Annotated in this window: 58 protein-coding genes, 1 tRNA gene and 1 riboswitch (2 of these 60 cut by a window edge); of the genes, 39 read left to right on the top strand and 20 right to left on the bottom strand. The window is 36.8% G+C overall.

The features are described 5' to 3' along the window. On the bottom strand, positions 1–1592 hold the 5' portion of the coding sequence (locus FDO66_RS11390; RefSeq protein ID WP_141432769.1) for a UvrD-helicase domain-containing protein. It extends 694 nt beyond the left edge of the window; only the first 1592 of its 2286 coding nucleotides appear in the window; the start codon lies at positions 1590–1592; the stop codon falls past the left edge of the window. 367 nt (positions 1593–1959) lie between these two features. Here FDO66_RS11390 and FDO66_RS11385 point away from each other — a divergent pair, with 367 nt between their 5' ends. Then, positions 1960–2205, top strand: a complete 246-nt coding sequence (locus FDO66_RS11385) for a hypothetical protein (protein ID WP_141432768.1) — start codon at positions 1960–1962, stop codon at positions 2203–2205. Between the two features lie 35 nt (positions 2206–2240). On the opposite strand, the gene FDO66_RS11380 is transcribed toward FDO66_RS11385, so the two are convergent. From FDO66_RS11380 to FDO66_RS11365, 4 genes are all read right to left on the bottom strand, one after another. Beyond that, a complete protein-coding gene (locus FDO66_RS11380; protein ID WP_141432767.1) occupies positions 2241–2918 on the bottom strand; it encodes a DUF421 domain-containing protein in 678 nt (225 codons plus the stop codon). Between the two features lie 82 nt (positions 2919–3000). After that, the gene (locus tag FDO66_RS11375; RefSeq protein ID WP_141432766.1) at positions 3001–3432 is read right to left on the bottom strand and encodes a GNAT family N-acetyltransferase; all 432 of its coding nucleotides are present in this window, start codon (positions 3430–3432) and stop codon (positions 3001–3003) included. Positions 3433–3435: 3 nt separating this feature from the next. Further along, positions 3436–3951: a 2'-5' RNA ligase family protein gene (locus FDO66_RS11370; RefSeq protein ID WP_141432765.1), complete on the bottom strand. Its 516-nt coding sequence runs from the start codon at positions 3949–3951 to the stop codon at positions 3436–3438. A 144-nt stretch (positions 3952–4095) separates the two neighbouring features. Then, positions 4096–4830, bottom strand: a complete 735-nt coding sequence (locus FDO66_RS11365) for an alpha/beta hydrolase (protein ID WP_141432764.1) — start codon at positions 4828–4830, stop codon at positions 4096–4098. 154 nt (positions 4831–4984) lie between these two features. On the opposite strand from FDO66_RS11365, the gene FDO66_RS11360 reads away from it, so the two are divergent. Further along, on the top strand, positions 4985–5530 hold the full coding sequence (locus FDO66_RS11360) for a phosphatidylglycerophosphatase A family protein (RefSeq protein ID WP_258535704.1): 546 nt from the start codon (positions 4985–4987) through the stop codon (positions 5528–5530). 338 nt (positions 5531–5868) lie between these two features. Beyond that, positions 5869–6147, top strand: a complete 279-nt coding sequence (locus FDO66_RS11355) for an HPr family phosphocarrier protein (RefSeq protein WP_141432762.1) — start codon at positions 5869–5871, stop codon at positions 6145–6147. Positions 6148–6278: 131 nt separating this feature from the next. On the opposite strand, the gene FDO66_RS11350 is transcribed toward FDO66_RS11355, so the two are convergent. Beyond that, positions 6279–6827 carry a DUF6241 domain-containing protein gene (locus FDO66_RS11350; protein ID WP_141432761.1) on the bottom strand — a complete coding sequence of 183 codons (549 nt, stop codon included), beginning with the start codon at positions 6825–6827 and terminating at the stop codon, positions 6279–6281. Between the two features lie 238 nt (positions 6828–7065). Here FDO66_RS11350 and FDO66_RS11345 point away from each other — a divergent pair, with 238 nt between their 5' ends. Both FDO66_RS11345 and FDO66_RS11340 read left to right on the top strand, forming a co-directional pair. Next, on the top strand, positions 7066–8013 hold the full coding sequence (locus tag FDO66_RS11345; RefSeq protein ID WP_141432760.1) for a DMT family transporter: 948 nt from the start codon (positions 7066–7068) through the stop codon (positions 8011–8013). 214 nt (positions 8014–8227) lie between these two features. Beyond that, positions 8228–8299 (top strand) — tRNA-Val (locus FDO66_RS11340). Between the two features lie 165 nt (positions 8300–8464). On the opposite strand, the gene FDO66_RS11335 is transcribed toward FDO66_RS11340, so the two are convergent. Both FDO66_RS11335 and FDO66_RS11330 read right to left on the bottom strand, forming a co-directional pair. Then, positions 8465–8842, bottom strand: a complete 378-nt coding sequence (locus FDO66_RS11335) for a PH domain-containing protein (RefSeq protein WP_141432759.1) — start codon at positions 8840–8842, stop codon at positions 8465–8467. 343 nt (positions 8843–9185) lie between these two features. Continuing rightward, positions 9186–9725: a thioredoxin-like domain-containing protein gene (locus FDO66_RS11330; protein WP_141432758.1), complete on the bottom strand. Its 540-nt coding sequence runs from the start codon at positions 9723–9725 to the stop codon at positions 9186–9188. Positions 9726–9882: 157 nt separating this feature from the next. Here FDO66_RS11330 and FDO66_RS11325 point away from each other — a divergent pair, with 157 nt between their 5' ends. From FDO66_RS11325 to FDO66_RS11295, 6 genes are all read left to right on the top strand, one after another. Further along, positions 9883–10296 carry a BlaI/MecI/CopY family transcriptional regulator gene (locus FDO66_RS11325; protein ID WP_141432757.1) on the top strand — a complete coding sequence of 138 codons (414 nt, stop codon included), beginning with the start codon at positions 9883–9885 and terminating at the stop codon, positions 10294–10296. Between the two features lie 5 nt (positions 10297–10301). After that, positions 10302–11150 carry a M56 family metallopeptidase gene (locus FDO66_RS11320; RefSeq protein ID WP_141432756.1) on the top strand — a complete coding sequence of 283 codons (849 nt, stop codon included), beginning with the start codon at positions 10302–10304 and terminating at the stop codon, positions 11148–11150. Between the two features lie 177 nt (positions 11151–11327). Then, positions 11328–11750, top strand: coding sequence for a DoxX family protein (locus FDO66_RS11315; RefSeq protein ID WP_141432755.1), 423 nt, complete (start codon positions 11328–11330; stop codon positions 11748–11750). A 182-nt stretch (positions 11751–11932) separates the two neighbouring features. Further along, the gene (locus FDO66_RS11310) at positions 11933–12346 is read left to right on the top strand and encodes an Rrf2 family transcriptional regulator (RefSeq protein WP_141432754.1); all 414 of its coding nucleotides are present in this window, start codon (positions 11933–11935) and stop codon (positions 12344–12346) included. A 389-nt stretch (positions 12347–12735) separates the two neighbouring features. Then, a complete protein-coding gene (locus FDO66_RS11305) occupies positions 12736–13038 on the top strand; it encodes an iron-sulfur cluster assembly accessory protein (protein WP_141432753.1) in 303 nt (100 codons plus the stop codon). Between the two features lie 520 nt (positions 13039–13558). Beyond that, positions 13559–15115 carry a PTS sugar transporter gene (locus tag FDO66_RS11295; protein ID WP_141432751.1) on the top strand — a complete coding sequence of 519 codons (1557 nt, stop codon included), beginning with the start codon at positions 13559–13561 and terminating at the stop codon, positions 15113–15115. Between the two features lie 105 nt (positions 15116–15220). On the opposite strand, the gene FDO66_RS11290 is transcribed toward FDO66_RS11295, so the two are convergent. Next, positions 15221–15430, bottom strand: a complete 210-nt coding sequence (locus tag FDO66_RS11290; RefSeq protein ID WP_141432750.1) for a hypothetical protein — start codon at positions 15428–15430, stop codon at positions 15221–15223. Positions 15431–15613: 183 nt separating this feature from the next. Between FDO66_RS11290 and FDO66_RS11285 the strand changes: the two genes are divergently transcribed. Further along, entirely contained in the window at positions 15614–15847 is a 234-nt protein-coding gene (locus FDO66_RS11285; protein ID WP_141432749.1) for a hypothetical protein, read from the top strand. 146 nt (positions 15848–15993) lie between these two features. On the opposite strand, the gene FDO66_RS11280 is transcribed toward FDO66_RS11285, so the two are convergent. Then, positions 15994–16857, bottom strand: a complete 864-nt coding sequence (locus tag FDO66_RS11280; RefSeq protein WP_141432748.1) for a LysR family transcriptional regulator — start codon at positions 16855–16857, stop codon at positions 15994–15996. A 637-nt stretch (positions 16858–17494) separates the two neighbouring features. On the opposite strand from FDO66_RS11280, the gene FDO66_RS11275 reads away from it, so the two are divergent. The 5 genes from FDO66_RS11275 to nirD all read left to right on the top strand — a co-directional run bounded on the left by FDO66_RS11275 (position 17495) and on the right by nirD (position 23522). Next, the gene (locus FDO66_RS11275; RefSeq protein WP_141432747.1) at positions 17495–18940 is read left to right on the top strand and encodes a DEAD/DEAH box helicase; all 1446 of its coding nucleotides are present in this window, start codon (positions 17495–17497) and stop codon (positions 18938–18940) included. Positions 18941–19318: 378 nt separating this feature from the next. Further along, complete coding sequence (locus tag FDO66_RS11270) at positions 19319–19735, top strand: organic hydroperoxide resistance protein (RefSeq protein WP_141432746.1); 417 nt, start codon at positions 19319–19321, stop codon at positions 19733–19735. Positions 19736–19825: 90 nt separating this feature from the next. Then, on the top strand, positions 19826–20431 hold the full coding sequence (locus tag FDO66_RS11265; protein WP_141432745.1) for a methyltransferase: 606 nt from the start codon (positions 19826–19828) through the stop codon (positions 20429–20431). 328 nt (positions 20432–20759) lie between these two features. Further along, positions 20760–23165 (top strand): nitrite reductase large subunit NirB, encoded by a 2406-nt coding sequence (nirB, locus tag FDO66_RS11260; RefSeq protein ID WP_141432744.1) that lies wholly within the window; start codon positions 20760–20762, stop codon positions 23163–23165. A 39-nt stretch (positions 23166–23204) separates the two neighbouring features. After that, on the top strand, positions 23205–23522 hold the full coding sequence (gene nirD, locus FDO66_RS11255; protein WP_141432743.1) for a nitrite reductase small subunit NirD: 318 nt from the start codon (positions 23205–23207) through the stop codon (positions 23520–23522). A 239-nt stretch (positions 23523–23761) separates the two neighbouring features. Here nirD and FDO66_RS11250 read toward each other — a convergent pair whose 3' ends face one another. The 6 genes from FDO66_RS11250 to FDO66_RS11225 form a co-directional block, all read right to left on the bottom strand. Continuing rightward, on the bottom strand, positions 23762–25126 hold the full coding sequence (locus FDO66_RS11250) for an NCS2 family permease (protein ID WP_395939775.1): 1365 nt from the start codon (positions 25124–25126) through the stop codon (positions 23762–23764). A 201-nt stretch (positions 25127–25327) separates the two neighbouring features. Further along, on the bottom strand, positions 25328–26335 hold the full coding sequence (locus tag FDO66_RS11245; RefSeq protein WP_141432741.1) for an aromatic ring-hydroxylating dioxygenase subunit alpha: 1008 nt from the start codon (positions 26333–26335) through the stop codon (positions 25328–25330). A gap of 65 nt (positions 26336–26400) precedes the next feature. Beyond that, a complete protein-coding gene (locus tag FDO66_RS11240) occupies positions 26401–26637 on the bottom strand; it encodes a ferredoxin (protein WP_141432740.1) in 237 nt (78 codons plus the stop codon). Between the two features lie 17 nt (positions 26638–26654). Continuing rightward, positions 26655–27653, bottom strand: a complete 999-nt coding sequence (locus FDO66_RS11235) for an NAD(P)/FAD-dependent oxidoreductase (RefSeq protein WP_141432739.1) — start codon at positions 27651–27653, stop codon at positions 26655–26657. A 114-nt stretch (positions 27654–27767) separates the two neighbouring features. After that, positions 27768–28820, bottom strand: a complete 1053-nt coding sequence (locus tag FDO66_RS11230) for an aromatic ring-hydroxylating oxygenase subunit alpha (protein ID WP_141432738.1) — start codon at positions 28818–28820, stop codon at positions 27768–27770. 225 nt (positions 28821–29045) lie between these two features. After that, complete coding sequence (locus tag FDO66_RS11225; protein WP_141432737.1) at positions 29046–29387, bottom strand: Na-translocating system protein MpsC family protein; 342 nt, start codon at positions 29385–29387, stop codon at positions 29046–29048. Positions 29388–29704: 317 nt separating this feature from the next. Between FDO66_RS11225 and FDO66_RS11220 the strand changes: the two genes are divergently transcribed. The 14 genes from FDO66_RS11220 to FDO66_RS11160 all read left to right on the top strand — a co-directional run bounded on the left by FDO66_RS11220 (position 29705) and on the right by FDO66_RS11160 (position 43810). After that, entirely contained in the window at positions 29705–29956 is a 252-nt protein-coding gene (locus FDO66_RS11220; protein WP_141432736.1) for a heterocycloanthracin/sonorensin family bacteriocin, read from the top strand. Beyond that, positions 29922–30311, top strand: coding sequence for a hypothetical protein (locus FDO66_RS20870; protein WP_181444542.1), 390 nt, complete (start codon positions 29922–29924; stop codon positions 30309–30311). Before FDO66_RS11220 ends, FDO66_RS20870 begins: the two co-directional genes overlap by 35 nt. Further along, positions 30226–32190, top strand: coding sequence for a putative thiazole-containing bacteriocin maturation protein (locus FDO66_RS11215; RefSeq protein WP_141432735.1), 1965 nt, complete (start codon positions 30226–30228; stop codon positions 32188–32190). Before FDO66_RS20870 ends, FDO66_RS11215 begins: the two co-directional genes overlap by 86 nt. After that, positions 32187–34130, top strand: coding sequence for a TOMM precursor leader peptide-binding protein (locus FDO66_RS11210; protein WP_141432734.1), 1944 nt, complete (start codon positions 32187–32189; stop codon positions 34128–34130). The genes FDO66_RS11215 and FDO66_RS11210 overlap by 4 nt, the downstream gene beginning before the upstream one ends. Positions 34131–34187: 57 nt before the next feature. After that, on the top strand, positions 34188–35765 hold the full coding sequence (locus FDO66_RS11205; RefSeq protein ID WP_141432733.1) for a SagB family peptide dehydrogenase: 1578 nt from the start codon (positions 34188–34190) through the stop codon (positions 35763–35765). A gap of 231 nt (positions 35766–35996) precedes the next feature. Next, positions 35997–36419, top strand: coding sequence for a FosM family fosfomycin resistance protein (gene fosM / locus FDO66_RS11200; RefSeq protein WP_141432732.1), 423 nt, complete (start codon positions 35997–35999; stop codon positions 36417–36419). Positions 36420–36497: 78 nt separating this feature from the next. Further along, on the top strand, positions 36498–37961 hold the full coding sequence (locus tag FDO66_RS11195) for a YcdB/YcdC domain-containing protein (protein ID WP_141432731.1): 1464 nt from the start codon (positions 36498–36500) through the stop codon (positions 37959–37961). Between the two features lie 124 nt (positions 37962–38085). Beyond that, a riboswitch (TPP riboswitch) is annotated at positions 38086–38195 on the top strand. Between the two features lie 122 nt (positions 38196–38317). Further along, positions 38318–39127 (top strand): hydroxyethylthiazole kinase, encoded by an 810-nt coding sequence (thiM, locus tag FDO66_RS11190; RefSeq protein WP_141432730.1) that lies wholly within the window; start codon positions 38318–38320, stop codon positions 39125–39127. A 13-nt stretch (positions 39128–39140) separates the two neighbouring features. Further along, positions 39141–39950 (top strand): bifunctional hydroxymethylpyrimidine kinase/phosphomethylpyrimidine kinase, encoded by an 810-nt coding sequence (gene thiD, locus FDO66_RS11185; protein ID WP_141432841.1) that lies wholly within the window; start codon positions 39141–39143, stop codon positions 39948–39950. 5 nt (positions 39951–39955) lie between these two features. Then, on the top strand, positions 39956–40621 hold the full coding sequence (thiE, locus tag FDO66_RS11180; RefSeq protein WP_141432840.1) for a thiamine phosphate synthase: 666 nt from the start codon (positions 39956–39958) through the stop codon (positions 40619–40621). Next, positions 40618–41289, top strand: a complete 672-nt coding sequence (tenA, locus tag FDO66_RS11175) for a thiaminase II (RefSeq protein ID WP_141432729.1) — start codon at positions 40618–40620, stop codon at positions 41287–41289. The genes thiE and tenA overlap by 4 nt, the downstream gene beginning before the upstream one ends. After that, a complete protein-coding gene (locus FDO66_RS11170) occupies positions 41207–42049 on the top strand; it encodes an ABC transporter ATP-binding protein (RefSeq protein ID WP_395939772.1) in 843 nt (280 codons plus the stop codon). Before tenA ends, FDO66_RS11170 begins: the two co-directional genes overlap by 83 nt. After that, complete coding sequence (locus tag FDO66_RS11165) at positions 42039–42809, top strand: ABC transporter permease (protein WP_141432728.1); 771 nt, start codon at positions 42039–42041, stop codon at positions 42807–42809. Before FDO66_RS11170 ends, FDO66_RS11165 begins: the two co-directional genes overlap by 11 nt. Continuing rightward, on the top strand, positions 42806–43810 hold the full coding sequence (locus FDO66_RS11160; RefSeq protein ID WP_181444540.1) for an ABC transporter substrate-binding protein: 1005 nt from the start codon (positions 42806–42808) through the stop codon (positions 43808–43810). Before FDO66_RS11165 ends, FDO66_RS11160 begins: the two co-directional genes overlap by 4 nt. 203 nt (positions 43811–44013) lie before the next feature. Here the strand turns inward: FDO66_RS11160 and FDO66_RS11155 are convergent, their stop codons facing one another. From FDO66_RS11155 to FDO66_RS11145, 3 genes are all read right to left on the bottom strand, one after another. Then, positions 44014–44472: a GNAT family N-acetyltransferase gene (locus FDO66_RS11155; protein WP_141432727.1), complete on the bottom strand. Its 459-nt coding sequence runs from the start codon at positions 44470–44472 to the stop codon at positions 44014–44016. A gap of 263 nt (positions 44473–44735) precedes the next feature. Continuing rightward, positions 44736–46454 carry an assimilatory sulfite reductase (NADPH) hemoprotein subunit gene (gene cysI, locus FDO66_RS11150; protein WP_141432726.1) on the bottom strand — a complete coding sequence of 573 codons (1719 nt, stop codon included), beginning with the start codon at positions 46452–46454 and terminating at the stop codon, positions 44736–44738. Between the two features lie 26 nt (positions 46455–46480). Continuing rightward, a complete protein-coding gene (locus FDO66_RS11145) occupies positions 46481–48316 on the bottom strand; it encodes an assimilatory sulfite reductase (NADPH) flavoprotein subunit (RefSeq protein ID WP_141432725.1) in 1836 nt (611 codons plus the stop codon). 449 nt (positions 48317–48765) lie between these two features. Between FDO66_RS11145 and FDO66_RS11140 the strand changes: the two genes are divergently transcribed. Together FDO66_RS11140 and FDO66_RS11135 are read left to right on the top strand one after the other, a co-directional pair. After that, positions 48766–49674, top strand: a complete 909-nt coding sequence (locus FDO66_RS11140) for a LysR family transcriptional regulator (RefSeq protein ID WP_141432724.1) — start codon at positions 48766–48768, stop codon at positions 49672–49674. Between the two features lie 64 nt (positions 49675–49738). Beyond that, positions 49739–50089 carry a DUF3221 domain-containing protein gene (locus tag FDO66_RS11135; RefSeq protein WP_181444539.1) on the top strand — a complete coding sequence of 117 codons (351 nt, stop codon included), beginning with the start codon at positions 49739–49741 and terminating at the stop codon, positions 50087–50089. Positions 50090–50265: 176 nt separating this feature from the next. Here FDO66_RS11135 and FDO66_RS11130 read toward each other — a convergent pair whose 3' ends face one another. Continuing rightward, positions 50266–50700, bottom strand: a complete 435-nt coding sequence (locus FDO66_RS11130; protein WP_395939771.1) for a DUF2691 family protein — start codon at positions 50698–50700, stop codon at positions 50266–50268. A gap of 309 nt (positions 50701–51009) precedes the next feature. Here FDO66_RS11130 and FDO66_RS11125 point away from each other — a divergent pair, with 309 nt between their 5' ends. The 6 genes from FDO66_RS11125 to comA form a co-directional block, all read left to right on the top strand. Further along, positions 51010–52191: a TIGR04053 family radical SAM/SPASM domain-containing protein gene (locus FDO66_RS11125; RefSeq protein WP_141432722.1), complete on the top strand. Its 1182-nt coding sequence runs from the start codon at positions 51010–51012 to the stop codon at positions 52189–52191. A gap of 30 nt (positions 52192–52221) precedes the next feature. Then, on the top strand, positions 52222–52920 hold the full coding sequence (locus tag FDO66_RS11120; protein ID WP_141432721.1) for an HAD family hydrolase: 699 nt from the start codon (positions 52222–52224) through the stop codon (positions 52918–52920). Between the two features lie 1205 nt (positions 52921–54125). Continuing rightward, positions 54126–55730, top strand: a complete 1605-nt coding sequence (locus tag FDO66_RS11110; protein WP_258535703.1) for an AAA family ATPase — start codon at positions 54126–54128, stop codon at positions 55728–55730. Between the two features lie 181 nt (positions 55731–55911). After that, positions 55912–56583 carry a ribose-5-phosphate isomerase RpiA gene (gene rpiA / locus FDO66_RS11105; protein ID WP_141432718.1) on the top strand — a complete coding sequence of 224 codons (672 nt, stop codon included), beginning with the start codon at positions 55912–55914 and terminating at the stop codon, positions 56581–56583. Between the two features lie 165 nt (positions 56584–56748). Beyond that, positions 56749–57048, top strand: coding sequence for a hypothetical protein (locus FDO66_RS11100; RefSeq protein ID WP_141432717.1), 300 nt, complete (start codon positions 56749–56751; stop codon positions 57046–57048). 79 nt (positions 57049–57127) lie between these two features. Next, positions 57128–57671: the 5' portion of a phosphosulfolactate synthase gene (comA, locus tag FDO66_RS11095; protein WP_181444538.1), read on the top strand. The gene runs 281 nt beyond the window's last position; the window shows 544 of its 825 coding nt (coding positions 1–544); it begins with the start codon at positions 57128–57130; the stop codon falls past the right edge of the window.

Raw genomic sequence — 57671 nt, 5'->3', positions numbered from 1 at the left:
TTCAAGGAAAGCTTAAAATAGGCAAGCATACTTTTTATCATAAAACGATTGTAAAAGGATTCTGAATCTTGTTCAATGATAAAAGGAAGGCTTGAGCCTGCTAATCGTTCAAACACCGCTCGGCTAGCTGTGTTGGTCCGGTAGAGGATGGCAAAATCACTAGGTTCCTGTCCGTTGCTTATTTTTTCTTCAATATCTGTCACGATCATTGTTGCCTCTTCCTCTTCATTGTATGGGTAGAAGAGAATAGGAGGATGATTGGTTTCAAACTGAGCATTCATGCTCTTAGAGCGCCGCTGTTTATTTGCTACAATTATTTGATTGGCAGCCGAGACTATTTGGTGGCTCGAGCGATAATTTTGATCTAAAATCACAATTTTGGCACCTGGAAAATCCTTCTCAAATTCTTGAAGATATTTTGGATCACTCCCGCGGAAAGCATAGATAGATTGGTCATCATCCCCCACGGCACATACATTTCTCGTTTGAGAGGATAAGAGTTTAATGATTTCATATTGCACTCTATTAACATCCTGAAATTCATCAATTAAAAAATATTTCAGTCTGTTTTGGTAAAGTGTTAATATCTCAGGTTGATTCAAAAACAGCTCATAACAGCCAATCAGCATATCATCAAAGTCAAACAATTCTTCTTTTAGTTTAAATTCTTCATACCTTTTGTATAAGAATAACGCCTTCTCCTCCCATTCGGAGGCAGGCTTTATTTTGTGATGGAACTGCAATGAATTTTTCCAATAGCCAATTTGCTGTAAGGCAGCGTCATAGGCGAACTCTTTATCATCAAGCTGAAGTTCTTTACCAGCATCCTTCAATATATATTCGCGTTGCCATTCTTTTTTAAGTAATTTTTCACCTACCCATTTTTGAGGATAGTGAAAGGATAATATTCGATAAAAGAGGCTATGAAATGTACCGGAGACAAGCTGCTTAACCTTCGCTTGTGTAAGATCTGGATACTGAACGAGTCTTGATTTCATTTCAAGCGCCGCTTTTGCTGTAAAAGTTACAAGCATAATCGATTTAGGGTCGATGAGTTGTTCACTTAACATAAAGGCTGTTCTTGCTGTTAACACTCTTGTTTTTCCGCTTCCAGCCCCTGCTACAACTAACAAAGGTCCTTCTGTTTCAGAGACTGCCTTCGCTTGGCCGTTATCAAGATAAATTTGAGCTTCCGAAAGCTTGTTCAAATAGTCAAAAGGGAAGGAGTGAATTTTTATCTTGTTGGAAGAAAAGGAAGAGAAGGATTTGATCGCTTGAGCCTTTCGAAAACTCATTTTTTCGGTTGCTGTCGTAATAGAGCGTGTTTTTGGCAAGCGAAACCCATTTCTTTCTGTATATTCCAATGATTCAGGTTCGGTAACATTAGTATGAAGATCCTGGCATTGATGTTCCTTTGATGCTAAATGATAGAAGTAAGGCTCTGTTTCAATACCTAAATGAAATCGGACTTTCTCTCCACAGCTTGGACACATTAAAGCTCCTTTTTTTCCTTCATCATACATTTTTTGAAAGCTATCTCGATTCATAAGATCGATGTGAATGATTTTATTATGATATATGGCTGTTTTCATGGTTATTTCCTCAATTTTTCAGATTCGTTCCTCTATCTTAACAAAATTAAATTGAGAATGTCTATTCGAGCTGCCTTAAGTGATGATAAGTGGAAAAGGGGGAACATAAAGAAAAGCTCGAATGCTGTCGAGTAAAAATTGTATCGATTGTGCAGTTTTATTGAGGATTGAAAAGGAAAAGAAACTTGGATTGCGAAAAATAATTATATTGAAAGAAAAAATGTGTTTTTCTCTAGTATCAAGATAAGATGATGTTTAACTGCTCAGATCATAAGTCAATCGGGAGTTTCGAATATATTGCATCTTATTTCAGTCACATCGGATAAAGGGCTTTGAGCTTCTTCTTACATGAAAGGTGATGAATTCAATGTATATTGTGCAGATTCCTCATAATCAATATGAACAATATGCTCAAAGGATTAGCAGCTTTAATCATCAAGCTCCTTATACGTATTTACCAGTAAACAAAATATCTCCTGTAGAGACAATGATAAAGAAAGAATGGACAGTTCCTTTTGCTTTGAAAAATAAAGAAAAAGAAAAAAGGAAGCAGTTCAATCAGTCATTTCATCAGCTTACAGGAAAGGGATTGCACTTTGATAAAAAAATTTAAAAAAAGAAAAGAAGGGGATAAGTTTTTAATCCCCGTTAGTCATATGTTTGTAAATGTAACGCTTCTCCTTCTTTCCATTCAGCATAAAAGACCTTTTTTGTAGAAGATATTCCATGGGCTTTCACTTCTTGTTCAATTTTGTTTTGATCCCAATTCACTAATGTAAGGTTTTTATCGATAATTTCACCATCAAGAATTAATGGAACAGGTAAAGTAATCGGTTTAATCGGCAAATTTAAATCATGCAACACAGGGTACGTATACTCTGCTTTTTTTAATACGCTGATTGTGCCATCTGTTTCTAATAAAGCATATTCGCACTCGCGAATGGAAAAAACATCCTTTGACCTTAATAAATATTGAAGCTGATTTAAATCGAGATGGTTTTTTTTCATCACATTGAAGTCAATTTTCCCTTTTCGAATAATAATGGAGGGCTCGCCTTCAAGGACTTTACGAAAACGTATGCTCTTTTGTGTGATTATTTCAGTCGTAAAAATGAGAATTCCCCAAATAACAACAGAAAATAAGATATGACTTAATCCAGTTTTTTCATCGAACAATGCGTTCCCAACTAATTCTCCCAACACTAACGCTGAAATAAAGTCAAACGGTGTAAATTGGTTTATCTGTGTTTTTCCTAACCATTTTGTCAAAATAAATAAAGCGATGTACCCAACTATTATTTCTGATAAAATATGTACAAACTCCATTTTTTATTTCTCTCCCGTAAAAACATTTCCATAATTCATAGTTTGCTCAGGAAAAGAGAAATTATCATAAAAAAAGTGCCGGTTACACGGCACTTAAAGTTTTTTGCATCGTCATGTGTGGAATTCCAGCTTCAAAAAATTCTTCAGAAATGATTTCATAGCCCAGCTTTTTATAAAAAGGGATTGCATGTGACTGCGCATTTAGTTTTAGAATAGAAATGTTTTGCTCTTTTGCATATTCTTCTATTTTATTCATAATAGCTTTGCCTGAACCGCCCTTTCGATTCGATGGCAAAATACAAATTCGTTCGACCTTTGCATAGCTTGGAAAAACTCTTAATCGACCAGCACCGCATGGAACTTTTTCATTATATAAAACAAAATGGACCGAGCTATTTTCAAATTCATCAATTTCGATTTCAGTTGGAACATTTTGTTCGTCAATAAATACTTTTTTTCGAATCAGGAATGCGTCGTTCAGTTCTTGATCATTTTTGACGATTATTACTTCCACTGTTTATGATCCCTCCCTTAATCGAAAAGTTTCGTATGTAGCCCATGAGCCATTTTCCAGCTGATAGAGTAAATGAAAACGATTAATTTGTTCTTCGTACAAAAATGAACGTTTACTCAACGATCCGTAAATATCTGATATTTCTGAATTCGAAAGCTCTTGTCCAATTGTAATATGTGGTACGTATGAATCCTCGTGATGATCGTTTCCGAACATCGCATTTAGATTTTTATACAGTTCTAATAACTCATCAGTTGGAGTGATTTTTAAGTAAAGCACATTATTTACAGGCTGGAAAGTACTTACTTTGGTCACTTGAATTTGAAGTGGAGAAAATTTATTTGCTACGTTAAAAAGTTTATCACTTATTTCAGGCAGTTTGCTTTCCTCTGTTTCAAACGCGTGTACTAATGAAATATGAGGGGAAATAAAAGCGTATTGCGTATCATAGCGTTTACGATATGAATTAACTAAATCCTGCAATTCTTTCCCAGGATAAAGGACGATATTACATTTCATTTTTTTTCCTCCTTCAAAAAATATGATCATTCATAGAATAGTTCGAAAAAATAAATAACTGATCAAAACTCATTTCTTATTATAACAAAGATCGAATAATGTGCTACCCATATGCGACACGTTTATAGATGCTAAATTATTTTTCTATTGAATTATTTTAAACATATGAATCAAAGCTCGTATAAGATCTGGCTGCCAATATTTCCAAGTGTGGTTCCCTTCAAATTCTGCATAAAAATATGGGAATTTACGTTCCTTTATAAGTTCAGATAAGATTCGATTTGGAGCTAGGAAGTCTTCTATTGTGTTTGCTGTCGTTTTCACCTCAGTTTCTAGTGTCCCGATAATATGGTAAAAAGAAAGAAGATGAGGCTCTTTCTTAAATTGCTTAATAGACGTTAAAACTTTATCGTCTACTAATGGTGATTGTAGGATCACTTTTCCAAACGTATGAGGGTATTGAAGAGCGGTCATCAACGAGACTGTTGCACCCAAAGAATCTCCTATTAATGCACGGCCCATTCCAATTTGTAGAGTTGGAAACTTCTGATCAATAAAAGGGACGAGCTCATGAGCTAAAAAGCGGATATATGCTTGATTTTGTGCTCCAGAAGGATGATATTTCTTCCGTCTGTCTTCTACATTTTTATATGGAATTCCGACCACAATGATTGGCTCGATTTCTTTTTTGGCTAATAAATCGTCAATCGTTCTTCCCAATCTCCCCATTTGAAAATAATCACGACCATCCTGAGCAAATAAAACGGGATATTTTAATAAAGGAGTATAGGTAGATGGGAGATAAACAAGTAATTGTATTTCTTCGCCTAGCTCCTTGCTTATCAACTTTATTTCTTGTATGCTTCCTTTTAAATCCATGAGAATTCCTCCACCAGCTTGTATTGAAAGGCATTTCATTTAATTTTATCATAGCAATCATGTAAATACTGATTTCAAATCTCCGACGAATGTTCCTTCAGCTGTTATAATAAGATTTATAGCTTTAATGTGGAATCATAGGAGAGTGAGAAATATGCGAGTTCATAGCAGAGAAGTAACAAAAGCTACCGTAAATGCATTAAAGGAAAGAGGAGTTTCAATCTCAGAAATTGCGAAGATTGTACATGAATTGCAAAGTCCATATAAACCCGATTTAACATTAAATGAATGTATAGAAAGTGTGGAAAGAGTATTACTTAAAAGAGAAATTCAGCATGCCATACTAGTTGGGATTGAGCTTGATAAGCTTGCTGAGCAAAAAAAACTATCTGAACCGCTGCAATCCATTATAGAATCAGATGAAGGTCTGTTTGGAGTGGATGAAACGATTGCATTAGGTGCTTCTTTAGGCTACGGAAGCATTGCCGTTACCACCTTTGGTCATCTAGATAAAAACAAAATAGGGATTATTAAACTATTAGACAATAAAAAAGGGAATTCAGTAAATACCTTTTTAGATGATATGGTAGCGAGCATCGCAGCAACCGCTGCTGCTAGAGTTGCACATAAGCAACGAGACAGAGAGGAAGAGCTTTCAAAGTCAGAAACAATTTTTGGAGAAGAGATACTTGAAAGATAACGAATAAACAGGTGACAGCTAGTTAAAGCTGGCTCTTGTTTAATGCTTGTTTGCTAAAAATGGGGTCACGAGTTTTTTGAATGTCGAGTCAGTTAGATTTATTGCGTAATTATTATGAATATAGTAAAATATTAGGATTTTTCACTATTTTTTGAAAGTGAATTGTTCAAACTTTATGGATATGGTACATTATTAATAGTTGTTTTAGACGTGGATTTTTTGTTTTGAGATATTCCACAATTTCTTCGCATAGCCGTGAAATTCAGGAGATATCCAGTCTGGGGTTTGTGTAAAATCAAATAAGAAGCACCTTATTTCTTGGAGAGAAGGAAAAAACAATGGTTGAAAGAAAAATTCATATTATTGACAAACATGGATTGCATGCTGTTCCAGTTACAAAGATTGTTTATGAAGCAAGTAAATACAGCAGCAATTTAACCCTACACCATGCTGAAAGAGAGGTAGACCTCCAGTCGGTATTAGGTATTCTTTCCTTAGGAATTCAGAGTCAAACAGATGTCTTGATTCGAGCTGAAGGAAAAGACGAAGAAGAAGCTATCGAAAACCTTTCTTATTTGTTAATGAATGATGGGATTGGGATGCCGACATCTAACTAATCACGATCACCCAATAAAAGGGTGATCGGTTTTTTATACACTAAAAATGGTAAAGTAGTTCACTGTTAATAACTTCAATAGCAAGGAATCAAAACCCAGGTCTAGCATTACCGTTCTTTATGCTCCCTGATTTATCGAAATTTTTCTTCGATGTATGCTTTTTCTTCTGCTGGAGTGAGTAATCGAGTTGCTTTTCCGATATTCCCATCTTGATAATCCCAAATGGCATTATGAGCCTCAACAGCATTACTAAAATCATTTTTTAACCAAGGTTCAATTATATGTATAAGCATAGAACGAGTTTTAAAATCACTGTTTTCTACTACATTATAGATCATCTGAACTTTTTCCTTTGTAATCTCAGATGAGCCCCATTTTTCATCTGCTTTTACTTTCTGATGAGTCATACCGTGAACCTCATTCAGAATTTCATGTTCAGTCATTTCTCCATAGGATGGTAATTCCGAGGTCGGCGTAACCGATTCAAATCTTTTTTGAAGATCTGCTTTTATTTGAGCTTGTTCCTCATTTGAAACGTGAATCGTATCTTTCTCAAGATTTCTTGAATCGTTCCAAGCGACGATCATCATAAATGACAAAGCTCCAGTAATTAAGATAAATAAGGACAGTACGATTTTCATATTGAGGCTCATGTTGTTGATCTTTTTTATGACGTTCATTTTTACCTCCTCAATTAAAAATTAATCTATTAAATTATACCAAAAAAGGATAGAACAGAAAAAAATAGATTACTTGTTTATAGCTGAAATTCACTGATATTGATTGGTTAATTATATTAAATTCCTACAACAAATGGTAGAATGATCTAAAGTAAGTAATGATGGAGAAATTGATATATGTATCTTTTATAAAAGAGGAACGCCTCTATGTTTAACATCTGAAGAGTGAGGAGAGAATATGTTTTTTTCAAAAAAAACTTTAGCGTATGCAGCAATCTTGCTGTTTGTTTCTATCATAGGTTTTTCTTTTATGTTTGTAAAAATTGCGATTCGATACGCAAGTCCATTTGATGTGCTAGCGTACCGTTTTACTTTTGCTTTTCTGATTGCACTCGTGCCGCTCATTTTCGGCTGGGTGAAGGTTTCTTTGGATAAAAAGGTTACATTGCGAGTTCTCCCAATAGCTATTTTTCATCCGTTTCTATATTTTTTAGTACAAGCACTTGGTCTTGTGTATTTATCTTCTTCTGAAGCGGGGATAATCCAAGCTACATTGCCGATCTTTACCTTAATTTTGGCTGCGCTTATTCTGAAAGAAAGGACCACATGGGTGCAAAAAGCAGCTATCTTTATATCTGCATTTGGAATTGTTTTTATATTTGTCATGACAGGTATTCAATTTGGTCAAGTGAATTGGCATGGAGTTATTTTTATGCTGGTAAGCACTTTTTCCCATGCCTGCTACAATGTGATGGCGCGAAAAACAACTCAACAATACAAAATGGTCGATATTACGTATGTGATGATTATCACAGGCTTTGTTTCCTTTAATCTGCTTGCGCTTGGAAACCACCTTATTCATGGTACGATAACTCATTTTATACAACCACTTTTTCATCCTTTGTTCGTTTTATCAGTGCTGTCTCTAGGAGCTTTCGCTTCATTTTTCTCTTTCTTTTTATCAAACTTTGCTTTATCAGAGCTTGAGGCAGGAAAAATGGGTGTGTTTTCAAACTTAACAACGCTTATTGCTGTTTTTGCTGGAATCCTGATTCTGCATGAACAACTATATTATTATCATTTTATTGGGGCAATTTTCGTTATTTTGGGTGTGCTAGGTGTTAATTTGGCTGTATCGCCTAGAATAACAGGAACAACTGTAACACCAAAAGTAATGAAGCAATAAAAATAGGTGAAATTAAAGGTAGAGAGGGTTATCTTATATAGGATAGTGAAACATATAATATTATCAAATAAGTTTACAAGTGAAAATCATCATATGAAGCAAAAAGTATTGACTTTCATTTTATTATAAGTATAATTATAAGATGTAACTTATAGAAGATCTATTAGTTCAGCGGGGGTATACAGCCACTACAAGATCTCTATCTTTATATCATGAGCCGTTAGTTCAGCGGGAGAACATCACCTTGACAGGGTGGGGGTCGGGGGTTCAAATCCCTCACGGCTCATAGGTTTAAGCCACTTTCTTGGTATCAAGAAAGTGGCTTTTTTCATTTGTTTATTTAGTTTGATTTTCGTTGAAAATTCAAAATGGTGGAGTTTTTGGCGTAGAAAATTAAAATTCCAACTATTAAGTGAACTAAGGTTAGCATCCATCTTTTTCAACTTACAAACTATCCACATACAGTTGCTAGAATTTTTTGTACATCAAAAATACTCTTGTCTTTTTTGAAAGTTTTTGTAACAGCAGGCAATTGAGCGCCTGAAATCCATATTTTTAATTCAGCATCTAAATCAAAGTGTCCAGCTGTTTCAACGCTGAAATGAGAAATAGATTTATAAGGGATAGAATGATAATCAATCTTCTTCCCTGTGATACCTTGTTTATCAACTATTATTAATCGTTTTTCGGTAAATATAATTAAGTCTCTTACTAATTTGAACGCTGCTGTAATTTCTTCACCATCAATAAGTAGAGGTTCTAATTCCTTCTTAGCTTCATCTTTTTGAACAGTAGATGCATTTCCTAAAAGACCATTAATAATTCCCATTTTATTTCCTCCAGTAAAGTTTCTTGTTCATTTTTTATCCGCAACATTAATTAACCATTCCAATAAATTTAATTGGAATTTTATGTTCGTATACAACTGATACCTGCTTGTTAGAGCTGAACCTCCCAGATGATTGACTAGTCTTTTGTTGAACGGTTAAAAATATTACTCTAATATTTGATGGTATTATTTACGTTTTTCTATAAAGAAAGTTTCATTCTGATTCATAAAAGATACAGAAGGCTTAAAACGAATTTGCTATTCTACTCTTTTTTATTAAATACGAAAGAAAAATGCTGATACAAAGAGACGGCATTATTTCTTTCGTGAATCAATTAAGCTCTTATAGTTTTTCTGGGCCTTCATAAATAAATTCATAAATAAATTGTTTTATTTTTTTTGTGTCGAGGGATGGAAGTTCTAGCATTTTTGTCCAAGCGGTTAAGACGATTGGTGTGGTTATTTCATCATTTGGGACAACTTCGATACCAGAACCCTTATAAGTGATTTCGCTGATTTCTTTTAATGCTTTTAATTCTTTTTCATTTACTGAAGAGTTATAGTAGATGACAATATCTCCATGTTCTAAACTATGGACTAGGTTTTCAAATGGAATTGGTTGTTCATAAAAACCATAGTTAGCAGGATTTTCACTATGGTCACCAGAGGTAGGAGGAAACGTTTTGTAATTCACATGATTCTCTGTATGAACTCTTCCTTCTTCAGGAAACGTGTTTACTTTCAATTCTACATGCTGATTTAAAAATTCTTTTCCTTGGCTTTTATCTGTATCAGAAATATATTTTAGTCCTACTAAAGCCCCTACAATAAAAAGGACCAACCCAATTGTAAAAGGTAAATGACTTCTTTGTTTTTGCTTCATATGTACACACTCACTTTCGGAGATTTACACTACATATTGTAGTGTAAAAATAAGAAGAATACAATCCTCATTTTTAACTGACATGAAAATGTAAAAATCATAGGCCTTGAAAGATGCTATTTAATACACTACACTATGTAATGGAAGGTGAAAAAATATGAATATCAGTAATTTTCGCTCTGATCAGGTAGGACTAAATCGCTTCTTTGGTCCGCTTGAGGCTAAGATCATGGACATTCTCTGGAAGAGGTCAGAGATGAGCATAAAAGAGGTTCAACATGAATTAAAGAAAGAGAAGGCAGCGAATTTCAATACGATTATGACCGTGATGAATCGATTAGTTCAAAAAGAAGTGTTAGAAAAAAGAACGGAAGGAAGACTTTCTCTTTTTAAACCCACATTAACGAAAGAGGAATTTATTCAAGAACAGTCAAAAAAGCTTACAGAAAATCTACTAGATGAATTTGGGGGCATTGTCGTCACGCATATGCTCGATTCCTTGAAGGACGTTGATCAAAACTTATTAGAGGAATTAGAAAACAAATTAAAACAATTAAAAAAGGAAAGGTAGTAACTATGTGGAAACAGAAATCGATCATGGTATTCATCATTGGTCTTTCCATTGGGATGATCTTATGGATCCAAATGGGTTTGTATCTGGCAAATGTCCTGTTTAATCTCCAAGTTTCTGCAAACATCTTTCATTTCTGCCTCAGTTTGTTTAAGAAAACGAGCTTTTTATATTCGTTGTTGATTGGAGCCGTCAATCTTTTTATTGCTTACCATTTCATCATCATTTTGATTAAAATAGGAAAGCAAATGTTCCTTTCCAAACAATTAATCAGAAAAATATTAACGAACAAGAATCATAATATGACTGTGGAAGTAAATGAAAGATTTCATCGTCACAAAAGTGATATTGTGGTCATTCATTCTAGAAATCCTATAGCATTTACCTTTGGTTTTCGTCGTTCGATCATTGTTCTATCAACATCACTCATAGAGATATTAGACTATCACGAACTCAAAGCAGTCATATCCCACGAGACATCTCACCAAAAATCGTATGATGCTTTTAAAATTTTTATCTTACAGATTATTAGTAAGGTAATTTGGTATATTCCAATCACAAAATGGTCATATCAAAATTATAAGATTATGTGTGAATTAAAAGCAGATGAATATGCCATTAGGAAGATGGGATCGGAAATGAGTTTAAGCAATGCTTTGCTAAAGCTGATCAAGACTCACATGAAAGAGGATTCAGCTCCTGTTCTGATAGGTTTTACGGATGGTTCTATTAACTATCGATTACAGCAGCTTATTAATCCACAGGCAACTATTCCTGTAAGATTACAAATGAAATCAATCATTACATCCGCATATGTATTTATTGTATTGATGGCGCTGATGGTAATGAATTAATAAAATGAAGAAAGGTTTAAAGTACTAGATCTTTGAATCTGAAATCAGGACCATGGTTACTTGATAGATAAATATAGTTTCCTTAGAATTAACGATGAAACTATATTTATTGTATTTTTTTACCTAATTACACTACAATGTGTAGTGTGAAATTTTTATTGAAAGGGGAATGAAAGAATGGAGAGGAATTTAGAATGGGGGACACTTGTATTACGAATTTTCTTAGGGATCGCATTTATCATTCATGGTGTTTCTAAATTTCAAAGTGGAATTGAAAACATTGCCGGCTTTTTTGATAGCATCGGGATTCCTAGCTTTATGGCCTATATTGTGGCTACAATTGAACTGGTAGGGGGAGTACTATTAATCGCAGGGATTGGGGTTCGATACATGTCTGCTTTGTTTTTAGCTATTATGTTGGGTGCCATTATTAAAGTAAAAATGGGAGCAGGTTTTCTTGGAAACGGACAAGGGGCTGGATATGAACTAGATCTTGCATATGGAGTAATCGCGATCTTCCTTATTTTAAATCCAAAATCTTCATTCTCACTGGATCATGTATTATTTACAAAAAAGAATAGTACAAGCATACAACAATAATATTTTTCAAGCAGAGGAGAAAAACTACTCCCTGCTTTTTATTTTTTAATACTTTCGATATTTTCCTCTACATATTAAACGATTTGGAGATAAAATGGATTTCAATTATTTCGTAAAAAAATGCAAAAGAAATTGATTGTGTCTTATAATGTAACTACAATGATTACAAGGTGGTGAAAGAAATGGTTAACTCGCGATTCGCTGTCGCTATTCATATATTGGCTTTAATAGCAGCAAACCCTTTTAAGCAACTAACCTCAGAATTCATTGCGGGGAGTGTTAACACGAATCCGGTCGTCATCCGTCGTTTAACGAGTTTGCTAAAAAAATCAGGCATTTTGACGTCGAGAGTAGGAGTTCCAGGGCCTACATTAAAAAAAGCTCCTTCTGAAATTTCATTAATGGAAATTTATAAAGCAGTTCAAAATAAAGAAGAATTATTTGTGATTCATGAGAAGCCGAATCCAGATTGTCCAGTAGGACGTCAAATACAATCAGCATTAGATGTCACATTTTTAGAAGTGCAAAAAGCAATGGAAAACGAATTAGCAAGTAAATCCCTACAAGATGTAATGAACCATCTCGTTGAAAAATGAGGTGGTTTTTTTAATTATTTACCAGGAAATTACTAAATAGTTGGCTGTTGATAACTTTGAAAGATATGTGTCGACGTCCAGCTCCAGCGCCTACCCCTTGTGAAAGATAACCTCATGCCTCTAAAAGTAAAGAACACTTTTTGAGTCATGAGAACATTTTTCTTCAGGGCTGAACAAGGAGCTTGCGCTTTTGTTCTTATTGTCACCATTCTTTTTTAAATAATAGTAATTGGGCAATAAGTACAAAATAAAAAATGTTAAAAAGTATACATATGATTCAAGCATATCTTATGCAATCTATCGGTTACAGGGTGTAAGATAGAGAGGTGTATCAATTTTCCAGAAATACGATCTAAACTTACTACGAAGCTTGAAACGGAGGTTTACATATGAATTGTAAAATTAACAGAAATGCAGCAAAGGTATTGAAAAAAATGCTAGAAAGTGAAGAAGCACAAGGAAAATCAATTCGTGTTTTTGTTACGCATGCTCATGGTAACCATGCACATTACGACTTAAAGTTCGATTCACCAACTGAATTTGATGAAGTCGTAAGTACAGATAAAGAAATCGATGTCATACTTGATACACGTGAGCCTTTTTTAGATGGCGTTTGGATTAAATACTTTTATGTGCCTCAGGAAGGTTTTGAAATTACAAATCCTAATTTTGAAAGTCATCACCATCACTAAGGTTATTAAGGAAACAAAAATAAAAGAGGAAAAGAGACTTTGTTTGTCGTGCAGAACAACAAGGTCTTTTTTTATGGATGATTTTCTACCTTTACTTTAACTTATTAAAACGATATTAAACTAAAGAATTCTATGCTACAATAAGGTGACTTTTTAATAACATCTTAGATTTTGCTGAATGCTCTACATAACTAAACTAGATTATTATAGATGCAACAGCAAAACCTGATCATTTGATTAGGTTTTTTCTAGTTCTTAGGCTGTTTTCTCAAAGTTTGTTGTTTTTGACATTAAAAACATTGGGAGAAACGTTTCGGAGCAGTCTGCATACACGTAGACTCCTGTGGGAATGTGAGAAAGGCGAGACCCCGCAGGAGCGTATGCGACAAGGAGGCTTGACGCTCGCCCACGGAAAGCGAAGTGTAGCAGGCTGCGCGTTTAAAAGCAACAATCTATACGAAAACAGCCATTTCTTAAAAGAATGTAAAGAGATGCTTAAAGTGAAGGAGATGAATAGTTAGTGAAAAAAATCGTTGTTATCGGAAGTAGTGGGGGGAATCTCTTTAATTTAGGTGGAGCAAATCCAAATAAGCTGCTGCAGGAAATTCTTATGCAAAGCGGGGCTGCTGGCCTTCGAATTGCAAATATTCAGTTCATAGCAGCAACCGAATCTATGGATAAAGCAAAGGAAACGACAAAGGCAGCACTATATAGCCTAAATGAAGAAAATCCGGTTGAAATGTTTCAAGGTACTTTAGCTGAGACCAATTTGGAAGCGGCGAATCTTGATGCATTAATCGCAGAGAGAATAAAAAATGGAGAAATTGATGGAATCATTTCGATGAGTATTGATCCAAATGGTGCCAATAAAGAAGTCATTGCGGCGGCAATTGAAAAGAATGTACCTATCGTGGGTACTGGCGGAACCTCCATGGCTTTGATAACTTCTCAGGGTGCAAATGTAATTGCGGCCTCAGGCACAACGGGTACTACTAATCGAACAAGAGCGATATCATTTATTTCATCACTATGTAAACTTTGGGGAATGAAATTTAACCCAATTATAGGAGCGCCAAGCGAAAAAACGAACTCTTCTAATAGTCATGTGCTGAAGAATATTAATATAAGAGGAATAATGGTTTCATCATTGCCAGGTTTTATTGCTATGGCTCTTATTCTAGCACTCAGTCAAATTCCTGCCCTAAAGGGATTAAGTGAAGTGTTCGATATCATGATCAATGCTTTGCCAGTTATGCTCGCGGTCATTGCAGCTAAACAAGTTTCTGATTTAGATGAGGTTTCGATCATTGCTGGTGTAGTAGCAGGTGTTTTATCTGTAAAAGGCGGAATGATTGGAGGAATCATTGGAGGGATTGGTGCAGGGATCCTTGTGCAGTTCTTTTTCAGTAAATGTATACAATGGCGATTTCCAATGACGACTGTTAATATCGTTGCAGGTGGAATCTCTGGTTTGATCTCAGGGTTAATCGTATTCTATTTGATTGGCCCAGTCGCTTTACAGGCAGGAAATCTGATTAAAGCGGTTTTAGAACAAGCTGTGGCATTTAATCCAATTGTTGCAGGGTTATTAGCAGGAATCCTTATTTGGCCTGCCATTTTAGGAGGGGTATACCATGCAGCTATCCTTCCAATTGTATTGCTTGAAATGGAAAAGACAGGGAATAGCTTCTTAGGCGCTGTCGATATGGTTGGACTTGTTATGGTTGCTGCCGGCATTAATCTTGCCAATATTATTGCCCCAAGAGATAAAGGTGAAGCAACAGTTGCAACTCCCGGTTTTCTTATAAATATGGGCTTTGGTACTTTTGTCGAATCAGCTTATCCGTTTATGTTTTCTAATAAAATCGTATTTGGAGGAGCTCTCATTTCGGCGGGACTAGGCGGAGCCTTGGTTGGGTTATTCAATGTTCGCGGTACAGCCTATGTCCCATCATTTACAGCACCCTTACTATCAAATAATATAACTGGCTTTATCATTTCGATGATTGCCCCAATGCTATGTGCTTTCTTGATTACGTTTGTAGCTAACAGAATTCCATTAAAAAGCAAAAAATGATTTTAGTTTTATCATAAAGGTCCTAAAAATATCTCTTTTGGGACCTTTAATTATGATGAAGCTCTAGTTTTTAAATCTATTGAAAAAAATAGAGTAATTTTCTATTTATAAAAGGATGTTTTCATCTACCACATGGACTCGTTCAAATATTAATAAATTCGTTTCAGATTTGTCTTTATCTATTTGTGTGACCACACTGTGCAATCTATAGCCTTCCCCGCCACGAAGATTTAAAGTACTTCTTAATCGATCTAGGGGAGTATCGTTTGTTAAGGCTCCATCTATTTTTATAACTTCATATTGAAAACTCTTCATGATACCATCTCCTTTTACCCTAGATATTCGATAAAAAGAAAGCGTTTCCTTCCTTTTAAATATGTAGATTTTATGTCCGAAAAGAGATGTGAAAGTGAAATAGCAGGCTTGTATTCTCTTAAAAATTTAGAGGTTATGATCTCGAATTAATAGATATAAGAATAAACAGGAAAAATGAGGAAAATGAACTATTACCTTCTGTTAATAACTGAAATATACTATCTTATCGTTTTTGATGTGATTTTAGGAAAAGATATGGGGGATCGCTTTATGAAGCAATATTATTGTAATCATTGTAAAGCATTTATTCATCCAAATCATGATATAAATGATTCACTATACCAGCAGTGTGAAGCTTGCGGCAGCAAGGATATTAAGGAAATTGATGTGTATATCCAAAAACAAAATCAAAGATGATCCGTATGCGGAAATTTTAAATGATTGTTTAGAAAGAAATCTACTAGAATAAGATAGATTTCTCTCTAACAGTGTTTAAAAGCAGACTAAAAAAGGACGAGCACTTTCGGGATTCCATTTGTAAACTAGTGAAATTCTAAAATTCGCTAACCAATTAAGTTATTGACGGCTTGCATTATGATAGGATGATCTTTATTTTTTAAGGCATAAGCGATATAAATGTCGTTTTTGACAGATTTGTCAGGGAAGATGATTTTTGTATCATTGTTTTTTACAGATTCTTGTACTAAGTAGGTGGGCAGCATGCTGATTCCCATATTATTCTCGATTGCTTTTAATATAGCTCGTAGATCAGGAATAATATGAAACGGCTGAATTTCAGGTCTTTTTTTGAAATGTTCCCTCCAAAATCTTCTAATAATAGGAAGCTCTAATCCGTAGCTAATCCATTTTTGTTTGCTTAACCATTCCTCAAGTGAGATTGGCTGAAATGAGACTTCAAAGGAAGGATGTGCAACGAGAACAAATTCTTCTTCCTCGAGATTGATGTATTCAATTCCAGGAGCTTTATATTTTTGAGTCGTGATGATAATATCTACTTTATCCTCTTGAAGCCATTCTAATAGAATTGGTGCAATCCCAAATTGTGAAAAGTAGCGGAATTCCGTTTGACAGATTTTGCGCAATGCCTGATCCGTAAAATATTCAAAAGGCGAACCAATACGAACAATGGACATTGATTGAAGAGATGTAGTAAGCTTTAAATCTAAAGTAATTCCTTCTAAATTTTCAATTAAAGGGACAATTTTTGTATATAATTCCTTTCCTTTTTCAGTCGGAATCATTTTTCTTGGTGCTCGAGTAAATAAAGGTTCACCAACCTCAGCTTCAAGAGCAGCTAAATGCTGGCTCATCGCTGGCTGCGTCATAATTCTCGCTTTAGCAGCCTCCGATACTGAATGATGCTTATAAATACTGATAAAGCTGCGATACCATTCGAAATCTACCATCTTTTTGTTTCCTTTCTTATTAAGTGCTTGAGCTAATGGATGATTGAAGTTTCAATTTATAAAAATATTTATCGTACAATAAAAATATTATAAATACTATTATAGATAAAGTGTTATAAAAATAACAAATATGATACGAAATAACATGAGTTATATAGAAGCCTAATAAAAACACATTGCCCTTTATATAAGTTCATGCTATAGTAGATGAGCGATGAGCTGAATTGTGTAAGCCGCCGAACATGCCTTATGGCGCACACGAATGTGGCGTGTGGTTCGTCGCCTCAATACGCAAAAGACGTTTGCTTTTAGAGCAGACGTCTTTTTATTTGCTGCCAACTTTTTTTATAATAGGTTTGTTAAAGTGTACTGTTAATAAAAGCGATTTTTGAATCATTCGTTTGAAACATGGTTTCACACGCCTTAAGCGCAGCTTCAAGATAGCACGAACTACATGAACCGTCAGGAGCAAGCAAGCTTACTTTTGGCGGTTCATGTAGTTCGTGCTAAATGATTCAAAAATCAACAGTGTTATTTAACATAGCATTATAATAAAGAAGATAAAAAAATGAAAGTGTATATATTTAGTATTAATAGATGAGCATAACAATTAATTCAAACAAAATGAGGTTATAGGATGAGTAAAGAAAGATTTCAAGACTATTCATTAAGTAAAGAGATCCTAAAAGCACTTTCTGGCTTAAATTATGAGCATCCAACTGAGGTTCAAAAAGAAGTAATTCCTATTGCATTAGACAAGAAAGATCTTGTTGTAAAATCTCAAACAGGCAGTGGAAAAACCGCATCCTTCGGCATACCCATTTGTGAAATGGTGGAGTGGGAAGAGAATAAGCCACAGTGCTTGATTCTTACGCCTACTCGAGAGCTTGCTGCTCAAGTAAAAGAAGATATAACAAATATCGGAAGATTTAAGCGGATTAAAGCTGCTGCTGTTTACGGAAAACAACCTTTTTTGAAGCAAAAATTAGAATTAAAGCAAAAAACGCATGTTGTTGTTGGGACTCCAGGGAGGGTGTTAGATCATATTGAAAAAGGAACACTTGCTATTGACCATATAAATTATCTCATAATCGATGAAGCGGATGAGATGCTAAATATGGGATTTATTGACCAGGTAGAAGCGATCATTCAAAAACTGCCGACAGACAGAGTCACTTTTTTGTTTTCTGCTACATTGCCTGAAAATGTCGAAAATCTTTGTTATAAATATATGAAATATCCAATTCATGTTGAAATAAAAGCAACGGAACAAGCAGCCAATAATATTGAACATGCCGTATTAGAAGTAAGAGAAGAAGATAAGTTTTCACTTTTAAGAGACTTAACGATCGTCGAAAATCCTGACAGCTGTATTATTTTTTGCCGAACGCAAGAAAGAGTCAATCATTTGGTTGAGCAATTAAACGACTTTAACTACCCATGCGACAAAATTCACGGTGGAATGGTACAAGAGGATCGCTTTGAGGTTATGGATGATTTTAAAAGAGGAAAATTTCGCTATTTAGTGGCAACAGATGTAGCGGCAAGAGGCATCGATATTGACAATATCACACACGTCTTCAACTATGATCTCCCTTTAGAAAAAGAAAGCTATGTACACAGAACAGGGAGAACAGGACGTGCTGGTAAAAAAGGAAAAGCGTTTACTTTGATAACACCGGATGAAGAAAAATTTTTAGCAGAAATAGAAGAATACATCGGCTTTGAAATACCTAAAATGGCAGCTCCATCAAAAGATGAAGTTGCTACATTTAATGCGGTGTTTAACGAAAAAATAAATGCTCGACCACAGGTTAAAAAAGATAAAAGTGAACAATTAAATAGAGACATCATGAAGCTATACTTTAATGGAGGAAAGAAAAAGAAGATTAGAGCGGTAGATTTTGTCGGCACGATCGCAAAAATTGAAGGTGTAACCGCAGATGATATCGGAATCATTACCATTCAGGAAAATGTTTCATATGTAGAAATATTAAATGGAAAAGGCCCCCTTGTCTTAAAAGTCATGAAGAATACAACAATAAAAGGAAAGCTGTTGAAGGTTCATCAGGCGAAAAAATAAGTGAAACTTCAATCAGAGGGGGGCTTCATCTCCCACTGATTGTTTGTTACGCAGAGCCTGATTGACTTTTCTAAGGGTTGAAGCCCAAAGAAAAGTCTTATTTCACCAATTACGCTTATACATGCCACATCCAGTGGCATTACTTCCTGTCCGTCGTCGGGCTTTTACGGGCAGTTATTCCTCACTTAGGATTTCTCGTTTACATCCATAACCTTTAGGTGGGGATTTACTGCCCGTTAATGCGGGATATAAGTCGAAAATTAAGGAGTATTTAACTATTTTTATGAAAAATAGATAGAAATAGGATGAAATATTTCGAAATATTGGTAGAGTTCGGTATAATTTTCCTTGTACGACACTAATGGATGAGGTGATAGGATGACTGTTTATTTTACGTCAGTAGCGACCGCAAAGGGTGGAAGAGAAGGCAGTGTAAAATCAAGCGATGGAATCATTGATTTAAAATTATCAACACCAAAACCGAATCAAGAGTCTACAGCTTCTAATCCAGAGCAATTATTTGCTGCAGGATATTCTGCATGTTATGATGGCGCTCTTAATTTAATTGCTCAAAGACAACGAGTGAAAATAGACTCGAGTGTAACGGCAAAAGTAAGCTTGTTGAAGGATGAAAGTGACAACGGGTATAAAATTGGCGTTGTTTTAGAGGTGGAAATTAACGGCGTTTCCCAAGAAAAAGCAGAAGAATTAACCCATCTAGCTCATCAGTTTTGTCCATATTCCAAAGCAACACGAGGAAATATTGATGTTGAAATAATAACAAAAGCGATTTAATAATGAATGACCCCTTAGGATACAGTACTCCTAGGGGGTGTTTTATACTATAATAGTAAAAAATATAATCCCTTGTACTGGAGCAAATAAATGAATGAAAAGTATTACGATACATTATTGAATATAAAAACAGTAGGAGATCAAAAGGGGTTCAATCAGTCTTTTCATTATCATCGTTATGAGCCAACGCCTTATCACGCGCTTGAAATCTTATTTAATCAATATGAACTGAAGAAAAGTGATCGGATCGTAGACTTTGGCTGCGGAAAAGGGCGATTACCTTTTTATATTCATTATTTATTTCAAGCAACTGTTATAGGGGTTGAGATGAACGAGACTTTCTATCAAGAAGCAATTGACAATCGAAATAATTATTTAAAGAAGGTTCGAAAAGGGAAAAATCAAATTCATTTCCATTGTGGACTGGCAGAAGACTATCCCATTCATCCTAAAGACAATCGATTTTATTTTTTTAATCCATTTTCCATTCAAATTTTTAGAAGTATCATAAATAATATATTGCTTTCAGTTGAAAAATCAGGAAGAGAAATAGAGTTAATATTATATTATTCCTCAGAAGACTATATTTATTTTTTAGAAAATCAAACTGTTTTTGAACTGAAACAGGAAGTCATCCTCCCGAGTTTATATAAATACAATCCTTTTGAGAGATTTTTAATCTATCGATTAGGCTAGAAACTACGAGCGGAGACTGTCTTATTAAGAAATTAGACAATCTTCGCTATGTATTTATCACTCCTCTTATGAACCCATAAAAATTCCTCTTAATCTTACAAATTCAATCCTTTATTAATTCCTTACTACTTTACAAATCCTTTCAAATTTATAATTAGTCTGACAAAACTGTAATATGTGATCTGGATCACTCCTTGGCTGTTTATTTATTGCTACTCTTTTGATAATGCTCTTTCAAGAGGAGAACATATGCGATTGTGCGTGATATCACAAAGATGACAACTTCATTTTATGTAAATAAACCAAAACAGTATAAGGAGGGAACAACATGAGAAAAAGACTAGTTATGATTGGAAACGGTATGGCTGGTGTTCGCAGTGTCGAGGAGATTATTAAAAGAGATCCTAATTTATTTGAAATAACGATAATTGGAGAAGAACCATATCCAAACTATAATCGCATTATGCTTTCAAATGTATTACAAGGAAAAACTACTATTAATGAGATTAACATAAATGACTGGGACTGGTATAAAGAAAACAATATTACTCTATTAGCTGATGAAAAAGTAATTAAAATTGACAGAGAAAATAAAAAAATCATGACGGATAAGGAAAATATTATTACTTATGATGAGCTGATTATAGCAACAGGATCAAGCTCTTTTATATTACCGATACCAGGTAGTCAATTAGAAGGCGTGATTGGTTTTCGTACAATTGAAGATACTGAAAAAATGATGAAGGCAGCAAAATCATACAAAAAAGCAGTTGTTATTGGTGGCGGTCTCCTTGGGTTGGAGGCTGCAAGAGGGCTTATTGATAGGGGGATGGATGTACATGTTGTTCATATTATGCCTTCATTAATGGAGCAACAGCTTGATAGAGCAGCTGCCAATCTATTGAAAAAGGACTTAGAAGCACAAGGTATGAAATTTTTAATGGAAAAGCAAACAGCCGAAATATATGGAGAAAATCGAGTGCAAGGATTAAAGTTCACCGATGGTACATCTGTTGAATGTGATTTAGTCGTTATGGCTGTAGGAATTCGTCCAAATGTTACTATTGCAAGAGAAGCAGGTCTAAATGTTAATAGAGCAATCATTATCAATGATTATATGCTTACATCAGATTCGTCCATCTATGCTGTTGGTGAATGTGCAGAACATAATGGGAAAGTATATGGGCTAGTAGCGCCGCTTTACGAACAAGGAACAGCGCTTGCAGATCATATTACTGGCAGTAGTGGAAAAGGGTATCAAGGCAGTATCCTTTCTATACAGCTGAAAGTCGCAGGATGTGATTTATTTTCAGGCGGCAAGATTCACGAAGATGAACAAACAGAAGCCATAATTGTTCATGATCAATTCGCTAAAAAATATAAAAAAATACTTGTTACAAATAATAAAATCGTAGGGATAGTTTTATATGGCGATGCTTCTGATGGAAATCGCTTATTTAATCTGTTAAAAAAACAAACAGATATTAGTGAATATACGAGCACCTCTGTATTAAGTAAAACCGGACAAGATACTGAGGAAGATTTGGTTTCTTCCATGAGTGCAGAAGATACTGTTTGTGGATGTAATGGAGTAACAAAGGGGACGATTGTTCAATCTATATTAGAACATCAACTGACAACATTTGATGAAGTAAAAGAATGTACAAAAGCAGGGGGATCATGCGGGAAATGTAAAGGAGTGGTAGAAAGCATTCTTTTGCATACATTAGGAGATCACTTTGATATATCTCCCAAAAAAACAGGCATATGCAGCTGTACGTCCTTCACTAGGGATGAAGTAGTCGCTAACATTTTTGATAAAGGGCTGAAATCTCCAAAAGAGGTTCGAAATGTCCTAGAATTTGCAAGTGAAGAAGGATGTTCGAAATGTCGTCCTGCTTTAAATTACTATTTACGTATGATTTTCCCCGAAGAATATGAAGATGATAAGGCTTCAAGATTTGTTAATGAAAAAATGGAAGGGAATATTCAAAAGGATGGAACTTTCTCAGTTATTCCACGCATGTATGGTGGTGTAACCACAGCTGAAGATTTAATTCGCCTAGGTGAGGTTGCCAAAAAATATAATGTACCATTAGTGAAAATTACTGGAGCAAGCCGTATTGGGTTGTATGGAATCAAAAAAGAAGATATTCCGCAAGTATGGGAAGATTTAGGCATGCGTTCAGGCTATGCGTACTCTAAATCCCTGCGAAATGTCAAATCATGTGTTGGTTCACAATTTTGCCGTTTTGGAACGCAAGATTCGTTAGGCTTAGGACAGAAGCTAGAACAAGCACTTGAAATGGTCGATACTCCTCATAAGATGAAGATGGGTGTAACGGGTTGTCCAAGAAACTGTGCAGAAGTATTAACAAAAGATTTTGGTGTGGTATGTGTAGAGAATGGCTATCAGCTTTATTTCGGAGGAAATGGAGGGACAGTCGTTCGTGAATGTGATTCCTTAACGACTGTGTCAACGGAAGAAGAAGTAATAGCAATGGCAAAAGCGTTTGTACAATATTATCGAGAAAACGCTAATTATGGAGAGCGTACAGCACAATGGGTAGACCGTGTAGGGGCAGATGTTGTCAAAGAGAAATTATTGAAAGAAGAAAATATAGCTCCGTTAGTTGAGCGCTTCGATAAAGCAAAAAATACTTATGAAGAAGCATGGTCAATGATTCTTAAGCATGAACAGAAGAAAGAAATGTATAAAGTAATTAGAGGATAAAATCGGCTCAGAAAAAATCATCTGTGGAGGGGAAGCGAAATGAACACTATAAAAGAATCCATTAAAATTATGAAATTAACAGATTTACCTAAGCAGATAGGGAAAGAAGTAAGAATTAAAGGGTATTCGATTGCAATCTTTCACTTGTCAAATGGCGAAGTACGTGCCATAAGCAATCGTTGTCCGCACAAAAATGGACCGTTAGCAGAAGGAATCGTTTCAGGAGAGTTTGTATTTTGTCCCTTACATGATTGGAAGATTTCACTTATAACAGGGGAAGTACAAAAACCAGATAACGGCTGTGTGGAAATATATAAAACAGAAATAGTCGACGGTTATGTTTATATAACAGTGTAAAAATCGCTAGTCCCTTGAGGACATAAACCGCTCCTGAATAGAAGGTGAAGTACACTTCTATTCAGGAGCTTTTTTTACATGTCATAAGAGGTAATCGACACCTATTACCTGCACCACTTAAAGCAGAGGTTAAAAAACCTCTAAACGGTATACACTTTCTTTTTTATGGAGGAAAATGGGCGGATTATAAAAAACTATACAGCAGAATTTAAGTTGCTAAAGCGGACTCAAACATATAACTAAACATGAAAAATAAAGTTCACAATAAAAGCAGCACTAATGACATACAAGATCCAGTGAATTTCTTTCGCTTTTCCCGTCAATAATTTAATGAAAGTATAAGATAGGAAACCAAATGCAAGTCCTTCACCAATACTAAACGTTAAGGGCATAAGAATAATAGTAAGAAAAGCAGGTACGGAATCTGTTAAGTCGTCTAAGGCGATATTCTTAATTTCAGTTAGCATAAAGGCTCCAACCAAAATTAATATAGGTGCTGTAGCAAATGGTGGAATAATGCTAATTAATGGAGTAAACAAAATACTTAACAAAAAGAGGAATGCCACTACTAGTGCTTTAAGACCTGTTTTTCCTCCTTCGGCAATACCTGTTGCATTTTCAACATATGCATTCATAGCTGTAGAACCCATTGAAGCACTTGCCATCGTGGCAATAGAATCTGCAATAAGCGCTTTATCCAACCCTTCAATTTCACCTTTCTCATTCATAAGTCCAGCTTTTTTAGATAAACCAATCATAGAACCTAAATTATCAAATAACTCGACTAGAGTAAACGAGAAAATGATGGACAAGAGACCGTACTGAAAAGCAGCTTTAATATCCATTTTTAAAAAAGTTTCAGACATGCTTGGAAGAGAAAATGACATGATGTTATTAATACTTTTTGGTGTTTCAACAATTCCTAAAATCATTCCTGAAATAGATATGAGCAAGATACTAATAATGGCTGCTCCTTTTATTTTTCGAGCAGTAAGAACAGTTACGATAATAAAACCAATTAAAGCAAGTAACGGTGCAGGTTTTGTTATTTGACCAAGTGAAACAAAAGTGGCCTCATTACTTACAATAATGCCAGCTTGTTTAAAGCCAATAAAGGCGATAAATAAACCTATTCCGACAGAAATAGCACTTTTTAACACATTGGGGATACCTTCAATAATTTTTTTTCGTATACCGGTTATGGTAAGAATAAAAAATACCAATCCTGAAATGAACACGGCTCCTAATCCTGTTTGCCACGATAAACCTTGACCTAATACGACCGTATAAGCAAAAAAAGCATTAAGTCCCATTCCTGGAGCAACTGCAATTGGCATATTAGCCCATAATGCAAATAGAAGAGTTGCAAAGACACTAGCAAAGATAGTCGCAGCAATGGCTGCTTCTTTTGGGATACCTGCATCCGACAAAATGTTTGGATTAACAAAAATAATATAACTCATCGTCATAAATGTCGTAATTCCTGCCAGAATCTCCGTTTTTACATTCGTTTTACGTTTTGTTAATTGAAAAAGCTTGTCTAACCAGTAAGGATTAGATTTTGTTATCATTTCAACATTTTTCGTCTCCAAGTTTTTATTCATCGACATTATTCATTTTCTCCCTCAATGGTTTAGATTAGATTTTGTCCTAATAGGAAATATTGTAGAAATTGAGTTTTATTAACCGATACTATGGGTAGTGTATGCATAAACAGGGTCTGCCCTTCTTAGGACAGACTCTGCTGTATTGTTAAAATAGTAAAGCTCTAGTTCTATATATCTTGGAGGGGGAAGGACTAAATATCAGTTAAGCTGTGCCTTTCTCCGTCCAACATCACTGCCAAAGGTAACTCCTAATTCACCCAGCCATCTTCTGTACGCAATGCTTAGTTTATCTGGTGTTAAATGAAGCTCTTCCTGTAAATCAAGCGGAAGCTCCTCTGGTTTTTGACTTTCAACGACTGCAGTATCTTGCTCGATAATGGTCTGCTGAAAATCAATAAAATATTGATCAGATGCATCGAATGAATAGTTTCTTGAAACCAATGCATGTACAGTCGACTTGCGCTCCTGTTCAGGACGAGCAGCAAATAGCATGGCGAAGATCTCTTTAGTTTCATAGTTTACTTTCTTTAATCGAGCGACTGTCGGGCTTAATACTTCAAATGTGTAATGGATTGTGGCGTAATTCCCTGTCCCGTCAGCATCAGCAAATACTGGAATCTCGTCTGTAACAATTCGATCTTCTCGCCAATGTGCTTTATAGTCAGGGATTTCAGCATAATTTGAATCCCCAAGAATACCTTCGTGAACAAATGCCAAGTGGCTAACATCTAAGAAATTCTCTACTACTCTCGGAGCGGCAGCATTCATTGTATGTGCATTTGCACACACAGTCTTAAAAGAAGGATCATCATATTCGACGTATTCTGGGAATGGGAATTCGTTATTAGCATCATCGCTTAATTTTACCCAAATGAGTCCATATTTTTCTGTACAGCTGTAGACAATTGCTTTTGCTTTAGGTGGGATGACACGAGTAGGGGGTTGTTGTGGAATTTTTACACATTTCCCGTCTGTATTGTATTCCCATCCATGATATGGGCAGACAATACAATCATGTACTACCTTTCCTAGTGATAACTCTGCACCACGGTGGATACATAAATCTTTAAAAGCTTGAACACCGGTACTTGTTCGAAATAGGACAATACGCTCACCTAAAATATATACTTGCATTGGTTTATCTGCTAATTCATGAGAATAAGCAGCTGGCTGCCAAAATTTTGCCAATACTGGATCTTTAATCATTCTCATACCCTCCATTATCTAATGTCAAAAAATCAAAAACTGTTTAAGACTAAGAACATATGCTATCAGGGATTTCCGTTAAAAGGTTTGTCGGCAACTTTTATAGACTCAGTTGGACAGCCCTCTTGTGCATCAAATAAATCATCATATAAATCTTCTTCTACTTTTGCTGTACCCATATTGTTATCAAGAATGACTTCAGCCAAGCCTTCATCATCATAATCAAAAATTTCTGGAGCAGCAGCTCCACATGCTCCACAAGCAATACAGGTATCTTTATCAACAATTGTAAATTTAGCCATTTAATGATCTCCTCTCTTTATTTAGCAAAAACAGATGTGCTATGAAGAGGCTGTACCTTAGATTTTGGATCTAAGTAAGCCTTAGCGTTATTGATAGCAGTAGGTGCTTCACCAAAACCAGTGGCAATAAGCTTTACTTTTCCATCAAATGTGCAGACATCACCAGCTGCATAGATTCCTGGAATATTCGTTTCCATGCGGGAATTGACGACAATTGAATTTTTTTCTATTTCTAATCCCCAATTTTTTATCGAACCTAGTGATGAAACAAAGCCGTAGTTAACAATGACATCATCCACCTCAATCACATCTTTAAGGTTTTCTTTACCTTTTTCTAATACGACTTTAGTGATTTGATTGTCATTGCCAATAAACTCCACTGGTATATAAGGCGTCATAATTTCAACGTTAGAAGCATGTAATTGTTCAACACTGTGTTCATGTGCTCGGAATTTATCTCTGCGATGAACGAGAATAACTTTTTCTGCGATCGGTTCAAGCATAAGCGCCCAGTCAACAGCGGAATCGCCGCCTCCACAGATCATAACTTTTTTGTTTCGGAATTTTTCCAAGTCATTAATGAAATAATGGAGGTTTTCATTCTCGAATTTTTCTGCACCTTCAAGCTCAATTTTACGAGGATGAAAAGCGCCATTTCCAGCAGTGATTACGATGGTTCGAGTCAGATGCTCTTCTTTATTGGTGATGAGCTTAAACGTAGCATCATCTTTTATTTCAAGATCCTGAGCTACTTGTTCTAAACAAATAGTCGGATTAAACTGCTCCGTTTGCTCTTTTAAACGGTCGACTAATTCTTGAGCTCTAACTTTCGGAAATCCTGCTATATCATAAATATATTTTTCAGGATACAGGGTTGAGAGCTGGCCGCCGAGTTGAGGGAGGCTCTCGATAATTTTTACTGAGGAATTCCGCATTCCTCCATAGAAAGAAGCAAATAAACCTATAGGACCTCCTCCAATAATAGTAATATCATAGATTTTTTTATCCATTTCCAAGATGTAAACCTCCTATTAATCACTCCAAATATCATCTTTTCCTCAGATTATTTGAAGGGGTAAAAAGCGAAAATGAAATCCAGGCATTTTCGAATTATGCAAATTTTTAAAATGTTAACTTGTATACTGCGATCCAAGACCAAGTTCTATTAATTTTTTTCGATAAGCGACAGATGTTTTATCGGCCATGATATGGGTTTCCATTTGCAAGTCAAGCGGTAAATCCTCAGGCTTTTGATTTTCTACCATTTCTCTATCTTCTGTAAATATTTGAAGATTAAAGGCGTATACATCTTCGATCGAAGAGTCCTTGTCGAAGTTTCTCGCAATCGGAACAAACAATTTCGTTTCTCTCGCAGAGACTGGACAAACAGCATTCATGATCCACAACTCTCCATCATTAGGGAAATACACTTTTAAAGTAGCTGTAAAAGGCGGATATACATCAAAGACGCGAAGCCATTTAAAGCCTTCTGGATTACGGTGCTGGAGCGCTTTTGGATAATTGCTGACATTACTTAAATATTCTACATGGATGCCGTAATCTGTATTGTCTACTTGGTAACGAGGAACAAATGGGTTATTTCGATCAGCGAATGATTCAGTGTGCACCCAAGCAAAGTGAGCTACATCAAGGAATCCTTCCATTTGTCTTCCAGCGGATCCTTTAATTTCAAACTCAGGACAAACAATTTGTTGGAAGTCTGGGTTATCCCAAGCTTCAAAGCGAGGAAGGTTATCCTCTTCCCCAGTTAATGAGGTCCACACTAATCCAAAACGTTCAACTACTGGAAAAACAGCCATACAGAGGCGTGGATTTATTTTTGCATCAGGATGTGCTGGAATGGATGTACATTTTCCGTCCGTATTAAAACGAAAACCATGATAAGGACAAACGATATCTTCTTCTTCTACCCATCCCATGCTAAGAGGAGTGCCACGGTGAACACAAAGGTCACGCGCTACAACGATTTTACTTTTGGTCCGATAAACGACTAAGTTGACATCAAGCAATTTAACGGCCATTGGTTTCTCCGTTACTTCTGTACTTTGAGCAACAGGGTACCAATATTTACTTAGTACAGTCCAATCTTCTATAGTAAAAGTACAGTCACGAGGAAATGGTGGTAAATCTCTTTTTTTGCTTACTGTGGAGTTTTCTTGCATAATGCTTCATCCCTTCACTTTTAATTTTAATTACAATATATTCTCTGGTGTAGAAGCGGTTTTAACTAACTCTATTATCAAAAAGAGCCGTGAAGACAGAAGAAACACAAGTAATGTTTCTTCTGTCTTCACGGCTCTTTCCTTCCGTAAACAGAGGTTAAGCATCCGCAAAATTTTATTATCGGTTGCAGAAAAAACGTTTATACGCATCTTCTACAAGCAATGTTATTTAGTTATTTGATTTTCTAAACAAATAACCGTGCAAGAAATTCCTTTGTTAGGATCGTAATCTCTAAACAAGGAAGTGATTTTTAAGTCAAACATATCTTCTAATTTTTCTTTTAACAAAGTTTTATACCTAGAGGATAAGGCAGCATCCAGTGCTAAGACCAATCCGCTATGCTCATCACCTAAAGCATCTAATGCTGGGATGCGCTGTGTCCTTGCTAAAATTAAAATTTTATTTCCAACTATTTCGATTTTTTGTTCATGTACGCCAACATGAAAAATTTCTTTATTCGTTTCATTGAAAAGGGTGGCTAAGCTCTTCTTAAAAGACTGATCCATCTGTTTTCACCTTTACTACTATCTTTAAGTAGTTATATTACTAGTAGATGATGAATAAATCAATCTTTTTGTTAGGTTTTCTGACATACTTTATTCATATAAAAATATACTCCATTTTTTTATAAAATTTAATGAAAAATCTCCTAAAATAAGCATTTGAATTAGTAACCATACCCAATCATTATTCATATTTTGTTGGGGAGTGTTTGGAATGAAATGGTGAATTTACATTCGAAATGCTGTTTATCAAACTATGATATTGTCACTTTTTAAGTCACTGGAATAATTCATAAAATAAATAGACGGAGGTATGTAACATGAATGATTTTCAAAATGATCTTCAAAGGTTGAATGTCGGTGATTTCCATGCGAATGAGGCAATTCCATGGGATCAAAATCAATATTATTTAGATCAAGCTCGTCAATGTGGTGGGTTTAACTGTTTTCGTTGCTTTAGTTGTTTCTTTTGCTTTTTCTGTGTTAGCTGTTTTAATTGTTTTCGATGTTCGAATTGTTTCCGTTGCGGAGGTCGTTGTGGAGACCGCTGTGGAGGCCGTTGCGGCGGTTGATTTAGCCCATCCAATGAAAACAGCGTTTATAAAAAGAGAAGTAGCCCCAGCATGTTTTTCATGCTGGGCTATTTATTCGTTTGTATCCAAATTGCAAGTGGTTGTCTTTAATATGGATGCAGGTGCTTTTAGTCTAAATGATGACGATTTCAGAAAAGAAGTAACTGCTTTTAAGAAAAATATGGACGCTTTCTTATTACATAACGGACAAATTAAGTTACATAGAATGGATAGAGGGAGTGTTGATCAATTCAACGAGGAGGTACTGAATGACAAATTTAATTCCTTCTATGCGTCTAAAAGTAAAAAGGGACACATTTTTTCTTCCAGATCCAAACAGCGGAGTGTATTTTAGGAATAACTTAAGTTCGTTTCGTATGGAGGGGAGTATGATTGATCAGTGGGTTGAAAAGCTAATCCCAATGTTCAACGGAAAGTACTCCTTAGAAGATTTAACAAACGGATTGCCTGGACCATATCGAGATCGGGTGTATGAAATTGCGGAGGTGCTGCATCAGAATGGATATGTTAAGGATGTGAGCCATGATCGTCCGCATCAATTAGCCAAACACATTCTTAAAAAATATGCTTCTCAAATTGAATTTTTAGATAGTTTCGTTGATTCAGGAGCATACCGTTTTCAAAAGTATCGTCAGGCGAAAGTACTGGCAGTTGGTTCTGGGCCTTTTTTTGTCTCGTTAGTTTCTGCGTTACTTGAATCTGGCTTGCCCAAGCTTCATTTACTTATTATGAACTCAGTACCGACTAACAGACAAAGATTAAAAGATCTAGTCGCAAATGCCACGAAATCAGATCCTGAGGTGGCAGTAGAGGAGGTTATCCTTCACACGGATGGAGAAAGTGCTTGGCGAGAGATTGTGCAGCCTTTTGACTCGATTTTGTATGTTTCGCAGAAAGGCAATGTTGAGGAATTACGAGTGCTTCATAAGGTGTGCAGAGAAGAGAAAAAGGTATTCCTCCCAGCAATATGCTTAAACCAGGTAGGATTAGCTGGCCCTTTAGTTCATCCAGACTCTGATGGATGCTGGGAATCACTATGGAGCCGCATACATCAATCAGCGTTAAGTAGAGACCAGCCATTGTACAATTCCGCATCTACCGGTTGTGCAATGATGGCTAATGTGATTGCATTTGAATGCTTTAAATACAACACAGGAGTGACCGAATCGATACTGAAAAATCAATTTTTCCTGCTTAACTTCGATACATTGGAAGGAAAATGGCATTCGTTCCTGCCTCATCCTCTTGTAACTGGAAGTCTAGCGGCTAAATGTGTTCAAGATTTCGATTTGCGGCTAGAACAGAGTTCAACCAGAAATGAAACTGATAGCTTGTTTCTTACCTTTAGCCAAATAACATCGATGGAATCAGGTATTTTTCACATTTGGGAGGAAGGAGATTTAATCCAGCTTCCGTTAGCTCAGTGCCGCGTTCAGGCAGTTGACCCATTGTCAGAGGGACCAGCTAATTTGCTGCCAGCCATTGTATGTACAGATTTAACACATGATGTAGCAAGACGAGAAGCAGGACTTGCTGGAATTGAAGCGTACGTATCGAGAATGGTTAATCCGCTTATTAAGACTCTGCCTTCACATGAGGAATTAGGAAGGAACTTGAAGGAACGGCAGGAAATTGTTGGTGTAGGAGTAGGAGCAACATTTTCGGAAGGCGTTAGCCGCGGGTTGCAAAAGTGTTTAACAGAGGAGTTGAGAAAACGACAGATTGAAAAGAAAAATGTTGTCTCACGGGTACAGTTAACTGCGATCGAAGATGAACGCAGCCGGTTTTATTTAGAAGCACTGATCAAGATGCAAGGAGTACCGACCATTGGATTAGGAGAGGAGATATTCGGTTTTCCTGTCGTTTGGGTCGGATCGAACGACCAGTGGTTCGGGAGTGTAGGTTTGACTATCACAAACGCATTACAAAAAGCGTTACAGCAGGCGCTTATGAAGGTACAAAACGAAATTCCTTGCCAATCAACACAATCGTTAGAGGTTTCTTCCGTGCTATTAGATGAAAAGGCACAGCTAAATCTTGAAATTCTTGCGAGTAGAGATGTAACAGAATCAGAAACTTTGAAATCTGCTACACAAATCTTAAAACGGAACCAAAAGCAGCTGGTAGTTTTTGAATTAGAACTGGAACCGTTTTGGCAAGATAAGCTTGCAGGTGTGTATGGCGTGCTGTTACGAGAGGAGGCATCCTTGTGAGTGCGGTCTTAGTCATTGTTGGTGAAGGGTTATTAGCGAACCTTGTATACGAAGAACTGTTTAAAGAGTATGAGGTTTTTTATTATCCTAATTTTGAGGCAGGAGTACCAGAGGAAGCTGATATGGTTTTAGTATTACATGATACATGGAATCCATCCATTCATCGAAAGGCTGAAGAGATGTTACAACCTAAAGGGATACCCTGGCTGCGAGGATTCGTTTCATTTGGAGAAGGTGTGATAGGACCATTTGTAAGCCCAGATGCACCTGGCTGCTCTCAATGCGCTGATATGCGGCACTTAATGGCAGGACGTGACCGTAAGGAGATGTGGGAGATTCAACAAATGCTTTCGGAATATGAGGGATTGACGGATGATGCATGGGCATCGCGTACAGGACTTTTACAGATGAATTATCTGCTCGAATCAGAGATTGAGAGAGTTTTGCAAGGAAACATGGACCACTTAAAAGACCGTATTTTATTGATTAACCTTAAAACTTTGGAGAGCTCAAGCCACTTTATTTTACCAGATCCAATGTGCCCTATTTGTAATAAGTTACCTGATGATTCAGCGACAGCAGCTCAAATATCACTGAAACCAAGTCCGAAAATCAGCATTGATCGATACCGCTGCCGTTCGATGGATGAGCTAAATCATGTTTTAATGAAAGACTATTTGGATAATCGGACAGGATTATTGAATGGGAAAATGTATGACTTTACAACCCCTTTTGCAGATGTAATCACCAACCTGCCATTATTTACAGCAGACGAGGGAACAGCAGGTCGAACTCATTCCTACGAGATAAGTGAGTTGACGGCCATTTTGGAAGGTTTGGAGCGGTCCTGCGGGATGTCGCCACGTGGAAAACGTACAGTGATCTATGATAGTTACCGCAACTTGAAAAATCAGGCTCTTAACCCTATAAAATTAGGGGTACACACAAAGGAGCAGTATGCTCTGCCTGGATTTCCGTTTAAACCATTTAATCCTAATAAACCTATAAATTGGGTATGGGGCTATTCTTTTTTGCAAGAGCGTCCGATACTGGTTCCCGAGCTGCTAGCCTATTACAGCTTAGGATGCGGCGGGGGATTTGTTTATGAAACCTCTAACGGATGCGCATTAGGAGGAACGTTAGAAGAAGCCATTTTTTACGGTATTTTAGAAGTGGTGGAGCGTGATTCCTTTTTACTGACTTGGTACGCACATCTGCCTCTCCCTCGTCTTGATCCTACTTCCGCTAACGATCAAGAATTACAGTTGATGATCGACCGTGTACGAGAGATAGCTGGATATGACTTGCATTTGTTTAACTCGACGATGGAGCATGGGATCCCAAGCGTTTGGGCGATGGCGAAAAATAGAAAACAAAAGGGAATGAATATTATCTGTGCGGCTGGAGCTCATTTAGATCCATTACGTGCGGTTAAAAGCGCCGTTCATGAGTTGGCCGGCATGATGCTAACGCTAGACGATAAATTTGAAACGAACCAAAAGGAGTATAGGCGATTACTTCAAGATTCTTCCTTGGTACAGAATATGGATGATCATGGCATGCTGTATGGCTTGCCGCAAGCACAGGAACGATTACAGTTTTTGCTGGATGAGAATCGTCCGCTGCGAACGTTTGATGAGGAATTTAAGCGAAGGGAGAATCATGCTGACTTAACCGACGATTTGCGGGACATTCTACAAGTGTTTCGTCAATTAAATCTTGAAGTCATTGTGGTGGATCAGTCGTCATCGGAAATCAAGAGAAATGGATTGTATTGTGTAAAGGTGCTAATTCCAGGTATGCTGCCGATGACATTTGGCCATCATCTTACCCGTGTAACTGGATTAGAGAGGGTACTAAAAGTACCTATGCAGCTTGGGTATACGAAAAAACGATTGTCCATGGAACAACTTAATCCACATCCGCACCCGTTTCCATAAAGTGAAACTTCCATCCATGGGTTTTACGCGGGATAAACGGTGATAGGGGGAATGAGAATGAGTTTAGAAGAATTTCTACACAATCTGCATTTTAATATTGATAAGGCGTCTCCACCTGACTGGGAAGTAAACTGGAAAGATTCACCCCTTCCGTATAAGCTTTATCGCGAATTGCCTGTGTTCCCTTTATCCCTGGAAATACCGTTGACGCTTGAAGGAATAGAAGCAACTGTAAAGCCTGACCAGTACACAATGGGTTGTTTTCTATGGCTTATATACGGTTTGACTCAATATTCACAGTCGATCTTTCCTTCTGATTCCATAGACCAAGCAGTAGAAGTTATGCAGTCCTATCGGCGGTTTGTTCCTTCAGGGGGAGCATTATATCCAAATGAATTGTATGTTTATTTAAAAATAGAGGAATTACCAGTTGGTGTGTACCATTATGATGTTGCACACCATTCCTTAGTGTTGCTGCGAGAGGGAAATTTCGATTTATATCTAGATAGGGCTCTTGGTATTCAAAATAACATATCCTTAAGTTTTGGTACTGTTTTTGTATCGACAATGTTTTGGAAAAATTTTTTTAAATATCATAACTTTTCTTACCGTCTTCAAGGGTTGGATGCGGGTGTCATGATCGGACAATTACTGGAAGTCGCAAAGCGATTTGGTTTCGCATCGAAGGTTCACTTCCAATATCTTGATCGAGCCATCAATCATCTTCTTGGGTTATCAGAACAAGAGGAGAGTGTATATGCGGTCATCCCATTGTCGTTAGAACAGGATATCCCGATTATTGACAAGAAAAACTTAAATGAATGTGTATCTGCAGCTGCATTATGTCAAGAGTTGACACCTATTAAGACGCATCATTACGTCCGCTCACGGAAAATGAAAGAATTTCCGATGCTAAAGAGAATGAATGAAGCTTCCATGCTTGAATCAACTGGGGAGTTTCGACAGATCAAGATGAGGAAAAGGATCAATGATGAAGGGCAAGTGATCGCTCTACCTCACGTAAAGCGATTATCTTATGATCTGGCGTCATCTTGTCGAAAACGATATTCACTGGAAATGGATTTTGTACTAGGAAAAGTAAGTCGCTCGATGCTAGCTGCTCTTTTACAGGAGACGTTGTCTTCCTTCTCGTATCAAAATGATTTGGAAGGAACAGATAAGAAGCAGAAGTCACGAGTCTTTCTGTACGGCTGTTTGTATAATATAGAAGGAATTCCAGATGGTGCTTATCAATATGACAGCGATGCTCATGGATTAAGACCCATTGATCTTGGAGATTATCGTCTTACACTGCAATATGGACTGTCATTAGATAATGTAAATTTGATTCAAGTGCCGCTCTGCCTGCATGTAGCCGGTGATAAGGATCATTACAAAGGAGAATGGGGATCGAGAGGATATCGGATTCAACAAATGGAAGCGGGTATGCTTGTGCAACGATTATTGTTAGCAGCATCAGCTATTGGAATGGGGGGACACCCGCTTCTCGGGTTTGATGTGAATTTATGTGATAAGATTTACAAGATGGAATCACAAGGTAAAACAAGTCTAATCCAAATTCCGATCGGATTTTATCGTCCTCGCCCTTGGTTGAAGGGGAGTTTGCAAAGTTAAGGAAGATACGAAAATTATTAAATTCGATTGATTGCTATTTGATAGAATTACTTTTTTTTAGTTAAAAGCCTCTTAGATTTCAAGGGGCTTTTTGTTTAGGAAAATGGTTAAATCATATTAATTTTGCCTTCCAATATGAAACTTCAAGTTTCATATTAGTTAAGTTCAAGCTTCTTTTTTTGGTATTATTTATTTAACAGATAATTTTTGAAGAATGCAGGTGATCTTAATTTGCAGATTAAAGGCTTAAACCATTTTTTGTTCTCCGTATCAGATTTAGAAAAATCGATTGCGTTTTATCAAAATGTTTTTGATGCTAAGCTGTTAGTGAAAGGGAGAAGTACTGCTTACTTCGACTTAAATGGCATGTGGCTTGCTCTAAACTTAGAAAAAGACATTCCAAGAAACGAAATAAATGATTCCTACACACATGTGGCTTTTTCAATTGATGAAGATGACTTCGATAACATGTATGAAAAACTACAGAAGTTAAATGTTAACATTCTTTCAGGTCGTAAAAGAGATGAGCAAGATAAGAAGTCCATATACTTTACTGACCTAGATGGTCATAAGTTTGAATTCCATACAGGTAACATGCAAGACAGGCTGGATTATTATAAACAAGAAAAAAAACATATGGAATTTTATATATAATCAAATTTGCTTTCTTCTGCTAGTGGGTAACTTTAGCTCAAATGAAACCTTATTTTGGATAAAACGTAATTCTTTTTATTGAGAAAAGAAAGGGTGCTGCCGTTGCTTATTGATCAATTAAGGGAGAGAGCGATACATATTGGGAATGTTACAGAGGACTATGAAATAGAAATTGAAGATGTTAAATCAGAGTCTGGGATGGTTTTTTTTACATGGAAACATAAAGATGATGCAGAAATGGATTTATGGATCGAATTAACTTTAGATGGCAGATTAGAAAGTCTATTAAAAGACTCTCAGAGATCTAAAAGTGAATCTATATTAAGTGAAGATCAATTAAAAGTGACAGCATTAAGCTTTGCCAATGACCATATACCAAGTGGAATTGATAAATTTAAACTTGAAGAATGGAAATCCATAGGTAATGGAAGGAACCGTCTTTCATATGTTCAGTATCAATTTGATTTACCTCTGCCTTTTACTGGTTTTTATCTAGATATACATGAAACAGGAGAAATAATAAATTATCGTTATTATGGAAGTGCAGAAAATATTCGATTACCTGATACAATAATAGATAAAGAAGTGATAAAAGCTGAATATTTATCAGGATTAGAAATGGAATTATTGATAACAGAACTTAGTAGTGAAATTTATGATCAGGGGAATGATCTCCCGCATCTTGTCTACGAGCCTAATTGGCAGCAGCGTTATAATCCTGATGAAGGAAAAATGGAGAAGCAACCGGTCAATGAAGAGTGGGATTCTTCTGAACGCCTTGAAACAATTTTCCGACCTGAAAAGAAGGGATCGAAAACCATCGACCAGCTGATCGGCTTTGATGAAAATACGTTTGAACAAATTCGTGAGACAGACATGGGCGATGTAACTGGAATTGTTTGGCGGAAAAAGGATTTCAAAGACTCAAATGAAGATGATCTAACGATGGATGGTTACTTTCATAAAAGAAATGATGGAACCTTGAAAATGAAGATTGATAAAGGAACAGGCAAACTAAGTGGAGTATACTCCTTTTTAGAAAGACAAGGGGATTTAAACTTGAGCTATAATCGTTGTAGAGAACTCGCTGAACAAATGTTATTTACTCTCTACCCTGAAGCAGATCAATATTTTAAGCTAGTGGTACTGGAAGAAGAGCTCGAAGAAGAAAGTAACTTAGTTCATTTTGAATATCGCCTTTTCTTTGATTACCTTCCTATTCGATTTGGTTCTGTGAAAATAAGCGTCAATCGGACAACTGGAACGATTGATCACTACATGAGTTCAGATGTAAATCAGGAATTGCTTATAAACCTTAATGCAAAACCTGTTATATCTGAAGCTGAAGCGATAAAAATGGCCAGACGAGAGTTTGATGTTGAACTGAAATGGAATAAGGAGTATACAGACAATCAAGATTCCTATTATGTTTTAACATATGTTCCAAGTTTTCCTAATTTGAAAGGTGAATTGGCATTTATAGATGCACAAACTGGTGAATTAGTTTTAAAATATTTAAATAAATGTAAAAAACCAAGGTGATCCTCCTTTTGACTATTTTTTTCTCTTCCGATTCAAACATTTTTAACCTAGTATGGTGTAAAGAGAATGATATACTTTACTTATTTGCTTAATAGGGATAATATTTAATTACATTCATATATGTTGTAACTACTAGGGGTGCCCTGTATATGGGCTGAGAGAAAACTTTGAAGTTTTTAACCCTTTGGACCTGATCTGGATTATACCAGCGGAGGAAAGTAGACAAGTGAAATATTCATTTACTCTTACTATCTAGTCAGGTCCAATTTTTGGATCTGGCTTTTTTGCATGTTAAAAGCTTAGTCCATTTCTTCATGATAAAATTACATTCATTTTTCAGAAAAGAGGAGATCAAGATGGACCATTCGAGGATAAGTGATACGTTAGAAAAAGTGAGACAAATCAATCCACTCGTACATAATATTACAAATGTGGTTGTCACAAACTTTACAGCGAACGGGCTTTTAGCTCTTGGAGCATCACCATTCATGGCAGATGGAGCGGACGAAGTAGCGGATGTAGCAAAAATCTCTAGCGTTTTAGTGCTGAATATCGGTACGTTAAATCCGATAGCTGTCAATTCGATGATTTTAGCTGGAAAATCAGCTAACGAACACGGTGTTCCGGTTATATTAGACCCGGTTGGAGCAGGAGCAACTCAATATCGTACGGACGTTGCACAAAAAATCATATCGGAAGTAAAAATATCTGTGATCAGAGGAAATGCTGCCGAAGTAGCTAATGTTTTTGGCGAAAAATGGGAAATTAAAGGTGTTGATGCAGGGACTCCTCAAGGAAATGTTGAGGAATTAGCTGTAGCAGCTGCTCAAAAATTGAAAACAGTTGTCGCTATTACGGGAAAAGAAGATGTTGTGTCAAACGGAGACACAACTTATGTTATAGCAAATGGTGATCCGATATTAACGAAGGTGACGGGTACGGGTTGCTTATTAACCTCTGTTATTGGCGCTTTTGCAGGTGTTGAAAAAGATATGCTGCAAGCTTCTGTAGCTGCTTTATCCTTCTATGGAGTTGCGGCTGAAAAGGCAGCAAGAAAAACAGCTGAACTGGGGCCGGGAAGCTTCCAAATTGAGTTTTTGAATCAATTGGCTCTCGTCACCTCCCAAGATATTGAACAATATAGCTCTGTTAAAAAAGTAAACTAATATAGGAGTGACAATAGTGATTAAGAAAGCATTAACCATTGCTGGTTCAGATAGTGGAGGAGGAGCTGGGATACAAGCTGATTTAAAAACCTTTCAGGAATTAGAGGTTTTCGGCATGTCTGCTTTAACAGCCGTAACGGCTCAAAATACATTGGGTGTTCAAGGGGTTTATCCAATTAGTGCAGAGGCTGTTTCTAAACAAATTTACTCTATTGGAAATGATATGGGCACGGATGCACTGAAAACAGGGATGCTTTTTAATGCGGATATCATAAAAGCGGTTTCTGAGGCAATCTCATATTTTGAATGGGAAAATGTGGTGGTAGACCCTGTGATGATTGCAAAAGGAGGGGCCTCCTTGCTTCAAATGGAGGCTATTTTTGCTTTAAAGCAATTTTTACTTCCACTCTCCAAAGTAATCACACCAAACATACCTGAGGCTGAAGCGTTAACAGGCATCTCCATACAAACCACTGAACATAAAAAAGAAGCAGCAAAAAGATTATTCGATTTTGGTGTTAAAAATATCGTCATTAAAGGCGGTCATGATGAAGACCCATCTGAATCGATTGATCTATTATATGATGGCAAGGATTTCAACACTTTTATCAGTAAGAGAATAGAGACGAAGAATACACATGGAACAGGATGTACCTTTTCAGCAGCGATTACTGCGCAATTAGCAAAAGGGTTACCTGTCTATGAAGCGGTTTTAATTGCTAAGAATTTTATTCAAGCGGCAATAGAGGAGCAATTAAATATCGGTCATGGACATGGACCGACCAACCACTGGGCATATAAAAAAAGTGCAATTAAGAGGTGAAATGGATCGTGGTGACGGAAACAGATACATTGCGAAAGGCTTTAAAAGTCTACTTTATTATGGGCAGTACAAATTGTTTTGAAAATCCTATTGACGTTTTAAAGGAAGCCATTTCAGGAGGCATTACCTTTTTCCAATTTCGTGAGAAGGGAGAAGGTGCATTAATTGGTGCAGAAAAAGTTACACTTGCGAAAGAACTTCAGCGGATATGTAAAGAACATCAGGTTCCTTTTATCGTCAATGATGATATTGAGCTTGCAATTGTACTAGACGCTGACGGGGTTCATATTGGACAAGAAGATGAGCCAATATCAGCTGTAAGAGAAAAAATTGGCAATAAAATTTTAGGAGTTTCTGTACATACGATGGAAGAGGCAGAAACAGCTTTGCAGAATGGAGCCGATTACTTTGGGATTGGTCCTGTTTTTGCTACGCAAACGAAGAAGGATGCTAGACCAACTCAAGGAACGCAGCTTATTGAAGCATTGCGATCAAAAGGGGTTCAAATTCCGATTGTAGGAATTGGCGGAATTACAACGGATAACGCTTCATCTGTTGTAAAAGCAGGAGCAGATGGAGTGTCTGTCATTACAGCGATTAGTCATGCAAACTCACCAGCTGCAGCAGCGAGAGTTTTAAGAAAAAAAGTTGAGGAAGGAGGGATTGAATGAGGTTTTCGCAAACCTTATACGAAAAAGTAAGCGATATTTGGAAGCAAACACATCAGCATCCCTTTGTTGTTGGAATAGGGAAGGGGGATCTTCCAATTGAGTCGTTTATAAGATATATGAAACAGGATTATGTCTTTTTAATCGACTATGCCAAGCTCTTTGCCTTTGGTTCTGCCAAGGCACGAGACGTTGAGACAATGGCGGCTTTTGCAAGGCTTCTTCATGAAACACTGCATGGAGAGATGGACTTGCATCGTCAATATGCTAAAAAGTTTGGCATTACGCATCAGCAGCTGGAGGAAACAAGCCCAACCCCTATTAACCTAGCATATACACGCTATATGCTGAATATCGCGCAAAATGGCTCATTGGAAGAGCTTGTTTCATCGTTGCTTCCTTGTATGTGGAGCTATTGGGAAATTGGCAAAATGCTGGCTGAACAATATCCAGGTTCATCTGATCACACATTATATGGGGAGTGGATTAAGATGTATTCCTCTGATGAATTCGGGTCCCTTGCTACCTGGCTGATTGATTTATTTGACGAGCTAGTAGAAGGCAAACCAGAGCGAGAACTGAAAGTCATTGAAGAATATTTCCTTACCACCTCAAGATTCGAATACATGTTTTGGGACATGGTCTATCAAGGAGGAGATTGGCCTGTCTAATTTGCCTATCTTATCGATCAAAGGCCTTTCGTTCTCTTTCCAACAAAAAGGAATTGAAAAATCCATTTTACAAAGCATTTCGATGGATATTCAGCCAGGGGAGTTTGTTTCTCTTGTAGGAAGCAGCGGCTCAGGAAAAAGCACTCTTTTTAAGCTGATCGCAGGGTTGCTTGAACCTTATGAAGGACAAATCTGGATTAATGGTCAAGATTCAAGCAAGAGATTAGGAACGGTTGGCTATATGCCGCAACAGGATTTGCTTTTGCCATGGAGAACAATCTTAGACAATATTTTGCTCCCTCTTGAAATTTCGAAAATCAAAAAGAAACAAAAAATATCGGAAATTAGAGAATGGTTGTCTCGATTTGGCTTAGAAAAATATGAAAACGCGTATCCAAATAAGCTTTCAGGAGGAATGAGGCAGCGGGTCGCATTTTTAAGAACCTTGATGACGGGCAAAAATCTTCTTTTATTAGATGAGCCTTTTGGCGCTCTTGATTCGATGACAAAGCGACACATGCACAGCTGGTTATTAGAGCTGTGGGGAGATTTGCAAAAAACGGTTTTGTTCATTACCCATGATCTTGAGGAAGCACTTCTGCTTAGCGACCGGATTTTTCTATTGCCAGCAAAAGAAGCAAGGAAGATCCAAGAAGTGAAGGTCAACTTATTAAGACCAAGAAGCTCTGAACTTATTTATCAATCAGATTTTATTCAAATGAGAAAAGAACTGGAGAGGCTTATTCAAGATGAAGGATAAATGGCAAAAATGGATTGAAGATTATGGACTATTTATATTCGTCTTCATCATCCTATTGAGTATTTGGGAATACATCGTTCAAAAAGGATTGATTCCATCCTTTATTTTGCCTTCTCCCTCTGCAATATGGCTTGCATTTATGGAAAACAAACAGCTTTTGTTTACCGAGCATTTGCCTGCTACATTAAAAGAGGTACTAATTGGTTTTGGGTTGTCCGTCGTAGGTGGAATTCTTATCGGGGTAGGGATGCACTTTTCTCGAATACTTGAAAAAATCATCTATCCGTTTCTAGTTATTTCGCAAACGATTCCCCTTATTGCCATTTCTCCTATTTTTATTATGTGGTTTGGGTATACCGTTTGGAGCAAGGTAGCTGTCACCATATTAATCGCTATTTTCCCTATTGTGGTCAGTACATATGATGGACTGAGAAAAGGGGGAAAGGGGTATGAAGAATTGCTTTTAACGATGGGAGCAAGCCGCTGGGACATTTTCAAGAAGATCCAAATCCCGATGGCTTTGCCAACTATTTTAACAGGGATAAAGATGTCTGCTGTCTATAGCGTAGTTGGAGCCACGATTGGTGAGTGGTTAGGTGCCAGTGAAGGCTTGGGGTATTTCAGCCGGAGAATGTCGAGTAATTTGCAAGCGGATGCTGTATTTACAGCGGTGATCCTGCTTTCTTTATTAGGAATCGTATTATTTTTATTGATTGGTTTATTAGAAAAAAGGTTATTGAAAGGAAGAAAAATTCATTGAAAAAAAGTTTATCGTTTTTATTATGTTTATTCGTGCTCATTTTGAGTGCATGTGGTTCAAACAGCGAAGGCAGTTCTGATCAAAGTGAAAAATCGAATGAAAAGCTTCAGAAAATAAACTTAATGTTAGACTGGTATCCAAATGCGGTACACTCGTTTCTTTTTACAGCAAAGGAAAAAGGCTACTTTAAAGAACAGGGCTTAGATGTTGAGCTTAAAATGCCTGCTGATACAAATGATCCGTTAAAATTAGTTGCCTCTAAACAAATAGATATAGCGATCAGCTATCAGCCGCAAGTGGTCATTGCAAGAGCAGAAGATATTCCTGTCCAATCTTTTGGTGCAATTGTTCGCCATCCGCTTAATCACTTAATGGTGCCTGCTGATAGTTCCATTCAATCACCGAAGGATTTAGCTGGAAAATCGATAGGGTATCCATCCATTCTTTTAGATGAAGCGATTGTGGATACAATGGTGAAATATTCAGGTGGGAACCCTGAGCAGGTGAAAATGGTCGATGTGGGCTGGGATCTGATTCCTGCGATCGCAACGAAAAAAACGGATGCTCTAATGGGAGCATATATTAACCATGAGAAATTACTTCTTGAAAAAGAAGGGCATCCAATTCGTACGTTTAACCCAACAGAATTTGGCGTACCGGATTATTATGAATTAGTTTTTGTTGCAAGTGAAAAAGGAATCAAGGACAAGCCAGAATTGTATAAAAAGTTTATGACAGCTGCTGCAAAAGGACAAAAATATGTACAGGATCATCCGGAAGAAGGCTTGTCCATATTAATGAAGCATGAAGACAAGACATCTCCATTAGAAAAAGATATCGAAACAAAGAGTCTAGAGATCCTTTTGCCGCTCATGGATGCAAAAAACCAATCATTTGGCTACCAAGACCCAGCGATTTGGGAGGGTGCGGCTAAGTGGTTATATGACAGCAAAGTGATAAAAAAAGAAGTAAAAACGGAAGATGCTTTTGTAAATTTTTAAGTTCCATTAATAAATGAACGTAGTTACACATGATGTAAAGACTCTGGAAAGTAATAAATGCTTTTCAGAGTCTTTTCGTTAATTAGAAAGTGTCTTACTCAAGCACCTAGCCCTTTAGGCTGAAGTCACTCCTAAATGAAAGGTAAAGAACACCTTCTATACAGAAGCGTCATTTCAGCATGTTGGAGCTTATCAAGGTGCGTCTACTTTCTTAATTTTTCCATAAATAGAAAAATAGTTTCTTCACTATCCATTTTTCCGGTTTTGTAACCTTGATATCCTAATTTTTCATAAAACGAAATGTTTTTAATGCTTTTACTTCCGGTGAATAATTCGTAGCGAACATCAGCAAAAAAACCTTCGATTTCTTTTACTAATTCTTTTCCAATCCCTCTGTTTTGAAAATCGGGATGAACCATTACTTTTCCTATGTAGCATGTTCCGTCTTTTTCATAGGCCCTTATAGAACCAACAATTTTCCTGTTATGGACGTACTTTAAAATGAGATGGGTTTCAAACGCTTTTTCAACATCTTCAACAGTTTGTTTAAGGGGCTCTATATCATAATTACCATATAGCTCAGCTTCACTACTGTAAGCTAATTTTTGTAACGAAAGTATTTCTGAAGCATCTAAAACGGTAGCTTTTGTAATATTCTCCATTATGATTACTCCTCTTTATGATTATCTTATATGAAAGAGTAATATTCTTCTTTTTTATGAAATGTCCCTTCCTTACTATCAGAAAAACTTCTTAATTTGTGTGTGAATGATAAAAAAACATCTGAAATCGATAAAATATTTACAAAATCGATAAAAAAACTGCGAAAATCGATAAATAATTTCGAAAATCGATAAAAAACCCTATTCTCAGTTTTAGATGAGAATAGGGTTTACCTAATCTAAAAGAAGTTGTTTAAATTTCCTTAATCATGAAAATTAGTTCCGTCTGTCACTGCTTTAATAACACCGGCACGAATGACAAAGTCTCCAAAGTGTTCGCCTTCCTTACGTTCTTTTGCGTAGTGAGGAAGTAAAACTCGCAGTTCATTCAAAATTTCTTCTTCTCCGATGTTTTCACGGTACATTTTGCTTAGACGGCTGCCATCGAACGCTGCTCCAAGGTACATATTGTATTTACCAGGACCTTTACCGATAAAGGCGATTTCACCAAGAGCAGGTCGAGCACAGCCGTTTGGACAGCCTGTCATGCGGATCGTAATTTCTTTGTCACGAAGACCATTTTCATCGACAATCTCTTCGATTTTTCCTAAAAGGACTGGTAGATAACGTTCGGCTTCTGCCATCGCTAATCCACAAGTTGGAAGAGATACACAGGCTAGAGAACTTCGGCGTAATGCAGAGTAATGCTTGCCATCTGTTAAGCCGTATTGTTCGATTAGCTCGTCTATCTTTTTCTTATTCTGGCTTGATACGTTAGCAATCACAAGGTTTTGATTGGCTGTCAGGCGAAAATCTCCAGTGTGAATTTTGGCAATTTCACGTAAGCCAGTTTTTAGCTTGTAGTCCTCATAATCAGCGATACGTCCACCTTGGACAAACAGTGTAAAATGCCATGTTCCTTTAACACCTTTTACCCAACCGTAGCGGTCGCCGTTGTCGTCAAAATGAAATGGCTTTGCTTCTTCAAGCTTCCAGCCAAGGCGATTTTGGATCTCAACGATTACATTTTCAAGCCCTAAACGGTCAACGGTGTATTTGAAACGAGCATTTTTACGGACTGAACGGTTTCCATAATCACGCTGAATTGTAATGACTTTTTCTGCCACATCAAGAATTTGATCTGGTGTACAGAAGCCGATTACTTTTGCAAGCTGTGGATACGTTGCTTTATCACCATGCGTCATACCCATACCGCCGCCAATTGCTACGTTAAAACCGATTAGCTTTTCATCTTCTACAATCGCAATGAAACCAAGATCCTGTGAAAAGACATCAATGTCATTTGATGGAGGCACAGCGACGCCGATTTTAAACTTTCTCGGTAAATAAAGAGGACCATACATCGGTTCAACTTCATCTTGTTCCGGTGTACCTACTACCTTTTCTTCATCGAGCCAAAGCTCATGATACGCTCTTGTACGCGGTAATAAGTAATCACTCAATTGCTTCGACCATTCAAATACCTCGGAATGAAGCTCCGATTGATATGGGTTCGGGTTGCACATGACGTTACGATTTACATCTCCGCATGCAGCAATTGTATCTAAAAGGGATGCATGTATATCTTGAATCGTTTTTTTCATATGCCATTTTAAAATTCCGTGCATTTGAAACGCTTGACGTGTAGTCAGTTTTAAAGTGCCATTCCCGTATTTATCAGCGAGCTCATCCATAACAAGCCATTGTTCAGATGTTGAAACTCCACCAGGAGTACGAACGCGCAGCATGAACTGATAGGCTGGCTCCAGTTTTTGTTTTTGACGTTCATTACGAAGATCACGGTCATCTTGCAAGTAGCTTCCATGAAATTTCATCAAGCGATTATCATCGTCGGAAATTCCAGAGCTAAGCGGTTCTAACATTGATTCTGCTAGCGTTCCGCGTAAATAGTTGCTTTCTTCTTTTATACGCTCTACATCACTAGCAGGGCCTTCTGGTGCTTTTAATATTTGGTTCACCATGTTGATAAACTCCTTTCAATCCAAAATCAGTATACATCACGTTGGTAACGTTTTTCTTTTTGCATGCCTGCTAAATATTCTTCAGCTTTCTCACGACTTAAGCCGCCTTCTTTTTCGATAATGGTTAACAATGCGTTATGAACATCCTTGGCCATGTTTGTTTTGTCACCACAAACATAGAAGTTTGCACCTTCTTGGAGCCACTCAAACAATTCTTTACTATGCTCAAGCATACGATGCTGTACATATACCTTTTCAGCTGTATCACGAGAAAAGGCAACATCCATTTTCGTCAACACACCGTTTTCCACTAGTTTTTGCCATTCGGTCTGGTAAAGGAAATCCGTTACAAAATGCTGGTCACCGAAGAACAACCATGATTTTCCTTGTGCACCTGTTTCCTCGCGCTCCTGCATAAAAGAACGGAAAGGGGCAATTCCTGTCCCAGGACCAACCATGATAATTGGAGTATCCGGGTTGCTTGGCAGTTTAAAGTTTTTGTTGTTTTGAATGTAAACGGGCAACTTATCACCAGGCTGTAATCGTTCTGCTGTTAAAATAGAACTTACCCCTTTACGATCGCGTCCATGTGCCTCGTATCGAACTGCACCGATTGTCAAATGAACTTCATCGGGATTTGCGTTAAAGCTGCTTGCAATTGAATATAGACGGACTGGTATTTTTCTAAGAATAGAGACAAACTCCTGTACAGAAGCACCCCAAGGACCGAAATCACGGATTAAATCAATTAAATCGCGTCCTTTAATATATTCTTTTAATTTTTCTTTATTTTCTGCGGCTAAAAGCTCTTTTAACTTTGCGCTTGCAGTTAGATTTGACGCTTTATCAAGCAGCGATTTTGTTAATACGGTAATTTCAAAGTGTGAAAGAAGTGCATCTCTTAGGGATCGAACATCGCCCTCTTTATTGACCGTCACAATTTCTTCTGGATTCCATTTCGTTTCCTCAAGAAGCAAGTCTACAAGAACTGGATCATTTTCCGGATAGACGCCTAGGCAGTCACCTGGTTCAAATGACAGGCCAGATCCTTCAAGAGATAGTTCAAGATGTCTCGTTTCTTTATTTGAACCGCGGCCATTTAAGTTAATGTTTTCAAGTACTTCAGCTTTAAAAGGATTTAATCTTGTATACTCTGTTTTTACAGCTTGAGGAGCTGCTGTAGCTGGAGCAGCATCAGCAGTATTATTAGCTTGTGCTTCACTAAAGCTGCCAATGACTCCTTGAAGCCATTTAGCTGCTGGCTCATCATAGTCTAAGTCGCAATCAACACGAGGGTGAATTCTTGTACCGCCCAGCTCTTCTAAACGCTTGTCGAAATCCTTACCTGTTTGACAGAACAACTCATACGAGCTATCCCCAAGAGATAGTACAGCAAAGCGAAGGCCGTCAAGCTTTGGAGCTCTTTTGCCATGAAGAAACTCATGAAAAGAAATAGCATTATCCGGTGGTACTCCATCGCCGTGTGTACTTGCGACAATTAGGAGATTTTGAATTTTCTTTAAGTTGTTCGGTTTAAAATCACTCATGGATAAGACGGTTACTTGAAAGCCTTGGCTTTCGAGTGTTTTACCAGCCTTCTCAGCAAGTCCTTGTGCATTTCCAGATTGTGATCCAAAAAGAATGGTCACTTCTTTTGAAATAGCCTGTACAGGGCTTTGAGCAGGAAGCTCTGCATTCTGTACTTGTGGAGTTGCTGTTGTAGCTTGTGCCGTCGAAATTTGGGCAGCGGCTAGGTAACCACTCAACCAAACTTTTTGTGATTCTGTTAAGGTCGGCAGAAGTCGATTAAGGAGCTCTGCCTGCTCCTGACTAAAAGGACTGTTCAAAACTTTAAGTTGCAAAAGATATCCACCTCACAAAGGATTATAAAATGAAACTTCAATCAGTGGGGGGTTCATCCCCACTGATTTTTAATTAAATTAATCGGGCATTTACGGTCAGTTATCCCTCACCTAGGATTTTTCGTTTACACTTATACTTTGAGGTGGGGATTTAATGACCGTTAATGCGGGATAAACTTATCATAGGCTATTATAATTATTATGACTAGTTTCAACAATAATTGACATACAAGATTAGTGAAAAAATAATCAAACATTCACTTTACTTCTATTAATCCTATAAATAAAGTTGGTTTTCACCATGTAAATAATTAATAAGTGCTTACGAGTTAGTACATTTTTATTCTGAAAAAAGTTTCTAGTAGAACTTTACCAAAAGAAACGTCATTAGTAAAATATATATAAATTATTATAGCTATTAAAATTATTAATAATAAGGTGGGTTTATTTTGTATTACGACGCGTTAAAAACCTTCGTAACTCTTGTTGAAGTAAAAAATTTTACAAAAACAGCGGAAATACTTCTTTTGTCTCAGCCAAGTGTGAGCTTACATATAAAAAATTTAGAAAAAGAATTTCAGACAAAATTATTTCTTCGTTCGCCAAAATTTTTGAAAATCACGCCAACAGGCGAGATATTATATGATCGAGCTAAGCAAATGATCACGATTTACGAACAGACTAGACAAGATATACTGGAACATCATAATTCTATAAAAGGAGAATTAAAGATAGGAGCAAGCTTTACCATTGGCGAGTATTTATTGCCTTCTTTGCTTATTGACCTGCAGAACGACTATCCAGAGCTCGAGCTTCAAGTGGTTATTGGAAACACAGACGAAATTGTCCAAGCCGTTCGCTTGTATCAAGTGGATATAGGGCTGATTGAAGGTCAAACAAATGAAAAGGAGCTTTCTGTACACTCTTTTATGCAAGATGAGCTTTTTATTGTTTCCTCTAATCATCACCAACTTGCTCTTAAGGACGAAGTGACCATTGATGATCTTCAGAATCAAACATGGATAACAAGAGAGATTGGTTCAGGAACCCGCGAATATTTAAATCATGTGATCCGTACAAATGGACTAAAAGTGAAATCATTTCTTACAATCAGCAGCAATCAAGGCATAAAAGAAACATTAATAAATGGGATGGGTTTATCACTTCTATCTCATAGTGTAATTAAAAGAGATTTACAGCAAGGCAATCTTTCTATAATTAAGCTGAAAAATCAATCCTTTAACAGAATGCTTTCCTATGTTTATTCACCAATCATGCAAAATAATAAGAACGTAAAAACATTTATCAATTCATTAAATAAAAAATGGACAATTAATAAAATCAAAGAGGACGAATGAGTATTCAAGTGGAGGGAGAAAAAGAAACGAGAAATAAGATATGAGCACAAGTAAGGAGGATAGTATGAAAAAACTAAAGATTATATCATATCTATGTATATTCTTTATAACATCCGGACTATTATTCGTATTATTTAAGAATTCTTTACCCGAAGTAAAAGGTATTATTTTAGAAGTGGATGAAAACTCTTTACTTGTTGCACAAGATTTAACTATAGAAAAGTATAATGAAATTAAAAATAAGACAAGCAACGAAATCATAAAAGATTATAATTTACCTTTAATTGGGATTTCTTCTAAAGAGGCAAACTCGTTTAAAAAGGGAGATAAAGTGAAAATTTGGATTCGAGGTGATATTTATACGAGTTATCCAGAACAAGCAAAAGCCAAAAGAATAGAAATATACTATAAATAATTCCTAAAATATAGTTTATAGATTTTAATAACTAAAAGAAGCCCGAATTACGTTTACCTAGTAAAAGTAAACATAATTCGGGCTCAAATAATAGTTTATTCATTTTAAGAATACTTATTTAAGTTTCTAATGTTCATGTTTTTTACCAGACAGATAGTTTTGCCCTTGTGTCATTTTCATCGGGTGATATATTGAATATTTTTAAACCCGCAATGAATTGCGTTATTGAATAATAATTCGAGTGCTTCTTTATCCTTTATATAGATGGTTGTAAAACAGCAATCTGCAATTAATAAAACCAGGTGGCATTCGCTATGAATAAACTGTTCATACGTCTCAATATCGTAAACGTTTGTATCTTTTGGATAGGCTTTTAAATCAGCGGAAATCACATAATATAGATTCGTTTCAATTCGTTTTTTTAATAAATCACCTTCAAAGAATAGTTGATTTTCTAGAAAAAGTTCTTCATCTAATTGATCATTAACAGTTATATAAGACTCGCCATCCCCAATTAGCCAATTGAAGTCAGAAAGATCAATTGGCTTTAGAGCATCTCCAAGAAAGGTTCCATATTCATTTGGTATCTCAAAGTTGATGCCTCTTTTCAACTTTTCACGTCCTCCATATTTCTTTCCCTTATTGTATATCTTTCCAAGGTGCCTTTGGCGTTAAAGAGCCGATTTTTTTTCTTTATTTACAGAAGTGCAAGCTATCTTAGATTTCTCAATACTATAATTGCCTTTTTAAAGCCCAGTAGAAATTTTATTTTATGTGGCAAGAAAAATCGTCATTGAAAAACTGTGATGAAACTAACTGTCAAAATCGTTAAAGTACGATATTTTGATGGGATAGGACATGAAGCATAAGTTGTCCCGTCATCAATTTAGGATATAATTGAGAAAAGTATGGTGATTTAGATGAATGGAAGAAGACATACTCATAGTGTGGGGCATTCTCATGGAAAAGAAATCGACTATCATCAAAATCCTTTTATTGTTATTTGGGAGGTAACAAGAGCGTGTGAGCTTAAATGTGTACATTGTCGTGCAGATGCTCAATTCATTCCCGATCCTCGAGAATTGACGTATGAGGAAGGGCTTAAGCTGATAGATGACATCTATGCAATGGATAATCCAATGCTTGTTTTTACCGGTGGAGATTGCATGCTAAGAGAAGATTTATTCGAGCTAGCGGATTATGCGATCCAAAAAGGGATGCGTGTTTCCATGGTGCCAAGTGCCACTTCAAATGTAACAAATGAAAAAATGGAGCGTGCCAAAGAGGTAGGGCTTTCTCGTTGGGGTTTTAGTCTTGATGCACCAAGAGCTGACATTCATGATCCTTTTCGAGGAGTAGCTGGATCGTTTGATCTTACCATTGAAAAAATAAACATTTTAAATGAATTACAAATGCCCCTGCAAATCAATACGGTGATATCCCGCTATAATTATGAGCATTTAGAAGATATGGCAAAACTCGTCGGTGAATTGAAAGCAGTTATGTGGTATATCTTTCTATTGGTACCAACCGGAAGAGGCCAAATTAAAGATTGTATAACACCTTTAGAACATGAAAAGATTTTTATATGGCTATATCATTTAAGCAAAACAGCACCCTTTGATATTAAAACAACTGCCGCTCAGCATTATAGACGTGTTGTACTGCAACAAAAAATGCGAGAACATAAAATTGAGAAGGGAGAAATACATTACGAGGATACAATTACAAAAGACGTCGCATCCATGATAGATGGATTAAAACGTGCACCCAAGGGTGTGAATGATGGGAATGGTTTCGCCTTCGTTTCACATATTGGTGATGTGATGCCAAGCGGTTTGCTGCCAATAATAGCAGGCAACGTTCGCGAAACTCCGCTAGCAAAAATTTACCGTGAAGCGAAAGTGTTCAAGGATTTGCGCCAGCCAGACAACTATAAAGGCAAGTGTGGTGTTTGCGAATTCCGTCATATTTGCGGGGGCTCCCGTTCAAGAGCCTATGCCGTAACCGGAGATTATATGGAAAGTGAACCATTCTGTGTTTACATTCCGCAAGTGCTGAGAAGTAAACATCAGTCAAATTGTTTCGGAGATATACAATAAATAGAATCATTTTTTAGGAGAAATAAAGTTATGAAAATTAAAGCAATCTTTTTTGATCTAGATGATACTTTACATGATCATCAAAAACCTTTTTCAGATTCATTTCAACAGATATTCCCAAGCTTTCCGAAGGAATTTTCAATAGAATCAGTATGTAAGACCTTTAGACACACGAGTGATCTTCTTTGGGAGAACTACATTCGAAAGGAATTAACCCTTGAGGAGCTTCGAATTCAACGAATCATTCAAGCTTTAAAAAGCTATGACTTTACCATTTCTAGAGAAGCAGCTCAAATATTTCAGCTTCAATATGAAAAAGCTCTTACATCGATCGAATTATTCCCAGAAGCACCTCAAATCCTGACAAAGCTTTCGCAAATGGGCTTTGAACTTGGCGTTATCACTAATGGGCCAACCCAGCATCAATCGAACAAAATTCAAGCGTTAGGTTTAACTAGGTACATTTCGAGTGATCGTATTTTCATCTCAGATCAAATAGGAATCGCAAAACCAGATCCAAATATTTTTCATGAAGCTGCCAAGAAGTTTTCGTTTTCACCAGAAAACTTTCTCTACATTGGCGACTCATGGGCAAACGATGTTGTTGGGGCAAATCAAGCAGGATGGCATGCAATTTGGTTTAATCACCGTAAGAGACAGCCAGAAAGTCATCATAAGCCACTCAGGGAAATTCAAGTACTTTCTTCAATGATAGAAGTGTTGGATTGAAGAAATAGGGATAGCTAACTTTTTTTAAATTAGGCTGTTTTCTCAAAGTTTGTTGCTTTTGACAAAAACATTGGGAGAAACGCTTCAGAGCAGCCTGCATACACGTAGACTCCTGTGGGAATGCGAGAAAGGCGAGACCCCGCAGGAGCGTATGCGACGAGGAGGCTTGACGCTCGCCCACGGAAAGCGAAGTGTATGCAGGCTGAAGTTTAAAAGCAACAATCTATACGAAAACAGCCTTAAATTTAAGTTCATCATACACCTTGTTTTAAAGCATAATACAAGTCTTTGTTAATCCTGGATTATCAAGGGCTTTTTTCATCTATTAAGGCTTTTTGTTGTTCAATGTATTGAATAACAATTGTAAACTCCAATATAAGAAATAAAATAAACGAAACATTTGGCTTAAGGTTATTTCTACTGCTATACTATGATTAATCATTATGATTACATCCTTTAATTCTGCTGTTCTCAACTTTAATTAGCTTGTGTAATAATGGCTCACATCTACTTAAAAAAGAAGTTGCTTCATTCTTATCCTTCGAATCTATGTTTTAATTCGTTAAACGACACAAGCATAAAAGAACCTATCTTATACATATGATGATAAGAATTCAAGTATCCAGAGCAAAATCTTTAGCTAAATAATGAGTTTTCTAAAAGGATAGAAGTTCTTTTTTTTAAAAGAGTGCAGTACTTTGAATGTTCATGGAAGTAAACAATCTCTTTATCTAAGAATCTATTTTTACAGCTTGGTGAAAGGATTACTCCAATTAACAAAAAGAAAGGATGTATCAATTTGTAAGCATTACATTATATGGTTCCTTCTTATTGTGTTAATTTATAAAGAGATAGGTATCCGAGCAATCCTCTTTTTTCAAGAAAATAGAGCAAGATGGATTGAGTCACGAATGAAATAGGGCAGGTAATGGAAAATAGGACATTTCCAAGTGAAAAATAGATTCATTGCAACCAAAGGAGTGTCGAATATATACCTTTCGTCTTTAAAGCCGTGGCACCACTTGAGATGACCTTTCGTAAAAATTATCTAAATAGTCAGTTAAGGGAGTGAGGTCATGAAGAGATATCATTGGATCAAGTGGCGCACATTCCTCATTAGGTTCGCAATTCTTGCCATTCTCGGTGGGTTATTGTGGGCAGGAGGTCCACCAGCATGGAATATCGCGCTTAGAGTTCTCAGTATTTTGTTGCAATTGTTATTTGCCGTAGTTTTTATCATTATTCAGTTTGTAGCACTCTTTTGGTTCCTTGCTCGAGGACGTACGTACTGGATTTTACCTGGTGAGACTGGATCCACATGGGACGATTATAGGGGCAATCCGGAAATTGTTGAGAATGCCAAAAGGATTGTAACCCTGCTGAAAGGTGTTAAGGAATTCAAGCAAATGGGTGGGGAAGCCATTCGTGGACTATTGCTCTGTGGACCTCCAGGAACTGGTAAGTCCTACCTTGCTCAGGTCATTGCCAACGAAGCACAGGTCCCCTTTGCTTATGCATCGGCCCCAAGTTTTCAAAATATGTTTTTTGGTGTTGGAAACTTGAAGGTAATGGGTCTCTACAGAAAGGCTAGAAAACTTGCGAAAGTTTACGGAGCCTGCATCATCTTTATCGATGAAATCGATGCCATTGGTATGTCGCGGTCGGCAGGTGGAGGTGCAGCAGGAGGATTGCTTGGCATGGGCGGCGGTACTGGTCTTCTTAACGAACTGCTCTTGCAAATGGACCCGCCAAACATTGATAATTCACGTTTTGCCAAGCTGCTTCGATCACTTGGGCTGCGCCGTAAAAAAGCAGAGAGACCTGCTGTATTAACTGTTGCTGCAACCAATTTGCCAGATGTACTTGATCAAGCATTACTTCGTCCTGGCCGCTTTGATCGACAGCTTTGGGTCGATTCACCCGACTATGATGGACGAGTGGATGTCTTCCTATATTATCTTGATAAGGTGAAGAGAGATGCTACTCTTACACCAGAAAGGGCAGCATTAGATACGATTGGCTACAGTCCAGCACAGATCAAGCATATCGTCAACGAATCGATTGTGATGGCCCATCAGCGTGGCGCTCAGGATGCCAGCTACGAAGACTTCCGTAATGCAATGGAAACGTATGAGTGGGGCCTCAAGCAGCCTCTCCGCTCTATGAGTGATGATGAGAAGCGAAACGTCGCCTACCATGAAGCTGGTCATGCGGTAGCCCAGTATTTGTTAAAGCCATATGAACGAGTCTGGAAAGTGACCATCATCCGCCGAGGAGGTGCGCTTGGTCTTGCTGCAACTAAACCAACGAAAGAGCGCTATAACCGTAGCGACAGTGAAATTTTAGCTGAGATTCAAGTTTGTTTAGCAGCACGTGCCGTTGAAGAGGAGTTCTTACAGAAAAAATTAAATGGTGTAACATCCGATTTAAGGCAGGCTACAGACCTAGCAGGTGCTTACCTTGGAATGGTCGGTATGGGTGATGAACTATTTAGTTGGCTATCAATTGGTTCACGGCCAGACGCCCTTAAGCAGCTCCGTCCAAAGATCAATGAATTATTGAAGGATCAAATGCTTCAAGTTAAGAAATTAGTGAATGAACAATCTGACTTCGTCCACGAGATTGCAGAGGAACTGTTGAAGAGAGGCGACTTAACAGGTGAAGAGATTGAACAAATTTATGTTCGGTTGAATGGTCACACACGACAAGAAGTTCCTGAGATTAAAGCGAATGTGGTTATGGATTCCCTTGATCAAGTAGCTCCAACGAAACAATCTGATGAAGATAATGAGACGAAGGATGCTGAATAAATTTACAACTAATCAGTGGCTGTTGACATTGTCAACGGCCATTTTTTTGTATCTGTAACATTAAAAATCATATTAATTGTTAGTAAATCGACAGGATATATTTAAAGACGGAAAACTTTGAGAAAAATAATATTTTGGTTAATATTATTAATAAGTATAAGAGTGTAGGTGGGATGTTTATATGGATGCTAAAAGGGTGGCGGGTGAAAAAGCCATTGAATATGTGATAGATGGAATGCTTTTAGGACTTGGAACTGGATCAACTGTTTATTGGTCTATTTTAAAGCTAGGCGAGTTAGTAAAAAAAGGACTTGATATAAGAGGCGTTCCTACCTCAAAAAGCACGGAAAAGCTTGCGCTTGAATTAGGGATTCCATTAGTAAACCTGTCTTCTATCAATCGCTTAGATTTAACAATAGATGGAGCTGATGAAGCAAATCCGGACTTTGAACTTATAAAAGGTGGTGGAGGAGCTTTATTACGTGAAAAAATGATTGCCTCAATTTCGGAGCGTTTCATTGTGGTTATTGATGAATCAAAATATGTTGAACAATTAGGCCAGTTTCCGTTACCCGTTGAGATTGTACAATTTGGTTGGGAAATAACTTGCAGCCAGATCCGTACATTAGGCTGCAATCCTAAATTGCGAATGGATCATCATGCCCCTTTTATCACAGATAATGGAAATTACATATTGGATTGCTATTTTGAGAAAATACATGATGCTGTCAAATTGAATAAAATGTTAAATATGATTCCAGGTGTAGTTGAGAATGGTCTTTTTGTAAATATGGCAGATACAATTGTAATTGGCGGGAAAAATGGAAATATTGAAACTTTATTTAATGCTTGAGGAAAATTTCCTCAAGATTATATAATTTATTACTTATTCTGGTCGTAACAAAATAAGTAGAATGGAATCTTACTCACTAAAACTGAAAAATGTATTTTTTAAATTTTTTTTAGCCAATATAAGGGAGAACTGTTTAAACTTATATTGCTAAAGGAGTTTTGACGATTGATCTTTTTTCAACCGGAGTTTCGCAATCAGCAAGGAGAAATTATAAATGTGGTCGATTCTAATGGAAAAGCTGTGGGATATATTTCTTATTTGTATAAAGAGGATAAGGACCTTTACATCATGGGTCAACTAGATAATCTAGGAGAAAAGCAGAACTTCATTGATCTCACATCTAAATTCATCGATGGCCTAAAAAAATCAATTCTTGGAGAAGGAGAGAAGGAACCATGCCTCTATATTCATCTTGGCGGTGAAGCAATGGACATCGATAAGAACAAAGATGTACAAGAACAATAAAAGATAACAAGAAACCTTTGACACTTATAAGCATACGATGGTTTACATAGACATTTACCCATTAGGAGGGATTGTTTCTGTGAACCAATCGGAAAATATTTGTCAACCGCAGCTTTTGGATCCATCGGGAGAAAGAATAAGTAAATCTGAAAAGCTTGGTTTAACGATGTTAATTGATAAAGGAATCAGTATCACTTTATTTGAAGAGTTCTTACAACTAGTAGGTCCATATGTTGACTATATTAAACTTGGTTTTGGCACAACCATGTTATATCCTTTTGAACTTTTGAAAAAAAAGCTGCTTTTAGCCAAAAAAGCGAATGTCATTTTATATCCGGGTGGTACTTTATTTGAAATCGCCTATCATCAAGGTGTCATACAAGAATATTTCGATTATATGCAGAAAATAGGTTTTGATCATCTAGAAATTTCTGATGGGACGATTGATTTACCAATGAGAAGCAGAAGAGAGATGATTCTAGAAGCAATTACAAATGGATTTTCGGTTTTAACAGAGTGTGGAAAAAAAGCTCAAGGAAGCCAATTTGCAGTAAAGGAATTAGAACGCACCCTTTATTCTGATCTTGAATGCGGTGCTTCCTATGTGATTGTTGAAGGAAGGG

The sequence above is a fragment of the Bacillus sp. 03113 genome, from assembly GCF_006546985.1.
GTDB lineage: Bacteria > Bacillota > Bacilli > Bacillales > Cytobacillaceae > VATK01.
This window is presented reverse-complemented; position numbering and strand designations above follow the sequence as displayed.

What these genes read in the sequence shown, in the direction of transcription:
- FDO66_RS11385 (WP_141432768.1), top strand. Translation starts at nt 1,960, where the DNA reads ATGTATATTGTGCAGATTCCTCATAATCAATATGAACAATATGCTCAA.
- FDO66_RS11380 (WP_141432767.1), bottom strand. Translation starts at nt 2,918, where the DNA reads ATGGAGTTTGTACATATTTTATCAGAAATAATAGTTGGGTACATCGCT.
- FDO66_RS11370 (WP_141432765.1), bottom strand. Translation starts at nt 3,951, where the DNA reads ATGAAATGTAATATCGTCCTTTATCCTGGGAAAGAATTGCAGGATTTA.
- FDO66_RS11365 (WP_141432764.1), bottom strand. Translation starts at nt 4,830, where the DNA reads ATGGATTTAAAAGGAAGCATACAAGAAATAAAGTTGATAAGCAAGGAG.
- FDO66_RS11360 (WP_258535704.1), top strand. Translation starts at nt 4,985, where the DNA reads ATGCGAGTTCATAGCAGAGAAGTAACAAAAGCTACCGTAAATGCATTA.
- FDO66_RS11355 (WP_141432762.1), top strand. Translation starts at nt 5,869, where the DNA reads ATGGTTGAAAGAAAAATTCATATTATTGACAAACATGGATTGCATGCT.
- FDO66_RS11350 (WP_141432761.1), bottom strand. Translation starts at nt 6,827, where the DNA reads ATGAACGTCATAAAAAAGATCAACAACATGAGCCTCAATATGAAAATC.
- FDO66_RS11345 (WP_141432760.1), top strand. Translation starts at nt 7,066, where the DNA reads ATGTTTTTTTCAAAAAAAACTTTAGCGTATGCAGCAATCTTGCTGTTT.
- FDO66_RS11335 (WP_141432759.1), bottom strand. Translation starts at nt 8,842, where the DNA reads ATGGGAATTATTAATGGTCTTTTAGGAAATGCATCTACTGTTCAAAAA.
- FDO66_RS11330 (WP_141432758.1), bottom strand. Translation starts at nt 9,725, where the DNA reads ATGAAGCAAAAACAAAGAAGTCATTTACCTTTTACAATTGGGTTGGTC.
- FDO66_RS11325 (WP_141432757.1), top strand. Translation starts at nt 9,883, where the DNA reads ATGAATATCAGTAATTTTCGCTCTGATCAGGTAGGACTAAATCGCTTC.
- FDO66_RS11320 (WP_141432756.1), top strand. Translation starts at nt 10,302, where the DNA reads ATGTGGAAACAGAAATCGATCATGGTATTCATCATTGGTCTTTCCATT.
- FDO66_RS11315 (WP_141432755.1), top strand. Translation starts at nt 11,328, where the DNA reads ATGGAGAGGAATTTAGAATGGGGGACACTTGTATTACGAATTTTCTTA.
- FDO66_RS11310 (WP_141432754.1), top strand. Translation starts at nt 11,933, where the DNA reads ATGGTTAACTCGCGATTCGCTGTCGCTATTCATATATTGGCTTTAATA.
- FDO66_RS11305 (WP_141432753.1), top strand. Translation starts at nt 12,736, where the DNA reads ATGAATTGTAAAATTAACAGAAATGCAGCAAAGGTATTGAAAAAAATG.
- FDO66_RS11290 (WP_141432750.1), bottom strand. Translation starts at nt 15,430, where the DNA reads ATGAAGAGTTTTCAATATGAAGTTATAAAAATAGATGGAGCCTTAACA.
- FDO66_RS11285 (WP_141432749.1), top strand. Translation starts at nt 15,614, where the DNA reads ATGAACTATTACCTTCTGTTAATAACTGAAATATACTATCTTATCGTT.
- FDO66_RS11280 (WP_141432748.1), bottom strand. Translation starts at nt 16,857, where the DNA reads ATGGTAGATTTCGAATGGTATCGCAGCTTTATCAGTATTTATAAGCAT.
- FDO66_RS11275 (WP_141432747.1), top strand. Translation starts at nt 17,495, where the DNA reads ATGAGTAAAGAAAGATTTCAAGACTATTCATTAAGTAAAGAGATCCTA.
- FDO66_RS11270 (WP_141432746.1), top strand. Translation starts at nt 19,319, where the DNA reads ATGACTGTTTATTTTACGTCAGTAGCGACCGCAAAGGGTGGAAGAGAA.
- FDO66_RS11265 (WP_141432745.1), top strand. Translation starts at nt 19,826, where the DNA reads ATGAATGAAAAGTATTACGATACATTATTGAATATAAAAACAGTAGGA.
- nirB (WP_141432744.1), top strand. Translation starts at nt 20,760, where the DNA reads ATGAGAAAAAGACTAGTTATGATTGGAAACGGTATGGCTGGTGTTCGC.
- nirD (WP_141432743.1), top strand. Translation starts at nt 23,205, where the DNA reads ATGAACACTATAAAAGAATCCATTAAAATTATGAAATTAACAGATTTA.
- FDO66_RS11250 (WP_395939775.1), bottom strand. Translation starts at nt 25,126, where the DNA reads ATGAATAAAAACTTGGAGACGAAAAATGTTGAAATGATAACAAAATCT.
- FDO66_RS11245 (WP_141432741.1), bottom strand. Translation starts at nt 26,335, where the DNA reads ATGATTAAAGATCCAGTATTGGCAAAATTTTGGCAGCCAGCTGCTTAT.
- FDO66_RS11240 (WP_141432740.1), bottom strand. Translation starts at nt 26,637, where the DNA reads ATGGCTAAATTTACAATTGTTGATAAAGATACCTGTATTGCTTGTGGA.
- FDO66_RS11230 (WP_141432738.1), bottom strand. Translation starts at nt 28,820, where the DNA reads ATGCAAGAAAACTCCACAGTAAGCAAAAAAAGAGATTTACCACCATTT.
- FDO66_RS11225 (WP_141432737.1), bottom strand. Translation starts at nt 29,387, where the DNA reads ATGGATCAGTCTTTTAAGAAGAGCTTAGCCACCCTTTTCAATGAAACG.
- FDO66_RS11220 (WP_141432736.1), top strand. Translation starts at nt 29,705, where the DNA reads ATGAATGATTTTCAAAATGATCTTCAAAGGTTGAATGTCGGTGATTTC.
- FDO66_RS11215 (WP_141432735.1), top strand. Translation starts at nt 30,226, where the DNA reads ATGACAAATTTAATTCCTTCTATGCGTCTAAAAGTAAAAAGGGACACA.
- FDO66_RS11205 (WP_141432733.1), top strand. Translation starts at nt 34,188, where the DNA reads ATGAGTTTAGAAGAATTTCTACACAATCTGCATTTTAATATTGATAAG.
- thiM (WP_141432730.1), top strand. Translation starts at nt 38,318, where the DNA reads ATGGACCATTCGAGGATAAGTGATACGTTAGAAAAAGTGAGACAAATC.
- tenA (WP_141432729.1), top strand. Translation starts at nt 40,618, where the DNA reads ATGAGGTTTTCGCAAACCTTATACGAAAAAGTAAGCGATATTTGGAAG.
- FDO66_RS11165 (WP_141432728.1), top strand. Translation starts at nt 42,039, where the DNA reads ATGAAGGATAAATGGCAAAAATGGATTGAAGATTATGGACTATTTATA.
- FDO66_RS11155 (WP_141432727.1), bottom strand. Translation starts at nt 44,472, where the DNA reads ATGGAGAATATTACAAAAGCTACCGTTTTAGATGCTTCAGAAATACTT.
- cysI (WP_141432726.1), bottom strand. Translation starts at nt 46,454, where the DNA reads ATGGTGAACCAAATATTAAAAGCACCAGAAGGCCCTGCTAGTGATGTA.
- FDO66_RS11135 (WP_181444539.1), top strand. Translation starts at nt 49,739, where the DNA reads ATGAAAAAACTAAAGATTATATCATATCTATGTATATTCTTTATAACA.
- FDO66_RS11125 (WP_141432722.1), top strand. Translation starts at nt 51,010, where the DNA reads ATGAATGGAAGAAGACATACTCATAGTGTGGGGCATTCTCATGGAAAA.
- FDO66_RS11120 (WP_141432721.1), top strand. Translation starts at nt 52,222, where the DNA reads ATGAAAATTAAAGCAATCTTTTTTGATCTAGATGATACTTTACATGAT.
- rpiA (WP_141432718.1), top strand. Translation starts at nt 55,912, where the DNA reads ATGGATGCTAAAAGGGTGGCGGGTGAAAAAGCCATTGAATATGTGATA.